The organism is Massilia sp. TWP1-3-3 (assembly GCF_049897805.1).
Taxonomy (GTDB): Bacteria; Pseudomonadota; Gammaproteobacteria; order Burkholderiales; family Burkholderiaceae_D; genus Telluria_A.
This window is the reverse complement of the sequence record NZ_JAFCWX010000010.1, coordinates 166,120-222,982: the sequence shown is the minus strand read 5'-3', so window position 1 is coordinate 222,982 and position 56,863 is coordinate 166,120. Positions and strand designations below refer to the sequence as shown.

The window sequence follows — 56,863 nt, the reverse complement described above, 5'->3', positions numbered from 1 at the left end:
ATTTCCAGCTGCTTGTCCCGGGCCTGGCGTTCAGAACGGATCAGGCGCGCAACAAGCGGGCGAATCTGCATGCGCATCAGCAGGGCGCCGCCGAGCAATAACAGCAGCAGCACGGGGATTACCAGCTTGAGCTGGGTGCGCACCACGCTGTACAGTTCAATGGAATCCTGCTTGACGACCAAGCCCAGGTTGTCCGACAGCGGCGCATACGCGGCCATCACATTGTTGCCCTTGTAGTCCAGCATGGCCAGCAAGCCTTCCTTGCCATCTACGGCCAGGCTCATCGGTAGCGGCAGGCGCGCAATATTGACGCGCTTGATCGTGTACGTGGCTTTTTGGCGGCCCGAGGGCAGGCATACCAGCGTGGCCACACGCCCGGCGCAGATGACGATTTCGCCAGTCTCGCCCAGCCCGCGCAAGTCGAACAGTTGCGTTTGCAAGATAGGCAGGCGCTGGCGCAGATCCAGCCTGGCATAGGCCTTGCCATCGGCAAGCAAGGCGATGCTGGTGTCGAGCATGATCTCCTGGTCCCAGACCAGCGCCGCTGTTTGGCGGGCGTGCCCGGGCAGTGCGAGTGCGCCGGCGCCAGGCGGCGGGACGGTTGCGCCGGCGGCGTACAGCAGTTTGCCTTGCACCGACCATAGCGCGGCGCCCAAAAAACGTGCGCGCACCAAATCGTCCATCTCAGCCATGAGCAAGGTTTTGTCGGCTTCGCTGGCGTTGCCGCCGGCAACCACGGCCGCATGCGCCGTCAATTCGCGGTCGCCCCCAGCATGCTCGGCGGCTGTGCGGGCCTGGGTGACCACGGTATAGATGACCCTGCGCTGGCCGTCCAGCCTGGACTGCAGCTTATCGCGCAGGGAACCTTCCAGTAAGGTTTGCTGGAAGACGAAGCCGGTCATGCCAGCCGTAAACGTGCTGACGCACAGAATTGCCGCGCTCATGAAGCCGATGCGGTCATCCAGCCCGAAATAGCGGGTGCCCTCGCCGCGTTGTAGATGGTGCCAGCTTGACCACATTGCCACCGCCAGCGCCAACATGGCGGCGGCGGTGTGCAGCGCCATGCGCGCCGAACGGGCCCAACCAAAAAGCTGCTCGGGCGCGAGCGTATAGCCCACCAGCCCGGTCAGGCCGATCGTGGCCACGCAAAAGATCAGGATCTGGAACAGGCGCTCCTGCGCCTTGCTCGCGATGCGCGTCATCAGGATCAGGCAGGCACCGGACAGGATAAAGCCGACGGCCGTATTGGGCGCCATGCGGCCCGGACGGATATTGCCGTCGAGCAGCCAATCCTGCAGGAGTGTCCAGTCGATGCCCAGATTGCGATCGAAAACGTGTTCAAAGAGGATCAGCGCGCCCAGGATGGACAGCGCGGCGCCGGTCATGTTGCGCAAGTCCGGCATCGGGCGCCGCAGCAGCGCCGGCAGCAGGATGGCGATGCCGGCCAGCGTAAAACACAAGGCGGTATTGACGACCATCGCCACCATGCCGTTGCCAAACTCGACCAGGACGCGCAGGTGCAGCAGCCAGCCGCTTAAAACAAGCAGGCCGAGCAGTGTGATGGCGCCGCTCAGCAGAATGGGCAACAGATGCAGCTGCGGCAAGGCCGGCGGCTCCAGGCCCGGTTTAAGGCCAACAACGGGCTTTTCTCGCTTCAACAAGCAGTCTCCTTTCGCGGTGTGTCATCACCATAACCGGAATTGAACGCTGGCATCAACAAAAATGCATCAGGAAGCCTGCGACCGGTGTCAGGGTGTTGCGCCAGGCTTTGCAACGTGATTGATCACGCAACTTGCGCGTCATGGACGGGTCATATCCATTCACGTCAACGCGAAGGGCACGTCAAATGGTCAATTCAACAACCGCCGCTCTGGCGCTGCTTGCCAGCATCGCTTGCGGCGCCTGTCTGGCGCAGACGGCGCCGGTGCCGGGCGAGCCGAAGTCGGCCAAGACAATCGCGCTCGAGGCTGGCGCCAAAGTGCTGCAGTCGGCCGCGCCGCTGCGGCCTTTCAACCTGTACATGGTCGGCTTTCACCCGATGAAAGAGCATCCCGAGCACCAGATGGAAGCGCATCACTATTGTCACCAGATGAACGAAGATTTCGCCCAGTGCACGCTCTTTGACAGCAACGGCGGCAACGCGCGCCTGAACGGCATTGAATACATCATTTCCGAAAAATTGTTCGCCACCTTGCCCCCGCAAGAGAAAGCGTTTTGGCACCCGCACAATGCCGAAATCCTGTCGGGTCAGCTGGTCGCGCCGGGTATTCCCGCGCCGGCCGAACGCGCGCTGATGCGTTCCAAAATAAACAGTTACGGGAAAACCTGGCACGTGTGGAACACCGGTCACGAAGGCGGCGCGTCTGATCAGTTGCCGCTCGGTCCGGCCATGCTGGCCTGGTCGTTCAACCGGGACGGCGAAGCCTTGCCGACCCTGGTCGAGCGGCGCGACCGCCGGCTGGGCATCAACAGCGCCGAGCTGCGCAAGCAGCGAGCCGAGCTGCAAAAGCTGGCCAGGCCACAGTCCGGGGTGGATGATTTGAAGGGCAAGTTCGCCAGACCCACCAGGGAGCTGCCGGGGGTGGTGGCCCAGCCGGCGCCTTAGCGCCTTGGCCAATTAGCCCCTTGGCCCCTCTGCCCCTCGGCACCCTGGCGTGCTAAACGTGCTAAACGTGCTAAACGTGCTAAACGTGCTAAACGTGCTAAACGTGCTAGGCGCCGCGCGCCGGCCACGGCAACCGGTCGCTTGTAGACTGGCGGCCGGGTGCCTGGTCCATCAGGCTGCAAACGGCGTGCACCACGCGCATTGGTTCCAGCTTGGACAAGCAGTCGTTGTGGCCTTCCGGGCACAAGCTCTTGTAGCAAAAGCGGCATGGCACATCGTGAAACAGCAGGCGGTGCGCCACTTGCCATGGCGTGTGCTGGGGATTGGTCAGCGCGTACAGGTCCACCAGCGGGGTGCCCAGCGCCGCCGCAATGTGGGCCGGGCCGGTATTGTTGCAGATCATCACCGTGGCCAGTTGAATGGCCGCGCCCAGTTGGCCCAGGTCCAGTTGCCCGGCCAGCGACAGCACGCGCGCGCCGGTGGCGTCGCAAATGGCGTCCAGCAAGCCCGTTTCACTCGCTTCCCCGGTCAGCACGATGCTGCCGCGGCGGCGCGCGGCCAGGCCGGAAATGACTTGCGCCCACAGGCGCGCGGGATAGCGACGCGAGGGGGCGCTGGCGCCCGGGTGCATCAGGATGAATTTGTCTTGCGCGCCGATACCGTGCGTGGCCAGCAGGCGCCGTACCTTGGTCAGCGCCGGGTCCGGCACCCGGAACGACAGGCCGGTACTCGCGCTTTGCCAGCCGATGCCAGCTACCAGGTCGAGCTGGCGTTGGACTTCGTGCCTGATCAGCTTGTCCGGCTCGGCTTCCGCCACCCAGTCCGACAACATCAGGTACGGATTTTCGCGGCAATGCGCCAGGCGCAGCGGAATGCCGGCCATGTGGCACAGCAGCGCAGCCGGCAACGGGCTCTGGCTGTAGGACGTGAAGATGACGGCGGCGTCGAACTGGCGCGCGGCAATGCGCGAGAGCATGTCGGCGTCGAGCGCCGCACCGCGGGCGCGCTCGCTTTTCATCCACGGCGCGGCGTATGCCAGCACGCCATCCAGTTCGGGAATGTAACGCGCGGCGGCCGCGCCGCTCTCGGAGGTGAGCAACGTGACCACGCGCCGCGGACCATCGCCCTTGATGGCGCGCATCGCTGGCGTACACATCAGCACGTCGCCGAGCGAATCGAGACGCACGCACAGCACATTGCGCGCGTGCTGCCATTCGGCGCGGCTCATAGCCTGGCTCCCTCTTCGCCGGCAATGATCACGGCGGCCGCGTAAATGTCGGCGACCACGCGCGTGGGCAGGCGGTGGTTGCCCAGCCGCCATTCGGTTTCATTGCCGCTGTCAATCAGCATCGTGCGGCAGCCGGCGCGGTTGCCCGCTTCCACGTCGTTGAGGATGTCGCCCACCATCCACGACGCGCGCAGGTCAATGTCGTGCTCGCGCGCCGCCTGCACCAGCATGCCCGGCATCGGCTTGCGGCACAGGCAGTTGAGCGCGTACACGCCCACCTTGCCTTCCGGATGGTGCGGGCAGAAATAAAAGCCGTCCAGGCTCAGCTGTTCGCGAAACAGCAGATCGTTCAGGCGGTGGCGCACCCCGTGCAGCGCACTTTCGTCGAAATGCCCGTGCGCCAGCCCATCCTGGTTGCTGACCACGAAGAAGCGGTAGTCCAGTTTGGACAGCAGGCGCAGTGCCGCGCCGGCGCCGTTGCACAGCGATACGCGCAGTGGGTCGACATTGTAGGGAATGTTGTCCACCAGCGTGCCATCCTTGTCCAGGAAAATTGCCTTGATGCTCATGGCCAGGACGACTCGCGCATGGGCAATACGGTCAGTTCGGCAACCACGCTGCCGGCCGGCATCAGCAACACAGCGCGGATCGCCTCGGCCACATTGACGGGGTCTTGCAGGCAACCGGCGTCGATGTCGGGGAAGCGGTCGAGCAGGAAAGGCGTGCGCATGCCGCCGGCGATCACGGCGGTGACCTTGATGTTGTGCGGGCGCAGTTCGGCGTGCAGCGCGTGCGACAGGCCCAGCAAGCCCCACTTGCTGGCGTGGTAGGCGCTGGCGTTGGGCCAGGCGCGCTTGGCCGCGGTGGAAGCGACGTTGACGATGTGGCCACCCCCGGCGCTGCGCATGTGGGCGGCGGCGTGCTTGGCCAGCAGGAAGGGGCCGTTCAGGTTTGTATTGATGACGCGTAGCCATTGTTCGGCGGTGAGCTCGTCGATCGGCAAGGTCTTGTCCGTGCCGGCATTGTTGATCAGAACGTCGAGCCGGCCGAAGTTGTCGAGCGCGCTGGCGATGGCTTGCTCGGCGCTGTGCGGGTCGGCCACGTCCAGTCCGATCGGCAAGGCGCGCGCGCCCATGTCGCGCAGGCGAGCTGCCACCTGCGCCGCCTTGGCCTGGTTGATGTCGGCGACCACGATGTCGGCGCCGCACAAGGCCAGCACGTCGGCCAGCGCGGCGCCCAGGCCGCTGGCCGCGCCGGTGATGAAGACCGTGCGCCCGGCGAGCGCATCGACGTCGGACTGCTGGTATGGATGGGGCTGGCGGTGCTGGTGGCTTTGGTGGCTTTGGTTGCTTTGGTTGCTTTGGTTGCTTTGGTTGCTTGAATTGTTTTGGTGTTCGTGATTTTGCTCTGCTGACATGCTTGGCTCCTGCTATTGCGACAGTTGGGAAGGAAACACGGCGTCGCTAACGGCCGTTTCGTAAATGGCGGCAGCCTGTTGGGCCACGGAACGCCAGGTGTAGTGCTGGAAGGCGCGCCGCATGCCCTCGTCGCCCATGTTGGCGGCGAGCTCGGGATTGGCGTGCAGCAGCGCGAGCTTGTCGGCCACCGCCTGCGGGTCGCGCGCCGGTACCAGAAAGCCGGTCTTGCCGTTGATGATGGTGCTCTTGATGCCACCCACTTCGGCGCCGATCACGGGGCGCGCGCACGCCATCGCTTCGACCGGGGTGATGCCGAACGGTTCATACCAGGGTGTGGTGACGAAAACGTCTGCCGCGCTGTAGAAGTAGCGCAGTTCGGCGCGGTTTTTCCGGCCTGCGAACTGGACTACGTCGCTCACGCCGTGGGCACGTGCCAGCGCGCGCAAGCGGGCCAGTTCGGGTGTGTCGCGCGCGCCGTTGGGCTCAGCTTCCCCGCCCACCACCACCAGCATCGCGTCCACGCCGTGGCACTGGCGCAGCGCGGCCACGCTTTCGATGACGGTGTCGATGCCTTTGCGCGGCACCATGCGACCGAGCTGAAGCACGACGAACTTGCTCAGTGGAAGGCTCAATTTCTGGCGCGCCAAACGCAGGGGAACCGGCCACAGTTCCTGAGGGTCGAAGCCGCAAGGGACGATGTCGATGCGCTCACTAGGCGCGCCGTAAAGCTGCTCCATATCCAGCCGGTCTTGCGCGCACTCGGCAATGATGCGGTCAGCGTCATGCATCAAGCGCTGTTCGATGTGCAGGCGCACCGGAGGAAAGGCATCGGCCGCGCCCTGGGCCAGGCGGCGCACCTGCCCCAGCGCGTGGAAAGTAATGACGAACGGAATGCCCAGTGCGTGCTTGAGGTGCTGGGCAACCATGCCCGACATAAAAAAATTGGCATGCACCACGTCGTACATGGCGCTTTGGCGCCGCGCAAAGCGCGCCACGAAGCGTGCAAAGGCATCCATGTAAGGCAGTAAGTGTTCCTTGGGAATGTGATGCGCGGGTCCGGCGGGCACGTGCACCACGCGAATGTTTTCGCGCCACTGGACGACCTGCTTGTGCAGCATGGAATCGCGCCGCGTAAAGATGTCCACCAGGTAGCCGAGCTGGGCGAGTTCGCGCGCCAGGTGGGCGACATACACGTTCTGGCCGCCGCTGTCGATGCCGCCCGGGGGCGCCAGCGGCGATGCATGGTCGCTCAGGATCGCAACGCGCCGAACCGCGGTGCTGCTGGCGCACCTGGCCACATGCTTTTCATCGAATAACATGGTCATTCCTTGTGAGGTTCTTGACAGTGTGCTGGTGGCGGGCAAAGAGGCTATCCAGAACCGGGCCGGCGCGCCGCCCTGATGCCGGTGACGTCGCGCAATGCGCGGTCCCAGTCGGCGGAAAAGCGGGCGATACCAAAGCGTTCAAGCGCGCGCCGCCGGGCTTGCGCGCCAAGCCGGCGCGCCAGCAGCGGTTCGCGCAGCAGCGCTTGCATGTGCGTGACCAGCGTGGCCGGATTGGTGTCGATGAACCCGGACTGGCCGTTCTCGATGACGGTCGCCATTTCCGTGGTGGCCAGGGCCACGACTGGCATGCCGACCATCATCGCTTCGATCACGGCCAGCCCGAGGCTGGTGTAGCGGATCGGGTTGAACATAAAGCGGTAGCGGGCCGCGAACGCCGGCAGCTGCGCGTGCGCGACTTCGCCAAGGCCGTCGAGTTCTTCGGCGGCCATGCCGACCAGGTCGAGCGGCACTTGCGCGCGCGCTCCCTGGAAGATGTCACCACCCAGCCGGCGCCCGCGCCGGGCAAGGTGGTTGATGACGACCAGCCCGCGGGCGAGTTCGCCACTGTAGGCGACGTGCTCGGGCACCAGCACGCCGTGCTCGATGACGCGCGTGGGCGTACGTGCGCTGTCGTACATCAGCGCGTTAAAGTGCGACACGTGCACCAGCAGCACGTTGGGGTCATCAACCAGATGCGGCATGTCGGTCGGATGCGCGCGCGGCGGGTCGTGCTCGATGTAGATGCGGGGCAGGGCGCGCTGCTGCGCGCTTAAAAATTCGTACTGGTCTTTCTCGTACTGCTGGTCGTCCTGGAACACGATGCAGTCGAACTGCTCGTGGCGCGCCCTGTCGGCTGGCATGTCGTGGACATTGGCGCCCCATGGCATTTGACCGCTGCGCCCTGCGTAGCCGGGCGGCCGGTCCGGCTTGGAGAGCACATAGAACGCGTGCGGCGCCTGCGTGAGGTAGTACAGGTAGCTGCCGTGGGTGTGCCAGGTCAGGATTTTGAGGGGGCGCATGCTGGTTCCTCAGGCGAAACGAACGCGAAAGCGGACGGCGCCGGCCATGCGCCAGAATACGGCCAGCGGGGGAATCAGCGCCGACGTGAGCACCATTTCGGCCACGTGCGAAACCCGGCGCGAGGTGCCGCGCAGGCGGCGCGCGCATAGCCGGCCCGTCATGGCGAGCCAAGCGGCGCCGGCCGCCGCAGCCAGGACGCTTGCATGCGCGGCCGGCGCGCCCAGCGCAAGCGCCAGCAGCGCTACGATCGCGTAGTAATCCCAGCGCGGCGTGGCGCGGATTTTTTCGCGGTAGCGTTGCGGATGCTTTTTGTAGAGCAGGGCGTCAAAGGCGATCTTGCGCATCTGCAGCAGGCTGACACCCCACGGCGCGGGTCGCACCGGGTGGATCACGATGGAGCGCGGCGCGCGCACGATGGTCGCGCTCATGTCGAGCAGGCGGAAGTACAGGTCGCTGTCCTCGCGCCACGGGCGGCGAAAGCGTTCGTCGAACCCGCCCAGCGCAAAGAGCACCGACTTGCGCAAAAAGCAGCTGGCCACGATGAATTCGGACTGCTCGTGCAGGCTTGTGTTGCGTTCATAGTCGGTGGGATGCGCGGGCAACGGAATGTCGATCTGGCCGCAGACGGCGTCGGTGCAATCGTCAATCACGGCCAGCCCTTGCGCCAGCCACGATGGCATGGCAATGGCGTCGTCATCGGTGAAGGCGACAATGGGGCGTGCCAGGCGCCAGCCCACGTTGCGCGCCGCCGCCGGGCCGCGCGCGCCATGCTTGGGCACGTAGCGTAGGTGCAGGCCGCGCGTAGCGGCGCACGCGCTCCACATGGCTGCCAGTTGGCGCGTGTGGTAGTCGGGAGCGTCGTCGACGATGATGATTTCGTACTCGCAAGGCAACAGCGTTTGATCGAGTAAGGCGTTGATGCAGCGGCCGAGCAGGTGCACCCGATTGCGCGTGGGCACAACCACCGACACGAGAACTGCCGGCGTACCCGACGCTGCCAAAGTTGCCGTCATTAATGCCTCCCTATGATGATGGGCGATGCAAGGTTTCCGCATCGCGCTGTTGAAGCAGCCACAAGTGCGCATACAGGCCGCCTCGGCGCAACAGTTCCTTGTGGCTGCCTTGCTCGGCAATGCGGCCACGGTCCATGACGATGATCTCGTGCGCGCGCACAATGGTCGACAGACGATGCGCGATGATGAGAGTAGTTCGATTGCGCGACAGGCGGTCCAGTTCCTGCTCGATGGCGTGCTCTGAATCTGAATCAAGTGCGGAGGTTGCCTCATCGAAAATAAGGATGACCGGACTCTTCAAAATGGCGCGGGCGATGGCGATGCGCTGCTTTTCGCCGCCCGACAGTTTCACGCCGCGCTCGCCGACGGCCGTGTCGTACTGGTCGGGCAGGGCCGCGATCAATTCATGGATATGCGCAGCCTTGCTGGCGGCCACGATCTGCTCGAACGTGCTGCCGACGCGTCCGTAGGCAATGTTGTAGCCGATGGTGTCGTTAAACAAGGCAGTTTCCTGCGGCACCACGCCGATCGCCTCGCGCACGCTGCCGGGGCTGAGCTGGGCGATATCCTGGCCGTCGATCAGGATGCGCCCGCCCGTAGGCGCATACAGGCGCAGCAGCAAACGCGCCAGCGTCGACTTGCCCGACCCGCTGCGCCCGACCACGGCCACCGTGCGCCCGGGCGCAATGCGCAAGCTCACGTCGCGCAGGATGGGGCGCGCCGGATCATAGTGAAAGCTGACGTGCTCGAACACGACGTCGCCGCCGCCCGCTTGCAGGCGCGGCAGCGACGGCGAGTCCGGCAGGTCGGGCTGTTCGCGCAGCAATTGAAACAGGCGTTCGGCATTGACCCAGGCGTCGCGCGCCTCGCGGTAGACAAAGCCGAGCGCATTGAGCGGCAAACACACTTGCAATGCGTAGGCATTGACCAGCACCAGGTCACCCACGCTCATGCCGCCGCGCCATACTTCGTCGCCGGCCAGCAGCATGATGGCCGCCACGCCGGCGCCGATCACCAGGCTCTGGCCCACGTGCAGCGTGAACAGCGCGCGCTGGTTGCCCATGCCGGCCTCCGTCCAGCCTTGCATCAAGGTACGAAAGCGCGCCGTTTCCAGCGCCTCATTGGCGAAAAACTTGATCGTGTCGTAGTTGATCAAGCTGTCGGCGAGCTGGCTCTTGGCGCCCGAGTCGAGCTTGTTGACGCGCCGCTGGTAGAGCACGCGGCGCGCCGTAAACAGCAGCGTAAAAACGGTGTAGGCAACGAACATCAGCACGATGATCGCCGCATACCACGCGCTGTAGCGGGTGAGCATGATGGCCAGCACGAGGCCGATTTCAATCAGCGTGGGGACAATCGTGAACAGGCCCACGCCGAGCAGGAAGGCAATGCCGCTGGTGCCGCGGTCGATGTCAGGCAGCAAGCCGCCGATCTGGCGCTTGGCGTGAAAGGCGGCGCCAAGCGCATGCAGGTGGGCGAACGTTTTTTCGGCGTAGGTGGCGACCGTGCGCAGCGTGACGCGGACAAAGAGCAGGTCGCGCAATTCGTTGAACAGCGTGCTGAGAAAACGCAGCAGCGCGTAGCCGGCCAGCAGATAAAGCGGCAAGCGCGACAGCTGGTCGGGGTGTGATAACGCGTCGATGATGCGCTTGAGAACCAGCGGGACGGCGACCGTGGCAACCTTGGCCGTGACCAGGCACAGCAGCGCAGCGAGGATACGCCAGCGATACATCGACAAGACGTGCCGGATGTCGGCCGCGATTTTTTTGTTCATGCAGGCTTGGACCGGACAGCGGCCGTGAAGCTCCCTGTTCTGGCGTACGTCAAACGAATCGCGTACGGCTGACGTTTATCGGTCGCGGCAGCAGCCGTGCGTTGCACGCCGGGTCAGCACCGCCCCTTGATCCCCTTGCATCTCGGCAGTTAGAGGAAAGGATTGCGAACGCACAAATGCACGCCGTGTTCGCCAATTACGATGGCTGGCCGTCAGCAGAAAATCAATGCAGACACCTTATTGCTGATGCGTAAAACCTTCCTTTATTAGCGATAGTTCATTGGAGATACAACATGAATGAAGCAGGCTATAACTTTCAATCTGACGACAATGCAATCAGTTCAGGCCCGCCCAACGGCAGCACGTATGCCGACGGAACGCAAAGTGCACAGCAACAACGTACCCAGCAATACAGTGCCCAGGGGAACGACTACACGGACGTGCCCAGTTCAAGCAGCTTTTTGCGTCCCCAAAACCTGACCAGGCCAGGGAACCTGTTGCCTCCCAAGGGCGGGCAATTTTTCTCTGAAGAAAGTGCAGGGGAAGCGGCGCTGGAAGTTTTTGCCGCTGAATCGGGCGCCGAGTCGGCCGAATTGAACGCGGAGATGGGCAACCCCGCCGCACAGGAAAGCGGCGCGGAAGGGGTACTGGAAGCGACTGCGGCGCAGTTGGAGGCAGCCAACGCCGAATCAGCTGCCGAGTCCGGGAGCGCGGAAGGCTTGTTCGACGTCATCAGCGGTATCGCCGGCAGCTTGTTCGAAACGGGCGAGGTGCGCGAAGCCGGCTCGGCGGTCGAAGGGCAGAGCGCGCCTTCGCACGAAGAGTTCTTTCCCTTGTTTGCTGCGCTGATTCCGACGCTGGTGTCGGCCATCGGCCCGACGGTGGCAAAAACGTTGGTGAAGTCGCTCTCGCCTCTGGCGCGCCAGGGTATCAAGCGCGCCGCCAGCGCCATCCTCCCAAAGGGCGGTCTCGGCAGAAAGCCGGCCAAAAACATGTTCAGCATGTTTGCCAAGCTGCTGGAGTCGGCAGCTGCACAGGAAGGCGGCGAGGCCACTGAAAGCGGGGCCGAGGTCGGCCCTGAAGTAACGTCGCTCTTGAGCGAGGCTGCTTCGACCATCGAAGTCATCATCGGCACGGATGACCGCAAGAAAATCTATAATCCTGGCGGCGATCCTTGGCGCCGCATCTGCCTGCTGCGCATCACCTTCCCCGACGGCCAAGTGTTTCGTGGGACGGGTTTTTTCATCGGCAGTCGGGCCCTCGTCACGGCCGGACACTGCGTGTACCTGCACGACCATGGAGGATGGGCCACCAAGATCGAGGTCAGCCCCGGCGCAAACGGCGCCGTACGGCCCTACGGCTCGGTCGTATCCACCACCTTCCGCTCGGTGAGTGGCTGGGTCAACAACAAAAAGCCCGAGTGCGACTATGCCTGCGTGGTGCTGCCGACGGGCGCCTTCAACGGGCGCAATCTGGGCAAGTTCGGCTTTGGCGTGTTCGATGGCCAGCAATTGCTGGCCAAGCCGGCGGTGCTGTCGGGCTATCCGGGCGACAAGCCTCTGGAAATGTGGGGCATGAGAAGGCGCATCAAAACGGTGACAAGCAAGACCCTGATCTACGATATCGATACGGTGGGGGGCCAAAGCGGCGCTCCCGTGTATATCAAGCTGAACGGACAGCGCTTTGTTGTCGGCATCCACAATTACGGTAATGCCGCCGGCAACTCCGCCACGCGCGTGACCCAGCCCGTGTATGAGCGCATGAAGCAGTGGAGCATGTTGTAATTTTCGTTGAACGTAGCTGAAATCCACCCGCTGCGGCGGGTGTTTTCCTGGGTGCCGTCGGGCACCTCCACGCCGTTCGCCCGGTGCGCGCGGCTCCTTCCGCGCCGCGCTCCCGCGCCACAGCCAAGCGCACCATGCCATCGCGCCAGGTGCGCCGTCCCTCACTAAAAAGCCCTTGCCAGCGGCGAACACTGTCATCCGCCCATCGCGCGAACCGCGTCGCACAGGGGAGGCTTGCCAGCAGTTCCGTATCGTGTTTGCGAACGCACAAACTTCGGTCGAAATACCCGCATAGGATGAACTTTCACTAGCCAACATCAATACCCAGGGTCGGCGTTAGTGCAGCAACTTCCTTCAAGCAAGTTCACAGGAGAAAAGACCATGAACGAATCTGGCTATACCTATCAAGCCGATGACGCTTCAAGCAATTCAAGCATTCTCAACGGAGACGGTCGCCTGCATGCGGCTCAGAATGCGCCACAGTTGAACCAACAAGGCGACGAGCTCGACGCAGCTGGCGCCGGTGCCGGCTTTCACATGCCGGCGCAAGGGCGCGTCCCGGCCAAGCGCGACGAAGGTGGTCCGTACGTCGCCGAAGAGGTGAGCGGCGAGGCGCTGGTTGAAATCACGGGGGTCGAGTCGAGCGCGGAATCGATCGAGCTCAACACCGAAGTTGCCAACCCCGGTGCAGACGGTGAAAGCGCGGGAGGCTACTTCGAAGCGACGCCTGAACAAATCGAGGCAGCGGGCACCGAGGAATCTGGCGAGGCGGGGCTGGAAGAAGGTCTGTTCGACGTGATCGGCACCAGCGCCCCGACCTCATTCGAAACGGGCGATGTGCATGAGGCAGGCTTTCTGCTCCATGGCCAGCAAGCAGGCTCCCAGCAGGAGTTCTTCGGGATCTTCAGCGCGTTGATTCCCACCTTCGTCACCAACATCGGTCCGGCCGTGGCAAAACGGATCATCCAGGCGCTTACGCCGCGCGCGCTGGCGGTCGTCAAGAGCGCGGCCGCCACGGTTTTAACCAAGCCGGGCGGCATGAAAATGCCTGGAAAAAACCTCTTTCCCCTCTTGGCCAAGGGGCTGCAAGCGGCGGCGGCGCGGGAATTGATGGAAGGTGTCGAAGCCGGCGTCGAATTGAACGAGGCGACGGAAGCGCTGGCGCTGGAGGCCGCCTATTCGATTGAATCCATTATCCAGAAAGATCAACGCAAGCAGATCAAGAATCCCGCCAGCGATCCATGGCGCCGCATCTGCCTGCTGCGTATCACCTACCCGAATGGCGAGACGGCGCGGGGCACGGGCTTTTTCATCGGCAACCGCACCTTGATGACGGCCGGGCATTGCGTCTACATGCGCGATCAGGGTGGTTGGGCCAGGAAAATCGAGGTCGTTCCAGGCGCCGACGGCAGCACATGTCCTTATGGCGTGGTGGTCTCCAGCAGCTTCCGCTCTGTCAAAGGATGGGTGAACGGTCAAAAACCGGAGTGCGACTACGCCTGTGTGGTGTTGCCGACCGGCTCATTTAATGGACACGATCTGGGTAAATTCGGCTTCGGCGTCTTCGATGGCCAGCAACTACTGGCCAATTTCGCGGTACTGGCAGGGTACCCCGAAGACAAACCGCTGGAAATGTGGGGCATGAAACGGCGGGTCAAGTCGGTCACGCCCAAAACCTTGATCTACGATATCGATACCTACGGCGGCCAAAGCGGCGCGCCCGTGTACATCAAGCGCAATGGCAGACGCTATGTGGTCGGCATCCACAATTACGGCAGCCTTGCCGGCAATAGCGCCACGCGCGTGACCGCGGCGGTGTTCGACCGGATGAAAAACTGGAGCGCCCTGTGACCGCCGGACGCTGATCCGGCCAAGCCAGGCGTCGATCCGCACTGCCTGGCCAGCGCCCGCCTGGGCGGGCGTCCTGTCCAAGTATTTTTTCGGGAACGGGTTCATCATGGAACAAGATTTAACTGGCAGTTTGCAAGGTCGGGTGCTGCTCAAGGCAACTGGCGCACCCGTTGATGGCGCCACCATTGTGATCGTGCGCGGCGCAGGTCCTTTCCCCGACATGGCGCCGCTGACTGGCAGCGATGGCCATTTCTCGCTCGATGGCCTGGCTGCCGGGGAGTGGGTGCTGGGTGCTTACGGCGTCAGTGGCGAGCAGGGCCAGGGGCGCGCCAGCGTGCTGCCCGACTCGGTCGCCCAGATAGTTATCCAGGTCGCTTGAGCCGGACGGGTCGCGTTGTTGCTGCGCCACGCTGGCGCCAGCGCGGTACGCGTTTGCGCGCGTTGCCGCGTGCGCCACATGAAGCGGCGTTTATTGCGCTGTGTTGCGCAGAGTGTCCCGCGCGGTGTCGCGCCCCGCGTCGCTCTTGATAAAGGCGTCGATATCGTCGAGCGTGGGGGCCAGCACGCGCAGCGGCGCGGCCAGCGAGCCGACCAGCGTCACGTGATTGACACGGGCGTAATAAATTTCTTTCACGAACACATTGTTAGCGCGCAGCTTGTTCGCCAGCCCGCCCGTGTTGCGCACAGGATTGACCAGCGCATCGGTGCTGGCCGCGATCAGCAAGGCGCGCGGCGACTCCCCGCTGACATGGTTGATCGGCTGCGAATCCACGGGCGTATTTGGGAAATGAAACACGGGCCGCGTGCTCGTATTTTCAATCGGCAAAAAGTCATACGGTCCGGCCAGGCCGATCCAGCCGCGCAGTGCCGACGCCTTCATGCCATGCTTGGCAAGATAGCGCGGATCGAGCGCCACCATGGCCGCGTTGTACGCCCCGGCGCTGTGCCCCATCACGTACAGCCGCTTGGGGTCGCCGCCAAAGCCGGCGATTTCGCGCGCCGTCCATGCCACGGCTTGCGCCGAATCGTCGAGAAAGTCCGGATACTTCACTTCGGGATACAAACGATAATCGGGAATCACCACCACATAACCGCGCGAGGCCAGCGCGCGCCCCACGAACGCGAAGTCGTCGCGTTCCCCCTTGACCCAGTTGCCGCCCATGAAAAATACGACCACGGGTGCATTCGCAGCCGCTTTTTGCGGGGTGTAAATATCGAGCTTGTGGCGCGGATTGCTACCGTAAGGCACGGCCGCGCTGGTGCGCAAGGCACTGCCAGGCGACAAGGCATTGAGCGTACCCAGCGGCGAACAGGCGGCCAGGCCGCCAAGGATGGCAACGCCGGCCGCGACCGCGATCAAGGTTCTTTTGAGCAGCTTCATGTAATTCCCGTGCAAGATGTGTAGCGGATAATTATAGCGATGCACGGGAAACTCCAGAGCACGCCAGAGCCTGCTACTTGGGATGGCAATGCGAGCGGTATTGCACCGGGGTCATTCCCGTATGCGACTTAAACTGGCGGCTAAATGCACTGTGATCGGTATACCCGCACGCATAGGCGATGTCGGCAATGCTGTGGGTGCGGTCGGACTCGATCATGCCCATCGCCTCGCCCAGGCGCGGCTGCAGCAGCAGCTAGCGCGGCGGATAGTGAAACACGCGCTGGAACAGGCACTCCACGTGCGAGAGCGAGAGCCCTTCGGCGGCGGCCAGCGCTTCCATGCACACATTGGCGTGGTAGTTCTCGCCGATGTGCCGGGCAATGGCCGCGATCTTGCGGGACACCGGGTGCAGCTCGTCGGCCAGGCCCAGGTCCTGCGAGGTGCCCGCCAGGCCGACGATGGCGCCGCCCTCGTCGCGCAGCGGCACTTTGTGGGTGATGCACCAGCCGCCGCTGCGGGTGGGGTACAGGTGCAGTTCCAGATGCTTGCTGAGCGCCGCGCCGCTGTCGATCACGCGCCGGTCCTGCGCCATAGGGCGCTCAGGTGCATGGCAAAGATCCCGGATGAGTAACGAGTCCCCCCATGTTTCCAGTCACTGCGGGACGCTGGCCAGCGTCGCCGACGACGTCCTCAGTTAATCTGGCGTCCCGTCGTCGCGCCGTCCAACGTTGCTTTGTTCCGACTGGCGGCTAGCGGCATCTTGCGCGGCCGACTGTCGGTTGACCCGGTTCGACAGGCCGGTATCGTCATCCATATTTTCATCGGCGGCAAGCTTGCCGCTGCCGCTGCCGCTGCCGCCGGCGCCGGGGCCTTGAGGCAGGCCGCCTGCCATGGCATCCGATTTTGCCTGCGCCGGCTGCCCTTGCTGCTGGCTGCCGGTTTGCGAACCGGTGCGGTCAGTGCTTTGCTGGCCCATCTGGGAATCGATTTGCGAGCCGCCCTGATCTTGCTGCTGTTCGCCCTGCTGTTGCTGCTGCAAGTTCCCTTGTTGGGTGAGGTCTTTTTCTACCGTGCCACCACGCGATGACGAGACGGTTTTTTCATTCCCGCCGTTGTCCGTTTGATTGTTGCCCTGGCTGCGTTGATTCGAGTTCATGGTCTATTCCTCCAAAAGTGTGGTGTATCGGGTGCGTCGTCTGAGGCCGCATTAGCGCCGGGAATATGCATCATGCACGTGGCCTGGGGCTGCTTGTATCAGAGTAGGGAGCGTAGTGATGTAGGACGATATGCAGGCTTTTGCCACCAGAGGTTAGTTCGGTTTCCCAGGTCCATTTCTATCTGCTTCTTGTCCTACAAATCAGGCTAACCCAGTCCTATAGCAGCGCGCTGTCGTGCTGCCTAAGATGATCTGCCCGAGCGCTCATCGCCACCCTGCCGGATGGGCTCGGATAAACGATCCAAGGAGATGATCATGGCAACCAGCAAAGAGGGCAACAAGCAAGGTGGCAGCCGGGGCGCACAGGGCGGTTCCAGCAACCGCGGTTTTGCTTCGATGGACCCGCAACGCCAGCGCGAAATCGCCAGCGAAGGTGGCAAGGCAGCGCACGAGAAGGGGACTGCCCACGAATTCACGTCTGAAGAGGCGCGCCGCGCAGGCAGCATGAGCCACGGCAACCGGCAGGCGGCGCAGTCGGGTTCGGGCAGCGTTGACCGGCAGGAGCCGGGCAAGCAGAAAGGCAACAAGCAGGAAGGCAACAAGCAGGAAGGCAACAAGCAGGAAGGCAACAAGCAGGAAGGCAACAAGCAGGAAGGCAACAAGCAGGAAGGCAACAACCAGGGCGACAAAAAAAGCGCGGGCAGCAAACAGGAAGGTGGCGCCAGCAAGCCGCGCTAGCGACGGGCGCAAGCAAATTGCTCAGCACGCCCGTGATGCGGTAAAATTGTCGCGCGTTTTTAATCTCCCAGAGGTATGTCGTGGCAAAACAAGCGGTGATCCGTGAAGTAAAAAGCATGGCCCTGTCGTGCGACAAGGTCGGCAATGTGCTGTTGGTAAAGTTCTCCATGTTGAGCGGCGCCGACGCGTGCGTCCTGATGCCGGCGCACATTGTGTTCTGGCTGCTCGAACATATCCCGGTGAACCAGGATCCCAATTTGCCGGGCCCGGCGCCATACCCGCAGATTTATGGGGAAGACTGGGACGATCTGCGCACCCCGCGCGTACTGACGGTGCAATGCAAGCAGTTTGCCGACGCAATCCGCATGGAACTGGAGCTGGACCGCACGCCGCACCTGAACGTGCTGCTCAATCGTACGAATGTGGAATTGCTGCGTCAATTCCTCGAGAACTATCGCGGTAGCCTGATGGACCTGGGCGTCTTTTAAGCTTGGGGGCGGACGCTTTGTCCGTCCGCTGTGCTTCCCCGCACGGTTTGCCCGATCCGCTGGTTGCCCAACACGCTGGCCAAAAGCAGCGCCATGCCGAGCCACTGCAAAGGGCCGAGCTTGGCGTTGAACAGCAGCAGGTCGGTCGCCAGGGCAACCGCCGGATAAATGAACGACAGGCTGGCAATGGTTTCGGCGCGCAATCGCTGGAACGCCCCATACATCAGGTTGTAGACCAGCCCGGTATGCACCAGGCCCACCACCAGCAGGCTGCCCCAGGCTTGCGCTGAAAACTTCCCCACTTCAAAAGTTGCCATTGGCGCCAGCACGATCACGCCGATGACCAGTTGTAACCCTGCAATTTGCGCCGGCGGATACGCCTTCAGTTTGCGCGTGGCCAGCGTGGCAAGGGCGTACAGGAAGCCCGCCGCCAGGGCCAGCAAGACACCTTGCAGCAAGGCCGGTTGATGTGCGTTGACGTTGATGCCGCTGGTCAGCGCCACCCCCACGAACGCGAGCAGCAGGAAGGGCGCCTGCCGCCAGTCGGGCGCCTGGCGCTGCGCCAGCGCCGCCAGCAGCACCAGCATGAACGGTTGCACGTGATAGATCACGGTGGCAATAGAAATGCCGCATAGCGAAAACGCCGAAAACAGGCACAGCCAGTTGCCGATGATGGCTGCAGCGCCGGCGGCGATCCAGGCCCCGGCGCTGCGGTCGAGTTTGGTCCAGCCGCCGGTGTACCAGAGCCACCCCAGCAGCGCCACGGCCCCGATCAGGCAGCGAAACAGCACCACCGTCAGCGGCGACTGCCCGCTGAAGACGGCAAAGGCGCCGATCGTACCCGACAGGCCCATCGCACTGACCATCCTCCACACGCCGCCTGACTTGTCCATTGCATTATCCCCTTAGAAGCAGTCAGTATGCATTGCCATTACCGCAGTAACAATACGGGTAAAATGCAAAGCATTGTTGACCCTGCGGCAAAGGTGAAATCATGGAACTTCTCAAGGAAATGGCGATTTTTGCCCAGGTTGTCGATAGCGGGAGCTTTTCGGCAGCGGCGCGCCAGCTCGGCATCGCGACCTCCGCCGTCAGCCGCCACGTGTCGCGGCTCGAGGCGCATATGGGCGCCCGCTTGCTCCAGCGCACCACCCGCTCGCTGTCGCTGACCGAACTGGGCGCGCAGGTCCATGCCGGCTGCACGCGCATGCTGGCGTCAGCGCGTGAAGTTAATGCCCTGGCCGGCCGCTACAGCGCCCAGCCCACCGGCGTGATCCGCGTGACCGCGCCCATCGTATTCGGACAAATGTGGCTGGCGCCCCGTCTGCCGCTCTTTCTGGCCCGGTATCCCGACGTTGACGTCCATCTGACCCTGGTCGACCGTACCGTCGACTTGATCGAGGAGGGCGAAGACCTGGCCATCCGCATCGCGCGCGAACTGGCGCCGGGCCTGGCCGCGCGGCCATTGTGCGCGCTGACGTATGTACTGGTGGCTTCAAGCGGCTACCTCGACGCGCACGGCGTGCCCGCCACGCCGGCCGAGCTGGCCAATCACCGCTGCATCTGCCTGCGCCATGCGGAGCTGGGCGGCAGCTGGAGCATGCAGCGCGGCGCCGAGACCGCCAGCGTGGCGGTGCCAACGCGCGTGACCATCAACAACAGCGCGGCGGTGATGGCGGCGGTGGAGGCGGACGGCGGCATTGGCCTGGTCAGCGACTTTGCGGCGCGCGCCGCGCTGGCCGACGGCCGCGTGCGTCCCGTGCTGGCCGACTGGCAAGTGGGCGATCCGCACCGGCGCATGATTCACGCGGTGTATGTGCCGGGGCGCCATATTGCCCTCAAAATACGCGCGCTCATCGATTTCCTGGCAGCGTCAGCCGACGTTTAATCCGGTATCATGCCTTCATTGTGAAACCACTAACAAGAGAGCCTTCATGCCTATCAAAATCAGCCAGCAATTCGATTCCGGCGCCATCGAAGTGGTACAGGCCAACAATGCCCACCAGATCGACCTGAACTTGCGCGCCGATTCGCACGCAGACATCCACCAGTGGTTTCACTTCCGCCTGCAAGGCGCGCGTGACCAGGCTTGCACGATCCGCTTCTTGAATGCCGGCAAGGCTACCTATCCGGGCGGGTATCAAGGCTACCAGGTCGCCGCCAGCTACGACACCGAAAACTGGTTCCGCGTGCCCACCACCTTTGACGGCCAGGTGATGACGGTCACCCACACGCCCGAGCTCGACAGCGTCTACTACGCCTACTTCGAGCCGTACTCGTGGGAACGCCACCTGACGCTGCTGGGCGAAGTGGCCGACAATCCCATCGCGCGCGTGCACGACCTAGGCAGTTCGATCGAAGGTCGCGACATGAACCTGGTCGTCATTGGCAACCCTGCGGCCGAGAAAAAAATCTGGGTCATCGCGCGCCAGCACCCGGGCGAGACGATGGCTGAATGGTTCGTCGAAGGCATGATCGATGCGCTGCTCGATTCCGCCAACCCGATCGCGCGCAAGCTCTTGCAGCGCGCCGTGTTTTACATCGTGCCGAACATGAATCCCGACGGCGCGGTGCGCGGCAACCTGCGCACCAATGCGGCCGGCGCCAACCTCAACCGCGAATGGATGACGCCGTCGCTTGAACGCAGCCCCGAAGTACTGTGCGTCAAAAACAAGATTCATGAAGTCGGCTGCGACATGTTCTTTGACATTCATGGCGACGAAGCATTGCCTTACAACTTCGTCGCTGGCAACGAAATGCTGGCCGACTTCACGCCCGAGCGCGCCGCCAAGCAAAAAGCGTTCGTGGACCAGTACATGCTGTCGAGCCCGGACTTCCAGAACGTCCATGGTTATGCCGCCAGCAAGTACAACGAAGACATGCTCACGCTCGCCTCCAAGTACATCGGCCACACCTTCAAGTGTTTGTCGCTGACGCTGGAAATGCCGTTCAAGGACAATGCTGACTTGCCCGACGCCTACACCGGCTGGAATGGCCCGCGCAGTGCCGAGCTGGGCAAGGCAATCCTGCAGCCTATCCTCAGCTCGCTGGACTGACCGTGGGCGTCGAGATCGAGCGCAAGTTCCTGCTCACCGGCGACGCCTGGCGCGCGCTGGGCGAGCCGGTGCTGCTGCGCCAGGGCTATTTGTCGTCGGACCCGGAGCGCACCGTGCGCGTGCGCGTCGAAGGCGAACAAGGCACCATGACCATCAAGGGCTTGAGCACGGGCGTCACGCGGGGCGAATGGGAGTATCCGATTGCGCTCGCCGACGCCAACGAATTGCTCGAGCGCCTGTGCCACCAGCCCATCATCGAAAAATACCGGCGCCGGATTGCCTTTGCCGGCAACATCTGGGAAGTCGATGAGTTTTTGGGCGCCAACGCGGGCCTGGTGGTGGCCGAAATCGAACTGGCGACCGAAGACCAGCGCTTCGACAAGCCCGACTGGATCGGCGCGGAAGTCACGCACGACCGGCGCTATTTCAATTCCAGCCTGGTCAAGCTGCCGTATTCGGCCTGGACCGCATGAAATGAATTTCATCTACCTGTGGGAGGGGCCGGAGCCGCGCAGCGTGGACGAGGCAAGGAGCCTGATCGCTGCGGCGCCGGCCGCGCCCGTGGGTCAAAACCCGACGTTTCTTGTCCTGGCGGCGCGCCTGATGGAGCGCTTCCCGAACGACCTTTACGCGGCCGAGGCGGACGATGTCTGGATCGACGGCGTCGTTACCGGCGTGACTGATGCGCGCGTCTTCATCCTGGGCGTATCGCAGAACGAGCAAAAGGTCACCGACTTTGTGTTCGAGACCGCGCGCAGCCTCGGCCTGCACACCTACGACAAATTTTACCGGCGCGTGCGCACGGCCTCGGGCGCCGTTCTGCCGAGCGTTGCGCAGTATGACCTGGGTTACACCAGCTGGGTGACCAGGATGACCAAGGCCGACGCGCGCTACGCCGTCAACGCCGCCTTGCTCAATATCTTCGCGCCCCACGGCTTCGTGCGCGAGCAGGCCGGCGGCAACTGCGTGCGCTTGCTCGAAGGCGCTCGCCAGCGCGTGCATTTTGCGATCAACAGCCGCTTCGATGCCTGGGAATTCAGAATGTCCTTCCTGGTGCGCTACGACGCGCTCGAAGCGATCGTCGTGCCGCTGGTGGGCAAGCGGGACGATCCGGATGCCTTTGCCGCCAGCGCCACGTTCTCGGTGGCGCTCGATGCCTTTCCCGATGGCCGCAAGTCAGCCTTTGAAGTGGCCGACATCACGCAGGTTGACGCCGCCGTGCAGGCGCTGGCACCCTTGCTGCTTGGCCAGGTGCTGCCTTTTCTCGACCGCTGCCGCGACCTTGCTGGCTGCAACCGTGAATTATCGGAGGCGCCGACGCTGGTTCGCGTCTCGCCGGCAGCCCACTTGATTCTCGCCTTGCTGGAGCGCGATCCCGGTCTTGACGCGCTCATCGAGCGCCATAAGGGGGAGGTCGAGGTGATCGATTTTATCCGCCGCTACGATCATGCGGCGCCATCGCTGCTGGGATTGCAGTGGACCTGCCCCTATCTTCCATTTAACAAGAAGATCGGGCAAGCGGTCCGGCACCCTGAATTGGGGGACGCAGTCGTCGTCGGCATCAGGGGGCAGCGCGATGGCACCCGGGTGTATCTTGACTACGGGCGCGAGGGCCTGACGCAGCTTGATATTGCTTCTGCGAGCCTGGTGCAGGACATGGTGTAGCAACGCCGGGCGCTCGTCCTGCGCCATGCTTTTTCTTGAACGCGGCAAAGTCTGGAAGGTCGTCGGCCGGCCCGACTATCGGGAAACTTTTTAATGACGAGGATGCGAATTCGCCCGTCGGCAGCTCGGTAGCGACAACCAGCCATTGTTCGCCCACCTTCGGCAACAAAAGCTGCACGCAATCGGGGCCGCCAACGGCAAGAAAAACATCGTTGATGATCAGCGTTGCTGCGCGATGCTTGCCCCAGGTGCGCGTCACCTGGATGATCGTCAGCTCCGGGGTATAGGCGTTGGGCATGCCGGCGTTCACCGGCGCGCCTTTCCCAACGGCCAGCACCTTACCCAAAAACGCTTGCTCGTAGCGCTCCAGTTTGACATGCCCAGGGTCGGAAAACGGCCCTCGGCACGCCCACGCGCCTTCTGCCAGCAGCACCCAGGCAGTCAGCGCAAGGAGGAGGCGACAGGCGGTCATGCGAACGTTCATGGTTAAATTCCTAGTCAGGCAGACAGTGAGGTAGACCGGTTACTGCACGAGCACAACGGCGTTGTACAGCGCATGCACCAGCACTGGCGCAAGCAGGGCGCGCGTCTTGTCGTACACGTAGGCCGTGCACAGTCCGAGCACGAACACCGGCAGCACCGACGCCGCAGGATGGATGATGGAAAACAGCGCGCTGCTCATCAGCATGCTCGGCACCAGGCCCATCGAACGGCGCAAGCCTCCAAAGACCAGGCCGCGAAAAATGAATTCTTCGCACAGGGGCGCGGCCACCACGGCCAGCAGGAACAGCAAGTAGCCTTCTAGCTTGCCGGCCGCGCCAAAAGCGTCCGGGAACAGCTGCCAGCGTGCGATCAAGTGCAGGTAGCCCAGTGCGAAGGCGGCAGCCGCGGCGCCACCCCCCAAGGCCCACCCAAGCGCTGCGGCTGGTGGACCTGCCAGCATGGCAGGCACGCCGCCGGTTTTTCCCAGCCAGTAGACCAGCCTCATGGTGGCGTAGACCAGCACGCCGCTGGCGCTAAAAGCCACCACCAGCGCTTCGCCCGGCGGTACTTTTGCCAGTGCCGTGAACGCCAGCAGGATCGCGCCCTGCAAGACAAAAAACAGCATTGCCGCAATCAGGCCGTCGGCAGTCGATACGCGCGCCGGCGGCGCGACAGCCGGGTCGAGCAGGTAGGGCAGCTGGTCGCGGGCCTTTTGCCACAAGGCGGCGGCGAGCGAGGCCATCAGCACCAGGAGCACCAGCTTGTGGGACCAGAGGTCGGCACTGACCGCATATATGTACAGGCCGGAGAGCATCATGTACAGATAGCTGTAGCTTGGCTTGATCTTGTTGCGCGCGTCTTCTGCCAGCGGATCGCAGGCAAACACGCCAAGCGCGACCGCGATCACCGCAAAGATCGGCACGCCGGCCAGCACCATCGCAAAGCGGCTCAGCGTGGCCGCCGCCATGCCGGGCGCAAACCACAGCGCCGCGCCCAGGATGAGCAGCGGATAGACCAGTGCCAGCGCGGCCCAGAATTGCGCCTTTTCCTTGAGCACGCTTTCCAGCGAACGGGGAAAGGTGTACAGCATCCACAGCGATTGGCCCTCGTTGTTCAAGGTCTGGAAGGCTGACAGCAACAGCATGTACGAACCGATGCCAAAGGCCATGCCCGCCATGAACTTGGGACTGCTGGCGATCTCGGCCAGCGCATCGGGCGAGCCGGTCAACAGCAGCTGGCTGCCGACGATGATCAGCGGCAGCAGCAGGCTCTGGATCAGGAAGTTGCGGTCGCGGCTAAGCAGGCGCAGTTCGCGCCGCTTGATGGGCGAGGCGGGCAGCAGGCGCGCAAACCGGCCGGCGGGCGCAGTGCGCGGCGTGCTGCGGGCGCTTTCGCGGGCGCCGGCCGCCACCACGCCGTGGCGGAGCTGGTAGCGCAGCAGATGCATGCCGGCCCACAGCGGCGCCGCCAGCTCAAGCAGCAACAAGGCGAGCAGGGCGAGCGCTTCGCTTGGCGTGGCGGCGTCGATGGTGCGCAGCAGCAGTCCGGGCGGCGTCCACAGCATCCATGGCGGCGCGCTGCGTGCGATGGCGAGGATGGGTGAGCCGGCATGCATGGTGCCGAAGGCGTAGGCCAGGTACATGAACGGCAAGCCCACGACTGCCATCACGGCCTGCACATTGCGCAGCTGCGAGGGCGCGAGCGACATGCGCAGGCCGGTGTCGGCCAGCGTGCGCAGCATGGCCGCCAGCGGCAGCAGCAGCAGGGCGCCAGCGGCGCCGATCCATGCTGCGCTCCAGCGAAAGCCCGCATACCAGGCCAGCATCGTGCAGCACGGCGCGAGCAGGATCCAGCCGGTCGGGTTGACCAGCGTGCGTTCGAACACGCGAGCGCGCAGCAGCGTGGCGCGGCGCGCTGGCAGCGTGACCAGCCATTCGAGGTCCCAGTCGGCAGCGGCAATCGCCCGGCTGCTCAGGGGCAGCATCACGCTCACCAGGAACAGCAGCGAGAGCTGCAGCGTCAGTGCCGCCCGGACTGGTGGCGCGAGCGGCCCGGCATGCAGCTCGTCGGCCGCCGCATCGAGGTTCACGCGCGCGGGCTCGCCGTTGTGCCGCACCTGCAGGCAGGCGCTCGCGGGCGCCAAAAAGCACTGCATGTTCAGCATCGACTGGCGCGACACGTTCAGCACCGACAGCAGCATCGCCATGGCAAGCAATGCCGAGAGCACCCAGCCGATGCGCTGCTTGGCAGGCGTGGCGGGACGGCTACCCGGTTTTTTTGGGCCGAACCGAAAGCGCGTCACCATGTTTGCCAGGCGCTGCAGGCGCAGGCGCGCGATGAGCCAGATGGCGCGTGCGGGCGTGGTTGCGCGCCGCGCCGTCATTTAGCCGGCTCGCCGCTGTCGTCAGTAATCTTGAGAAAAAGTTCTTCCAGCGAGCCGCCAGCCGAGACGCTGGCCCGGATGTCGTCAAGCGTGCCGGTAGCCACCAGCGCGCCGTGGTGGATGATGGCGACCCGGTCGCACAGCTTTTCGGCCATGTCGAGCAAGTGGGTCGACACAAAAATGGTGGTGCCTTGCGCGGCCGCTGCCAGCAGGCGCTCTTGCACGTCGCGCGAGGCGCGCGGGTCGAGCCCGTTGATGGGCTCGTCGAGGATCAGCACGGCGGGATCATGGATCAGCGCGCAGGCCAGAGCGAGCTTTTTCTTCATACCCATGGAATAGTTGACGGCAAATTCTTCGGTCACGTCCATCAGACCGAGTTCCTTGAGCAACCGCGCGGCACGCTCTTGCGCCTGGCCTCTTGGAAAGCCGTGCATCTCGGCGACGAACTGCAGGATTTCGCGACCGCGCAGGAAGTCGTAAAAAATCGGATTGTCGGGCAGGTAGCCGACCCGGCGTTTGACGTCGGTGGCGTCCTTGTGGCAGTCGAAGCCATCGATCAGCACGCGCCCGGCGCTCGGGGCGAGGATGCCCATCATCATGCGGATGGTGGTGGTCTTGCCGGCGCCGTTCGGGCCAAGGAAGCCGAACACCTCGCCGGGCCGGACGGTGAGCGAGAGCGGCTTGACGGCGGCAAAGGCGCCGTAGGTTTTGGTAAGGGCGTCGAATTGAATCATGATGCATTTTGCGTTTGTTTGCGCAGATCATAGCACCGGTGGGAGCGGGGCCGTTGGCGGCGCTTGGCGGAATGGCGCGCTGCGCGCTTTTCCGCCCTACGTTCCACGCGATACCCGGCAAGCGCTACGTAGGGCGTAAAAGCGTAGCGCATTACGCCATGAAGTGCCACGAAAAAAAACCCGGAGGCCCCGGGTTTTTTGAATCGATCAGTGGAAGTGCTCACTGCCCGCCGGCGCATCGTCGGGCATTTCGGCATGCACCAGCTCACCGACCGGATCCGCAAACAGCGGCCCGCCGCAATCGTCGCAATACTCGGCGATATAGCGTTCGCTGTGGCGCTTGACGTGCGTGACGCCCGCGTCATTGAGGTGGGCGAGGATTTCGTCGAGCGGCGCCTTTTGGTCTTCCAGGCCGCCGATGCCGGCGCTGATCAAGCCTTCAATTGGCGTGCCGTCTTCGTCTTCCTGGCCATACAGCGGCCACACGATGCCGTAGATGACATCCGTCGCCTGGCGCATGGTAAAACCGACGCGGTATTCGTCGATCTGGCCTTCGGCCGACTCTTCGCCAAAGCCGGCGACGACGGCGCGCAGGTCGGACGGTTCAACGCCGAGCGTATTGGTCAGGTAGTGAATCGCAGCGCGGATCGAGACCGGGCGGATCAGTTTGTCGGCTTCGCGGCAGGCCACGTAATACGCTTCGGGCAGCAGCAGTTCGATCCCGCAGCCAGGCAAGAGCCGCGTGACGGTGTCGGTGGCCTGGGTGCGCCACTGCTCGAGCGCGTTGGCGCGTTCGATGGTGAAATTCATCTGGTGCTGTGGCGCCTGCCAGCGAAACAGCGGCGCGCCCAGCGGCGCCACGACGGCGATCAAGAGGTAGCGCGTGTCGGCCAAAAAGGGCGCGGTTTCAGCCGGCTTGGCGATGGGTTTGATGGCAGTGCCCTTATAGGCGGCCTGCGCCAGCTTGTGGGTGGCGGCGTAGGTTTCGGCGTGGGTGCGCGGCAGCTGGTCGATTGCGAACAGGGTAGGGGCCATTGACATGCGCACGCCATCGGCCAGCAGGTGGGCGCCGAAATGGGCCGACAGCGTGGACAGGATGTCGGCCGGGATAGTGCCCGAGGCGATCGAAAAGCGCGTCCATGCGAGGATGGGCGCGGCCACCAACAGCGCTTGGTAGGTGGTTTCGACGCCTTCGTGCTGGTCGACCATGACGGACGATTCGCTGACCGCTTCGACGCCTTCCATCAGCGTGTCGTAGGCGTTCAGGTCTTCCTTGAACAGTACGTTGAGGGTGGTGTCGACGGTGTCCTGATGGCCGGTCTTGAGCAGCTTTTGAAGTTGCGTATCCAACTGGCGTTCCAGGGCCCGCTCTTCGATGCGGCTGGCAGCCTGCACGATTGCCTGGCTGATGCTGACCAGCCGCTGGCTTTCGGCCGACAGTTTATGAGAAGAATCTTTGGATGGACGACGCATGGCGAATAAGGATCTTTTTTAAGTGGATGGACTGAGCTGGTGTTTCGAACAATGATAAACCCTTAACGGCCCTATTGTAGTGCATTCCGAATAGGAGGATGAAGACAGCGCAAGAAGAGGGGAAATCGGGTTGGCCAGATGATAAGAGCGCCTGTGTGCATACACATCGCGGGCGCAAAAAATACGCCGGGCGAACCCGGCGTTTCTGTGAACGGCTGCGCTAGCGACGCCATGCGGCGAGCAAAATTAGACGCTCATGCCGCCGCCTCTTCATGAACAGTGATCAGCGTTTTGCCGGCGAACGCGTTCATCAGTTTGGCACTGCCATCAGCGCCGACCTTGGCACGTAAAGTAATTTTCTTCACTCCTTCAAGCACGTCCGCGCCCCGATCATCTTCAATCAGAATGTCGACCATCTCGCCTGGTGCATAGTTTTCCGTCTTCACATGCAAATTCAGGTCTACGTAGAAGCGCGAAACACCGCTGACCGGGGTTTCCTCAGCGCCGTAAGACCATGAAACAGCCGTGACTTTTTTCTGCTTGTCGTCATCTTTTTTCGCTTTTGGGGAAGGCGCGCTCACTGCGGCGGCAACCGCTGCAACTGCTGCGGCATCCGCCAGGGCGGCTGTAGCTGCAGCAGATTTTGCGGCAGCCGCGCCGGCGGATGATCCACCGCCCGTGTCGACGATATCGGTAAACTGGGTGGCGACGAGCGTGGCGCCACAGGATGTCTTCATCCCCGCGAGCGCCACACCCTTGCCGTAGAACGTGGTCGTCAAGACTCCCTCGATGATCGGGAAAGTTCCCTTGCATTTTGGGCAGGACACTTTATGGCCTATGTAGGCAATCGGCTTGCCGTGGCAGATGTCCGTCATCGAACCCTCCAGCACCTTGCCGCCGTGATCGGTAGGATCGCCTTGCCGAATGATTTCACCAGCCATAGATTCTTTCTGAGTCGCACATTGTCTTTACGCTTTCTTGGAAATCTAGTCCCCAGCCAGCCCATCCGGCGGCCGGCACGGCTGATCTTTCGGATAGCCACCGACGCCTTCTACTGTGCTGCAACTGGGGAGTTTGGGTAGCGAAACACGTTTCAAAATCTCGTGTTTCTTGTTAATTACAAAACCCTCGCCGCCATAGTACGCTTCCCTATTGCACTCTATGCAGTCCGGTCTGCAGTTTTTGCAAACGAATGCCTTTTGCTGGTGAAACGAACCACAGCGGTTATAGATGGGAGGAATGATGATCTTGAAGTCGGACAGCCGAAAAAAGCCGCAGTTGTACTGATCAAATTTGCTTGTTGATTTTTTTGCCGGGACCGAAAAGGTCGCAATGCCGCCTTCTGCGTCCCGATAATCGTAATTGCCAGATTCGATGCCAGGAACGACCACGATCCCCTTTCGGTTGACCGCTACCGTTTCGTACGGTTCGAGATGGACGACAGCAAAGCCGTTCCGCTGAAATTTTACGCGGCCCAGATATTCCGGCTTGATGCGTCTTTCCTCTGCCTTGTGTTCGAAACAGGCTGCGGTCCATTCGCCTTTGGGACAGGTCACTTTGTTGTTGGACGCGTTCGCAGCAGTCCCGCTGGCCAAACAAGCCAGGGTCAGCAGAATACCGATACAAAAAGCTCTCATTTCAGCTCCCAGAACCCAATATGGGTCACATACTCGATTGGTCCAAGGCCAAGGTCTCCCATATAGGTGAACCAGAAATAGTAGTGCATGTTGCTAGGATCCCCATGGGTTGTGGCAAAAGCAAGCTCCTTTTTTTTGCCATCCCACATCGTGAAATGGTCGGAGGCGAGCTCCCAGCCCGCAACCTTGAACACGATGATTCCGCTTTTTCCTGCTAACTGTGTGTTTATGAATTGTTGACCCTTTGCCTTGCGCGCGGCGCAAACCTCAAGAAATTTTGGATGCCACTCCGTCGCTTCCTTCGGGATCGGATCGAACTTCAGCTCGGCATCGAATCCCTTAAAACGTTTTACGAGTTCATCCCGCAATTCATTCAATCGGATCCAATACCACTTGCCATCAGCGCCACGCATGCTGGAATCTTGGTCGGCGGTTTTAGATAGGGCAAATCCACTTTTCAAGAGTGCATACGACATTCGGGTCGCGCAGGTGTTCTGCAGGTATTTTGTTTTCTCCTGACCGATAAACTCACCCTTGATCTTGCCGTTGTAGAGGAAATCGCGCGAAACATTAGTTGCAGGATAGTGCAACTGCATGTCAGCCAAAGAGGGCCGGTTCGGTTTGACTGAGGCAGAAACGGTGCCGGCGGTTGCAGTGATTGCCAAGAGGAGAGCCTTTTCGATTAGGACATTGCGGTCAGCGACACCGGGCGCGGAAGCAAGTTCTTCAGTCACCGAACGTCGAAGTGAGTCAATTTTATCATTGAAACAATAATAATATAAATATAACTATACTGCCAAAAAAAACGCCGGGAAAACCCGGCGTTTTTTGCGCTGATGAAGTCTGGTTTATGCGGCCAGCAGTTGGCGCAGCACGAACGGCAGAATGCCGCCATGCTTGTAGTAATCGACCTCAATCGGGGTGTCAATACGCAGCAAGACTTTGACATCCTGCACGTCGCCGTTGGCGCGCTTGATCACCAGCGTTGCCAATTGCTGCGGCTTGATCTCGCCTTCCAGGCCCTTCAAGTCGAACGTTTCGTCACCGGTGATGCCCAGCGTGACCACACTGTCGTCGCCGATGAATTGCAGCGGCAGCACGCCCATGCCCACCAAATTGGAACGGTGGATACGCTCGAACGAACGCACGATAACCGCCTTCACGCCCAGCAGGTGGGTGCCCTTGGCCGCCCAGTCGCGCGACGAGCCGGTGCCGTACTCTTCGCCGCCGAACACCATCGTCGGTACGCCGTCGCCGACATACTTCATGGCCGCGTCGTAGATCGACATCTGTTCGCCGCTCGGCTGGTGAATCGTGATGCCGCCCTCTACTGCGGAGCCGTCGGCCTTGGCCGGGATCATGCGGTTCTTGATGCGCACATTGGCGAAGGTGCCGCGCATCATGATCTCGTGATTGCCGCGGCGCGAGCCGTACGAGTTGAAGTCCGCTTTCATGACGCCGTTGGCCAGCAGCCACTTGCCCGCCGGGCCGTTTTCCTGGATCGAACCGGCTGGCGAAATATGGTCGGTGGTGATCGAGTCGCCAAACACGCCCAGCGCGCGGGCATCCGAAATACCGGTCGCAGCCGCTTTCGGGATCATCTCGAAATTGTCAAAAAACGGCGGCTCGGCGATGTAGGTCGACTTCGGCCAGTTGTAGACCTGGCCTTCGGTGGTCGTGACGTTTTCCCACAGCTTGCCCGGCGCGCCCTTGACGTCGGCATAATTTGCCTTGAACACTTCCGAGTTCATCGCGAACTTCATCAGCTTGCCGATTTCTTTCGAGGTTGGCCAGATGTCGCCCAAATACACGTCCTTGCCGTTGGTGCCCTTGCCAACCGGCTGGGTCATCAGGTCAACCGTCATGTTGCCGGCAATCGCGTAAGCGACTACCAGCGGCGGCGAGGCCAGGAAGTTGGAACGGATGTTCGGGTGGATCCGCGCTTCAAAGTTGCGGTTGCCCGACAGTACGGCCGAAGCGACGATGTCGTTCTCGGCAATGGCTGCGTTCAGTTCAGGCGTCAGGTCGCCGGCGTTGCCGATGCAGGTCGTGCAGCCGTACGCGGTCAGGCCGAAGCCGAGCTGCTCCAGGTACGGCATGAGGCCGGCTGCGGTCAAGTATTCGGTGACCACGCGCGAGCCGGGGGCCAGCGACGTCTTGATGTGTGGTGCGACCGTCAGGCCCGCTTCGACAGCCTTCTTGGCCAACAGGCCGGCCGCCAGCAGCACGCTCGGGTTCGAGGTGTTGGTGCACGAGGTGATCGCGGCAATCAGCACGTCGCCATTCTTGACGTTGACGCCGTTGGTGGTCTCGTAGTGGTTGGTCAGGTCGGCCGGGTTCTTGTTGAAACCGTTTTCCGTGGTTGGCTTCGAGAATAGTTCAATGAAGTTGTTGCGCACGTTGCCGATTTCGATACGGTCCTGCGGACGCTTCGGGCCTGCCAGCGATGGCGTGACGGTCGACAGGTCGAGCGAGACTTCGCGCGTGTAGTCGATGTCGCCCGCGCGTGGCACGCCGTACATGCCCTGCGCCTTGAAATAGCTCTTGAAGGCGGTGATTTCTTTGTCGGTGCGGCCGGTGCCTTCGAAGTATTCGATGGTGGCGTCGTCGACCGGGAAAAAGCCCATCGTCGCGCCGTATTCCGGGGCCATGTTGGCAATGGTGGCGCGGTCGGTCAGCGACAGCGTTTCGGTGCCGGCGCCGAAGAATTCGACGAATTTGCCGACAACTTTTTCCTTGCGCAGCATTTCGGTGATGGTCAGCACCAGGTCGGTCGCGGTGCAGCCTTCGCGCAGCGCGCCGGTCAGGTTCACGCCAATCACGTCAGGGGTCAGGAAATAAACCGGCTGGCCCAGCATGCCCGCTTCTGCTTCGATGCCGCCCACGCCCCAGCCAACCACGCCGATGCCGTTGATCATGGTGGTGTGCGAGTCGGTGCCGACCAGGGTGTCAGGGAAGTAAGTGTCGCCCGCTTTGTGCACGCCGCGCGCCAGGTACTCGAGGTTGACCTGGTGGACGATGCCGAAACCCGGCGGCACGACGCCGAAGGTATCGAACGCTTGCATGCCCCACTTCATGAACTGGTAGCGCTCGTTGTTGCGCGAGAATTCCAGCTTCATGTTCAGGTCGAGCGCGTTTTTCTCGCGGTAATGGTCGATCGTGACGGAGTGGTCGACCACGAGGTCCACCGGCACCAGGGGCTCGATGTTCTTCGGGTTCAAGCCCATTTTGCTTGCCACGTTACGCATGGCAGCCAGGTCGGCCAGCAGCGGCACGCCGGTGAAGTCCTGCAGCACAACGCGCGCCACGACGAAAGGAATCTCGTCGGTGCGATCGCCATTCGGCGCCCAGTTTGCCAGCTGCTTGATGTGTTCTTCGGTCACCTTCTTGCCGTCGCAATTGCGCAGCACGGATTCGAGAACGATACGGATCGACACCGGCAGGCGCGAGATGTTCACGCCCAGGGCTTTCTCGAGTGCTGGCAGCGAGTAGAACTTGCCTTTTTGGCCGGCTGACAGTTTGAAATCCTTGAGCGTGTTCAGAGTGTTGCGGGACATGACCTCTCCTTCAGTGGGGTATTTTGTTATTGATAACTGTAATGCGATGCGTCTATGCGACGCATCTTGTTTGCGTACTTATGGCTTGATTTGTGGTTCCGTCGTGGCCGGCTCAACCGGCGCCGATGGCGTCGTCGCGGGAATTTTCGGTTCGTAGGTTTTCGGCGTGACGGTCCCCGGCTTGACCGGCGCTGGCGGCGTGACGCTCATTGGCTGAACCAGTGGCTGAACCAGTGGCTGCACTGCGGGCGCACTCGCAGGCGGCTGCACCTGCGGCGTCACCATCAGCGGCTGGACCGGCGTCGGTTGCACTTGCGGCGTTACTGCCGGTGGTACTGGCTGCACTGGCGGCGTGGTGGCGGACGGCTTGAACAGCGGCGCCGTGGTGCCCGTCGATGGGACTGCTGCCGGCTTGACTGGCGCCGTCGTGGTCGACTTGAACAGTGGCGCCATCGTGCCGCTCGGCGCCGGCGGGGTCGATTCTGGCGTCGCAACAACAGGAGCCGGCGCAGGTGCCGGTGCGGCTGCCGGGGCGCTCTGCACTGGTGCGCTCGCACCGGTCGGCTTGAACAGCGGCGCCATGGTTGCGCTGGCAGCCGGTGCCGGCGTTGCTGGTGCAGCGGCCACAGGCGCTGCGGGCGATGCCACAACCGATGGCTGAACTGGCGCAGGAACAGCTGGCCCTGGCATACCAGTCGCGACCGGGCTTGCGCCAACAGCCTTGGTGGCGGGGGCGATTGGCGCGCCAACCACAGCCGAACCCGCTACCGCGCCTGCAGGGGCGGCGACAACCGTCGGGGTAGAAACACCCGCAGCAACCGGCGCTGCGCCCGCCGGTTTGACCGGCATTGCAACAGCGGCTGTTGCCGGCGCCGCGACCCCGGCAGTGACGGGAACGGCCACGCCGGCAGCCACCGGCGCTGCAACGCCAGCTTTAACTGGCGCGGCAACGCCCGCAGTAACCGGCGCACCGGCCACAGCTGGCGCGGCAACGGACCCTGCCACCGGCAACGCAACAACCGCGCCTGCCACCGCCGGCGCCGCAACAGCGCCGGTTGCGGCGGCCGCAGCTACCCCAGGCGTGCCTGGCGCTGGCGCAACGGCGCCCGCCGGCAACATGGGCACAACAACCGTGCCGCCCACCGGTGCAACCAGTGGCGCCGGTGCGGTCTTGGCGCCGTCCGCCATCAACAGCGGATTTGCCTGTTCAGCGTTCTTGCATTCATTGGCCAGTTGGCGATTGAGCTTGGAGTCGAGCAGCATGCCCTTGGAAGGAATGCCGATCCAGACCAGGCCGAAATTCGGATTTTCGTAACGCTGCGCGCCCGTGGTGGTGCCGACCCGGTTCAGGCGATGCAGGCGCTTTCTCCAGCGCACCGCGATCGAGCTGGCGTCCGTTTCGTTATTGTAGACAGTGACGGTGTTGCCAAGTTCGCAGGTAAATTGCACGACCTTGTTGTCGGTAACGTCAGGCTCTGCTTCCGGCGTGGTCGGGACCAGTGCGCCGGCGTCGTCTTCCGATTTCTTGGCGTTGCCTTTGGCCTTGACTTTGGCTTTGGCTGGCTTTTTGGTGTCCGCGGCAGGGGCCGCGCAAATTGCTGGTGCTGCCATGGCAATGCCAAGGGCTAGCAGGGTCTTGCTGATCAGGTGGGACATCAGGTGGATTCCGGGTTGGTGTCGAAATTGATAATTGCGATGGCGGCGTCGGGCAACGCGAGGCCTGCAAGCTTGGCGCGCTGAAGAACTGTCCAATAATAGCGATAGCTGGCGCGGTCATGCAAGCGTCCGTTTTGCGAAATCGGGCCCCATTGTGCCTTGATGGCGTCGGCCAGGACATTGGTCGCTTCGTTCACTTCAGACAGGCGCGGCGTAAACGCCTTGATGATCGGCTTGATCTGGTCCGGGTGAATGCTCCACATCCGGGTAAAGCCGAATTCGACGGCGGCGCGCTGGGCGTCATTGGCCACCACGGCCGAATCGCGCACGTCGGTGGTGACATTGTGCGACGGGATTTTGCCGTGGGCGTGGCAGGCAGCGGCGATTTCAAGTTTGGCGCGCACCACCAGCGGGTGCGTGAACTGCCCCGGCGTGCGCATGGCGGCGCCGGGAATGGCGCCGTAGTGGGCCGAGACAAAATCCATGATGCCGAACGACAGGCACTCGACCTGGGGCAGGGCGGCAATCGCGTAGGCGTCGCGCAGGGCGCCGTGGGTTTCGATCAGCACGTGCACCGGCAGCATGCTGTCGCGGCCCGCCTTGGCGGCATGCTTGTTGATCAGCTCGATGGCCCGGGCAACGTCGTCGACACTGTCGACCTTGGGCAGCACCACATAGGCCAGGCGCTGGGCGGCGCCGCCGACGATGACGGCGACGTCGCCGGCGAAAAATGCGCTCTCGACGTCGTGCACGCGCACGCCGATGCGATTGAGTTTGTTCGCCTCATCGTTCAACAGGCGCACGATCAGCTGGGCGTGTTCCGGCTCGGCGCCGGCGGTGGCGCCGTCTTCGCAATCGAACGTGATGTCGAACAAGGGACCAAGCTCTTGTTGCAAGGCCATCGACTTGAGCATCAGCTTCTCGGAACCGGCGTAGTGATCGCAGGCTGGCAGAAGCAGGGGCTGTCGTTTGCCCTGGAATAAAACCTCGGATGGGTGCATAGTCAACTTTTTAGGCAAAACAGCGCCGCTCGCCCGACAGGGGCGAGGCGGCGCGTCACTGCTTACGCCAGCAGGTGGGCAACGCCTTCGCGCTCTTCGGTCAATTCCTTGAGCGTAAGGTTGATGCGCTCTTGCGAGAATTCATCGATGGCCAGGCCCTGGACGATGGTGTACTCGCCATTGGCAACCGTGACGGGGAAGCCGAACATGGTGCCTTCCGGGATGCCGTACGAGCCGTCCGATGGAATGCCCATGGTGGTCCACTTGCCGTCGGTGCCGATGTGCCAGTCGTGCATGTGGTCGATCGCCGCGTTGGCGGCCGATGCTGCCGACGACAGGCCGCGCGCTTCGATGATGGCGCCGCCGCGCTTGCCGACCGTTGGCAGGAAGGTGTCGCGGTTCCAGGCGTCGTCGCCGATCATGTCCTTGACGGACGCGCCGTCAATTTGCGCAAAGCGGTAGTCGGCGTACATGGTTGGCGAGTGGTTGCCCCATACGCACAGCTTTTCGATCGACGCGACCGGCTTGCCGGTCTTGGCCGCGATTTGCGACAGCGCGCGGTTGTGGTCCAGGCGCAGCATGGCGGTGAAGTTCTTGGCCGGCAGCGACGGCGCCGATTTCATGGCGATGAAGGCATTGGTGTTGGCCGGGTTGCCCACCACCAGTACCTTGACGTTGCGCGAAGCGACAGCGTCGAGGGCCTTGCCCTGCACGGTAAAGATCTGGGCGTTCGCTTCGAGCAGGTCCTTGCGTTCCATGCCGGGGCCGCGCGGACGGGCGCCGACCAGCAGGGCGAAGTCGGCATCCTTGAAGGCGGTCATCGGGTCGGCGTGGGCAGTCATGCCGGCCAGCAGCGGGAAGGCGCAATCGTCAACTTCCATCATCACGCCCTTGAGCGCTTTTTGTGCTTTCTCGTCGGGGATCTCGAGCAATTGCAGGATGACTGGCTGGTCTTTGCCCAGCATATCGCCGTTAGCGATGCGAAACAGCAGGGAATAGCCGATTTGGCCGGCCGCGCCGGTAACGGCAACGCGCAGTGGGGTTTTAGCCATGTGAATCTCCAAGTGGGAAAGAAAACGGTCGAAGCAGGAGGATACGCTTGTTCGGAAAACCAACATGATACCAAAACTGGCGTTCTGGGTATCGTGCATTGCCCGCTCGCGCGCATGCCGGATTGACCGCGAGTGTAGGCTTGTGTGAGTGATCTGTCAATTCGTATCATATGTCTTATATAAGACACATAACCTAGAGTGATTATTACTAGACTGGAAAGCCCTTTTGTGTTGAAATCGCTGTCTATGACTACAGTCCTCAACCCTCCGACAAGCACCAATGGTACTACGGCCAGCGGGACGGGCATGTCCGGCACCGCGGCGGGCAGTGCGCCCACCTTTAGTCCGCTTTACCAGCAAATCAAGGCCCTGATCACGCAGGGTCTGCAGTCGGGCGAGTGGAAGCCGGGCGAAATGATCCCTAGCGAAGTGGAGCTGGCGTCGCGCTTCAAGGTCAGCCAGGGCACGGTGCGCAAAGCGATCGACGAGCTGGCCGCTGAAAATATCGTCATGCGGCGCCAGGGCAAGGGCACGTTCGTCTCGACCCACCACGAGGCGCGCGCGCACTTTCGTTTTTTGCGGCTGATGCCCGACGAAGGCGTACCGCACCAGCCCGACAACAAGATCATCGAAGTCAAGCGCATGCGCGCGCCGGCCGAAGTGGCGCGCCTGCTCGAACTCAAGTCCGGCGACTCGGTGGTGTACATCAAGCGCGTGATGTCGTTCGACGGCGCGCCGACCATCCTGGAAGAAATGTGGCTGCCGGGTCTGCTGTTCAAGGGACTAACCGCGGAACGGCTGGTCGAATACAAGGGGCCGATGTATGGACTGTTCGAATCGGAGTTCGGCACGCGCATGATCCGCGCGAATGAAAAGATACGGGCCGTGGCGGCCGATGCCGGCGCCGCGCAGTTTTTACATGTGGCCGAGGGTACCCCGCTGCTGTGCGCGGAGCGGGTGTCGTACACGTATGGGGACAAGGCGGTGGAGTTGCGCCGGGGGATTTACTTGACGTCGCATCATCATTATCAGAATGATCTGTCGTAGTTGGTGAGGTAGAAATGATGGCTTAAGTGCGACGCAATGCCAGGCCACCACATCGTCCTCGCGCACGCGGGGGCCCATGGAACATCGGCTCTGTGCAACAGTTCCATGGGTCCCCGCCTGCGCGAGGACGATGTGGGGAGGCGCCGGCTTTGACATGCTTGTACCGAATCGACGATACCCCCGCCGGCAGCACGAATTATGCATAGCGTTTAAAATGACTACCACGAAGAAAGTACCAGAAGTTGCATGATGTCCCGCTTATTTTCCCCAATACCAGTTTAGATATTGGTGCAGCACACCAAAATTGGTGATAATTACGAGTTACACATTTAAAAAGTCAGTCAAGGGGAGGTTTGTTATGTCCGAAGCCGTGAAAGAAGTACCACGAAAAGAACGGCCCGAATTCCGAAACATCCATATTACGGAATTGCGCAATTACCGCCTGCCGCCGGCCGGCTGGGTATCCATCTTGCACCGCATCAGCGGCGCCGGCATGTTCCTGATGCTGCCATTCCTGCTCTACCTGTTCCACTCGAGCGTGCAGTCGGAAATGTCGTTCGCGTACTTCAAGGGCATCCTGGGCCACCCGCTGGTCAAGGTACTCCTGCTCGGCCTGATCTGGGCTTACATGCAGCACTTCTGCGCCGGCGTACGCCACCTGTTCATGGACGTGCACCTGGCGATTGAAAAAGATTCGTCGCGCAATAGCGCCGTGACCGTGCTCATCCTCAGCCTGCTGCTGACCGCGCTCGCCGGTCTCAAACTGTTCGGAGTTTTCTAATGGCTAAAAATAACGTTGGCACACAGCGCCTCGTCGTCGGCGCCCACTACGGCCTGAAAGACTGGCTGGCGCAGCGCATCACCGCCGTTGTCATGATGGTCTACACCTTCACGCTGCTGGGCGCTTTCCTGACGGGCCAAAATTTCACCTATGAAGGCTGGGCCGGCCTGTTCGCACAGCAGTGGTTCAAGCTGTTTAGCCTGGTCACTTTCCTGGCGCTGTACTACCACGCCTGGGTTGGCATGCGCGATATCTGGATGGACTACGTGAAGGCAGTCGGCCTGCGCCTGACCTTGCAGATCATCACCATCTTGTGGTTGGTCGCTTGCGCCTTCTACACCGTACAAATTCTCTGGGGGCTGTAATCGTGTCGGCAATCAAAAAAGGTTTACCTACCCGCCGCTTCGATGCGGTCATCATCGGCGCCGGCGGCTCGGGCATGCGCGCGTCGTTGCAACTGGCGGAAGCCGGCCTGAACGTGGCCGTGCTGTCGAAAGTGTTCCCGACCCGTTCGCACACCGTGGCGGCCCAGGGCGGCATCGGCGCCTCGCTCGGCAATATGTCCGAGGACGACTGGTACTGGCACATGTTCGACACCGTCAAGGGCGGCGACTACCTGGGCGACCAGGATGCGATCGAATTCATGTGCCGAGAAGCACCCAAGGTCGTCTACGAGCTCGAACACTTCGGCATGCCGTTCGACCGCAACCCTGACGGCACCATTTACCAGCGTCCTTTTGGCGGGCACACCGCCAACTTCGGCGAAAAACCAGTGCAGCGCGCCTGCGCGGCGGCTGACCGTACCGGCCACGCGCTGCTGCACACGCTGTACCAGCGCAACGTGCGCGCCCGCACCCACTTCTTCGTCGAGTGGATGGCGATCGACATCATCCGCGACGCCGACGGCGACTGCGTGGGCGTGGTTGCGCTTGAGATGGAAACGGGCGAATGCATGATCCTGGAAGCGAAGACCACCGTCTTTGCGACCGGTGGCGCAGGCCGTATTTTTGCAGCGTCGACCAACGCCTTTATCAATACCGGCGACGGCATGGGCATGGCGGCGCGCGCCGGCCTGCCGCTGCAGGACATGGAATTCTGGCAGTTCCACCCAACCGGCGTGTCCGGCGCGGGCGTCTTGATTACCGAAGGGGTGCGCGGCGAAGGCGGCATCCTGATCAACAGCGATGGCGAACGCTTCATGGAGCGCTATGCGCCGACCCTGAAAGACCTGGCGCCGCGCGATTTCGTGTCGCGCTCGATGGACCAGGAAATCAAGGAAGGGCGCGGCTGCGGTCCGTTGAAAGACCACGTGCTGCTGGACCTGCGCCATATCGGCGCCGAGACCATCGCCAAACGTCTGCCTTCGATTCTGGAAATTGGCCACAAGTTCGCCAACGTGGACGCGACCAAGGAACCGATTCCTGTGGTGCCGACGATTCACTACCAGATGGGCGGCATTCCGACCAACATCCACGGCCAGGTCGTCGCACCAAAAGACGGCAATCCGGTGGCTGTGGTGGGTGGCTTGTACGCGATTGGCGAATGCGCCTGCGTGTCGGTGCACGGCGCCAACCGCCTGGGCACCAACTCGCTGCTCGACCTGATCGTGTTCGGCCGCGCCGCAGGCAATCACATTGTCGCGTCGAACCTGAAGCAAAAGGACAACAAGCCCTTGCCGGCCGGCGCCGCCGACTATGCCATGGGCCGCATGGAGCGGCTGGAAACGTCGACCGGCACGGAAAGCGTGCAGGGCGTTGCCAACGCGATCCGCGCCACGATGCAGAAGTACTGCGGCGTGTTCCGTACCGATGCGCTGCTCACCCAGGGCTACAAGGAAATCATGGTGCTTGACGAGCGCCGCAAGCATGTCTCGTTCAAGGATAAATCCAAGGTGTTCAACACCGCCCGCGTGGAAGCGCTGGAACTGGACAACCTGATCGAAACGGCGAAAGCGACCATCACCTCGGCGGTAGCTCGCAAGGAATCGCGCGGCGCCCATGCGCACAGCGACTACCCGACGCGCGACGACGACGTCTGGATGAAGCACACGCTGTTCTTCTCCGAGGGCAATCGCCTCGAGTACAAGCCTGTGATCACCAAGCCGCTGACGGTTGATACCTTCAAGCCGAAACCACGTACTTTCTAAGGTCATTACCATGACACGCACTGTAAAACTGAAAATCTACCGCTACAATCCCGACCAGGATGCCAAGCCGTACATGCAAGACGTGACCGTCGAACTGCAAGACACCGACAAGATGCTGCTCGACGCGCTGCAGCGCATCAAGTCCGATGTGGACGATTCGATCTCGCTGCGCCGCTCGTGCCGCGAAGGCGTCTGCGGTTCGGACGCGATGAACATCAACGGCAAGAACGGTCTGGCATGCACCACCAACCTGAACGAATTGACCCAGCCGATCGTGCTGCGTCCGCTGGCGGGCTTGCCGGTCATCCGCGACCTGATCGTCGACATGACGCAATTTTTCAAGCAGTACGATTCGATCAAGCCGTACCTGATCAACGACTCGATTCCGCCTGAAAAAGAGCGCCTGCAGACCCCTGCCGAACGCGAAGAACTCGACGGCCTGTACGAGTGCATCCTGTGCGCCTGCTGCTCGACTTCCTGCCCGTCGTTCTGGTGGAATCCGGACAAGTTCGTCGGCCCGGCCGGCCTCTTGCAAGCTTACCGCTTTATCGCCGACTCGCGCGACGAAGCGACCGGCGCGCGCCTGGACAACCTGGAAGACCCGTACCGCCTGTTCCGCTGCCACTCGATCATGAACTGCGTCGACGTCTGCCCTAAGGGATTAAATCCCAACAAGGCGATCGGCAAGATCAAGGAACTGATGGTACGGCGCGCAATTTAAGTGGGATTTGCCGCTGAGCAGGCAAGGGGCGCGCTGTGCCGTGCCCCTTCGCAACAAGCCAAGCCCGTCAACATAGGGCTAACAGCGGCAAAATCGGCGTGTTTTATACAGTAAAAGTACCGTACTGCTTATAAATCGCAGGCGGTGTATAGTGTTGACCGAACGACAGGCTCAAGTGTGACTACGCATCAATCCGATCCGGCAAACCGAGCCCGGCTGCGCTGGCGCAGTCGCCGCGGCCTGCTCGAGAATGACATCATCCTCACGCGCTTTCTTGATGCGAACGAGGAAAGCCTTACCGACGAGGAAGTCGACGCGCTTACGCGCTTGCTGGATCTGGCGGACAACCCGCTGATGGACTTGATCCTGGCGCGCCATGAGCCCGAAGGTGAAGTCGATCTGCCGCATGTGCGCGCCTTGCTGGCGCGCTTGCGCCAGGCATAGGGTGAGCCGCTGTCGTAACGAGCGGTAGCGACCAGTAACGACCAGTTTCGTAATTTTTATTTTGAAGACTTCACCTCCCAAGAAGGAAGTGCCATGAACATCTCTGATACTAAAGCAACACTGTCCTTTTCCGATGGCAGCACGCCCATCGAAATGCCGATCTACAAGGGCACCATCGGCCCGGACGTCATCGACATCCGCAAGCTGTATGCGCAGACCGGCAAGTTCACCTATGACCCGGGCTTCATGTCGACGGCGGCTTGCAATTCGTCGATCACCTACATCGACGGCGACAAGGGCGAGCTGCTGTACCGCGGTTACCCGATCGAGCAGTTGGCCGTTAAATGCGACTTCCTGGAAACCTGCTACCTGCTGCTGAACGGCGAACTGCCAAACGCGGCCGAAAACCAGAAGTTCAGCGACACCGTGACCAAGCACACCATGGTGCACGAGCAGATGCAATTTTTCTTCCGCGGTTTCCGTCGTGACGCGCACCCGATGTCGGTCCTGGTTGGCACCGTCGGCGCACTGGCGTCGTTTTACCACGACTCGCTCGACATCAACGACCCGCATCACCGCGAAGTATCGGCGATCCGCCTGATCGCCAAGATGCCGACGCTCGTTGCCATGTCGTACAAGTATTCGATGGGCCAGCCGTTCGTGTATCCACGCAACGACCTGTCGTACAGCGCCAATTTCATGCGCATGATGTTCGGCAATCCGTGCGAAGAGTATGTCGTCAATCCGGTGCTGGTACGCGCGCTGGACCGCATTTTGATTTTGCACGCAGACCACGAGCAGAACGCATCGACCTCGACCGTCCGCCTGGCCGGTTCGTCGGGCGCGAACCCGTTTGCCTGTATCGCTGCCGGTATCGCTTGCCTGTGGGGCCCGGCTCACGGCGGCGCCAACGAAGCGGCACTGAACATGCTCAAGGAAATCGGCACCGTCGACAATATCCCTGAGTTCATCGCCAAGGTCAAAGACAAGAACTCCGGCGTCAAGCTGATGGGTTTTGGTCACCGTGTGTACAAGAACTTCGACCCGCGCGCCAAGCTGATGCGCGAAACCTGCCACGAAGTGCTGGAAGAACTCGGCTTGCACGACGACCCTTTGTTCAAGCTAGCCATGGCGCTGGAAAAAATTGCGTTGGAAGACGAATACTTCGTGTCGCGCAAGCTGTATCCGAACGTCGACTTCTACTCCGGTATCGTCCAATCGGCGCTGGGTATTCCGGTGTCGCTGTTCACGGGTATTTTTGCGATGGCGCGCACCATTGGCTGGATCGCGCAATGGAACGAGATGATTTCAGATCCGGAGCAGAAGATTGGCCGTCCGCGTCAGCTGTTCATCGGTTCACCAGCGCGCGACGTCAAGTCCGTCGAGCAGCGCTGATTTCTGTAAGTGGTGCACAAAGAAAGCGAGCCGTTGGCTCGCTTTTTTTTCTTCAAATTCTCTCAATCTCAGTGACCTCTCCTGGCCCGCCCCGTTGCCGTGCGCATTATTTCCCATGATTTCGTACTGCAACTAATTGAGTGTCAACGAGTTTTACGAGGACTGCAGCGCGGGGTGAGAAAGCAAACACGACCAGTCTTCACCATCTTCGCAGCAATACCAATGCGAAAATCTATAAAATTGGTATGCATTTCTCCCCGCACGGTCGCTGGGCCTAAGCCTCTTCAACTTCAAAGATTTCGCAAAATTGGTCTGGTTATCTAAGCAATAAAATAAAACCACTTGACTACCAATTTCAAGGCTCGCATCCTTCACTCGTAGCAACGCCCAATCCTATTTAAACGACTTTTGCCTGCGCGATGCACTGGTCGCCATTAGCAATTTGGCGACGGCGGTTGGGTCGGCACTACCGTCCATGTTTGGTGGACATCTCAATAACTAGAATATATGGAGACAGCCTTGAACCGTACCCTCATTAACACCCTTGTTGCCGGTCTGATGGGCGGCACATTCGCCGCCTGCGGCGGCGGCACCGCCGCCGACACGCCTCCTCAACGCCAGACGGCCCTGCTCGCTACCACAACGGTATGTTATGCAGCCTGGTCGAGCGCCACGGCTTACAACGGCGGCGCGACCGTCAGCTACAACGGCATTAATTACACAGCAGCGTTCTGGACACAAGGCAACAATCCATCGACCAGCAATGGTTCTGCAGGCAGCGGCAAGCCATGGACGGTGACCAGCACTTGCGGAGCCACGCCTACGCCAACGCCAACCCCCACGCCTACGCCAACCCCAACCCCAACGCCAACGCCAACGCCAACGCCAACGCCAACGCCAACCACGTGCGCGGTGTGGGCCGAAGGCAAAACGTACACGGTTGGCCAGGTGGTGAGCTACCTTGGTATTACCTACAAGGCGCTGTCGACCCACACCGCTTATGCCGGCACCAACTGGAATCCGAAGGACACCCCAACCTTGTGGACGACCGGCGGAACCTGCAGTACGACTCCTACCCCGACGCCAACGCCAACGCCAACGCCAACGCCGACGCCGACGCCGACGCCAACGCCGACACCAACGCCAACAGGCATGAAGAAACAAGTGCTAGTTGGGTATATGCACGCAAGCTTTGCAAACGGCTCTGGCTACATTCGTATGGCCGACGTTTCGAACGATTGGGACATTATCCAGTTGTCCTTTGCAGAACCGGATTCTGCTACCTCCGGCAATCTGCACTTCAACCGTTGTCCGGTGGCTGAGTGCCCGAACGCTGAAAGCGACGCGGACTTCCTCGCAGCAATCAAGGCCAAACAAGCTGCAGGCAAAAAAGTGCTGATTTCAATCGGCGGCGCAAATGGCCAGGTTTCTCTGGAGTCCACCGGAGCACGCGATGCATTTGTCAAATCGATGTCGGCGATTATCGATCGCTGGGGCCTTGATGGTCTGGATATCGACTTCGAGGGCCATTCCATCTATCTGAATAATGGCGACAGGGACTTCAAGAACCCGACTACACCAGTCGTGGTCAACTTGATCTCTGCATTGAAAACCCTAAAAGCAAAGTACGGCTCCAAGTTCGTTCTCACCATGGCACCAGAAACGCTGTTGCTCCATGGCGGACGTATGTTCTACGGCTCTGGCGTTTGGGGTGGGGCCGATACCCGGAATGGCGTGTATCTTCCAGTGATCCACGCAGTGCGGGATTTCCTCACCATCGTGCATGCGCAGCACTATAATTCCGGCCCGGTCGCCGGCGCGAATGGCACCTACTACAGTGCAGGCACCGTTGATTTCAACGTGGCTTTGTCTGACATGATGATCACGGGCTTCCCGATCGAAGGCAACGCCGCCAACTTCTGGCCGGGTTTGCGTCCAGACCAGGTAGGTTTTGGTCTTCCGGCAAACGTGCAAGCAGCCGGTAGCGGTCAGATGACGACGGCCGACACACAGAAGGCGTTCGATTGCCTGGTCAAGGGTACGAGCTGCGGCAGCTACAAGCCGGCCCAGGCTTACCCTACGTTCCGTGGGTTGATGACGTGGTCAGTGAATTGGGATAAATTCAATAACTATGAATTTTCCAAGGCACACGCGGCTTACTTCAAGACTCTCGGTAATTAAGCCGACAATGCGTCACTGCCCATTGCCTGGTGCATGAAACAGTGACGCGTATCACGGATCCCTCGCAAGCTGGTTCGCCAGCGCGGGACATGAAGCCTGTCGAGCAGCTGATCGTTGCAAGTGGTGCACAAAAAAAGCGAACCCGTTGGCTCGCTTTTTTTTGACATGCCGTGTATGAAGACGGGTCGGCAAAAACCGCATTTCAGTCCTGATGAAGGTTCCGACCAGTCATTCTGTAGAAAGAAATGCACCCGACCCGCGCGATATATTTTACCCCTTCCGATCTGGTTTTTCCAGTGCCTTTCGAATTGGCGTCGTACTGCTGCACTGCCACTTTCGCATCACCTCGAACCCTGGCGGCTTGTGATACTGGTCCAACTGCAGCCCCGCTCCTGCCCCTTTGTTCCCCGATGGTTTTAGAGCCGCACCAGCCTCAATTACACTTCCCCCGAATGGCCGCCACCGCGATAAACGGCAGTGCCAGCAGCCCGCCGAAGATAAACGTCGGCTGATGTTTCAGTGCGTCCGGCCGCAGGCAGCCCGGCACTTTGGCTTCATCGAATTGATCAGCGAATTTTTCATATTTGTCCTGCTCAGTATGCGAGCTGGCAGTGTAGCGCCGCGGTATCGCCTTCTGCTTTGACTCGGCAATGGCGATCTCCTTCTCGTCCTCGAAGGTTTGCTGGATCGCCCGCCTGACCAGCGTCTTGTCAGCCGGCGGCGCCACGGCCCAGTTATCAGGAATGACCGCCGCCGCGGGCTGCGCTGCCGGGGCGGGCGTGGGTGCGGTGCTGGCCGGCTGGGGCGCGGGCGCAGTGCTGGCCGGCTCAGGCGCGGCCAGCGCAACGTTCGCGGCCATCATGGCTGCAAGAACATACATACGCATCGGATTTCCTCGGATTTTGTTCTGGCAAATCATCAGTGAATGATAGCCCTTCGCATGACTTTTCTTCTACGTTTTTAAATAAGTTACATTTCGCCGGAAGTGTACAATCATTCAGCGACCACTCACCAGCAATTTCCATGAAAAATTTCATTTTATCTATATGCATAGCCCTGTTCAGCGTGGGCGCCCATGCGCAAACCAGCAGCGGCGACGCGGCCGAGCGCAAGCAGATCAACGCCTTCATCGACGAGTGGCATGACGACGCGGCGCACGCCCGCCTGGCCTATTTCGACAAGATCGCGCCCAACGGCATCTATATCGGTACCGACAAGAACGAGCTGTGGAACCGCGAACAATTCAAGGCTTGGGCCAAGCGTTTTTTCGATCGAAAATCTGCCTGGTCGTTCAAATCCACCAAGCGCAATATCTACATGTCGTCCGATAAAAAATTCATCTGGTTCGATGAATTGCTCGACACCCAAATGGGCGTCTGTCAGGCCAGCGGTGTGATGCGCAAGACCGACACCGGCTTCGAGATCGAGCATTATCAACTCTCGATCGCGGTGCCCAACGAAGTGGCCGACAAGGTCACCAAGCTGGTCAAAAAATACGAAGCCAAGCCGCCGGCCGAGGCCAAGCCGGTGGTGGAAATCAAGCCAGCGGCGCAGTAGAAGGCGCCAGGTAACCCAGTGCAGCTAGCGCACTACGTTGGCCGTTTCGCGCCTTCGCCCACGGGTCGCCTGCACGCCGGCTCTCTGGTCGCGGCCGTCGCCAGCTACCTGGACGCCAAGGCGCACCACGGCACGTGGCTGGTGCGCATCGAGGACGTCGACGAAGACCGCACCGCCGCCGGTGCCGCCCAATCCATCCTCGCGCTGCTGGCCCAACTTGGCATGCACTGGGACGGCGACGTCGTCTGGCAAAGCAGTCGCCAGCCCTTGTACCAAGCCGCCTGCGAAAAGCTCGCTGCGCACTGCTATCCCTGCGGCTGCAACCGGCGCGAAATTGCCGACTCGCGCCTTGGCACGGCCCCTGACGGCGCTGCCATCTATCCCGGCACCTGCCGCCACGGCTTGCCGGCGGGACGCAGCATGCGCAGCCTGCGCGTGCGCGTTCCCGACCCCGCAGCAGGCGCCGATGAAATCGCCTTCGACGACCGCCTTGCCGGGGCCGTGGTGCAGCACCTGGCCGGCGACTCGGGCGACTTTGTGCTCAAACGCGCCGACGGTTTTTGGGCCTACCAGCTCGCTGTCGTGGTCGATGATGCCGAGCAAGGCGTTACCGACACCGTGCGCGGCGCCGACTTGCTCGATTCGACGCCGCGCCAGATCTACCTGCAGCGCCTGCTCGGTGCAGCCACGCCGCGTTACCTGCATGTGCCGGTCGTGCGCAATGCCAACGGCGAGAAGCTGTCCAAGCAAACGGGCGCGCTGGCGGTAACACCAGCAAACGACGCCGAGTCGCTATCTGTGCTGATGCAAGCGGCTGCCAGCCTTGGCCTGCCAATTGCCCAAGCCGATTCGCTGCGCGCGTTCTGGCCGGCCGCTGTTGGTGCGTGGGCCGCCCGCTATAGTCCCGGCCTGCGCTAAGCTGCGCGCCGCTTGGCCGCGCAAAAGCCGATACCGGCGAGCCCCACGCTAAGCATGAGCCAGGATGACGGTTCAGGCACAGGGTTGGCCAGGGCCACCAGGAAGCCGCGTATTTCCCCGGCCGGGTATTCGGTAGAGTGGATGTTCAGGTAGGACTGGTTACTGTTTATTCCCTGAAGCAAAAAGGCGCGCGCCGCATCGACCGTGCCGCCATGCGCGGCCAGAAATGCCGGCTCGTAGGTGTTGGGGTCAGCCAGGCTGTAGAGCCGTTCATACAGGCCGGTCTGGACGCCGACGGGGAAGTCGTCGAAACCGATGGCAGGCGGCGCCGTGCCGATCAGTGACTCCGGCGTGCAGCAATGCAGGTGGGCGACCGTGCTGCCGGCAACCAGGTTCATGAACGGCACGGAGAACAGCATGGTCATGGCCGCGTCGTCGAACACGACCGTGGCAATGCTCGCGCCGGGCGAGTCATTGGGCGGCTGCTCGCTTGGACCGCTCATGGCGGAACGGTAACTGGTGGTGGCGGCAAAGGCCGCCGAGCTGAGCAGCATGGTGACAGAAAGTACAAGGCTCGATACGACGCGATTCATGATTTTCTCCGGTTAAAAGTTTGAGAGAAATGCGACATCGTGATGCGGTCCGACCTTGAAATTAGATCATCGACAGCGAAGGCCGTGGCGTTCGTTAGGACTAGGCAAAGTGCGCGCGCTGTGGGCTCGCCGCCGGAGAAATAGCGCTTAACGCTTTTTTTGCACGGTGATGTTGCCATCGGCCTCGAGGAACATGAATTCCATTTCCTCGAGCTTGCAATCGGCCTCGTGCAGCGCTTCCTTGACCTCGGTCTCAGACAGGCGGCATTTTTTTATCACTGCGTCGAAGCTTTTTCCGTTGCGCCCCAGCAGAACCGCCGAGCCGTCAAGCACTTCGGCCATGGTCTTGCTGTGCGACGACAGGAAAGAGGCGCCCATGTTCAGCGCCACCAGCGTGGCCGCGACAATCAGGCCGCCCACCAGCGAATCCTCGCCGCCGGTCAGGGAATTGGACACCGCTTCGCTTAGCAGCATGACCACCAGCAGGTCAAACGGCGTGAACTGGCCGATGGTGCGCCGTCCGGACACGCGCACCATCAGCAGCAGCACGCTGAACACAAGAACCGCGCGTACGATCAGTTCCCACCACGGAACGCTGAGCTCAAACATACTTATCTCCTGCAACAAAAATCGATGCCATATTGTAATGACTTCGCGGCAGGCGTGACTTTCAGTTGTGCGCGGCCCTGCGCGCTTCCCAAGCCTTCAGGCGGGCGCGATAGCGTTCCATGTCGTCTTCGTACAGGTCGAAGACGCAGGGCGTGCAGCCGCTGCGGCAACAATCCTCGAGCGCCGGCTGGACCGGCGGCACCGGACGCGGCGACTCTTGCTGCAGCTGCGGATGGCGGATGGTGCGTGGGCGCGGCTCGGTCATAGCCCTAAAATAGACTACGCCGGCCAGATTGTCTAGCCGGAGCGAGCGCGCTTACGAACGGCTCTCGATGGACGACGCGTCCAGGTACATTCCTTTGCTGTCGCGTTGGCACGCGCCGCTGATCCGCAAGCCCTTTTTATCTGACCATGTCATGTTCGTTCCCACCGCCTTGCCGACGCAGGCCTCATGCGCGGCGTCGGGAATCGTCGGCGGCGGTGGCGGTGACGGCACGGGCGGCAGTGGCGGCAAAGGCGGGACGGCTGACACGGCTGGCAACGGTGGTACCGGTGGCAGCGGTGGAACGGGTGGAACGGGCGGGACCGGCGGAATCGGCGCCACGAGGCAGCGGCCCCGGTCCGGACAATTGCCGTGCTGTGCGCCTTGGCTGGCGCCCGCTGCGGCAAACAAGGCCGCGCACAGCATGATGGAAACTGGCTTCATGGTTTTCTCCTGGTTGGTTGACTAACAAACGCGAGTGTGGCCCCTAATTGTGGAGAAACCGTGGGCAAGAACCGTGTTATCGTCACGGCGCACAAACAACCCAAGGCGCGACAATGACAATGGACTGGCACTTGCTGACCTCGACCCGGCGGCTGGGACGCGAAACGGCCGATGGCGCCGGGGAATCGCGCTCGGAGTACCTGCGCGACTGGGACCGCATCGTCTATTCCAGCGCCTTTCGGCGCATGCAGGACAAGACGCAGGTGTTCCCGCTTGCCGAAAGCGACTACGTGCGCACGCGCCTGACCCACAGCATTGAGGTGGCGTCGGTCGGCCGCTCGCTCGGCACCCTGTGCGGCGAATTCATCCTGGCCAAGGCTGCGCTGTCCGGCATGGTCGCGCAAGACTTCGGCAGCATCGTCGCAGCGGCATGCCTGGCGCACGACATCGGCAATCCGCCTTTCGGTCACTCGGGCGAAGACGCGATCCAGTCGTGGTTCGCGCTGGAGGGCGCGCCCTACCTCGACCCGCTGGCCGAACCTGAAAGGCAGGACCTGCTCAAGTTCGAGGGCAATGCACAAGGCTTCAGGCTGGTGACGCGCTTGCAAAATGCGGTCAACCAGGGCGGCTTCCAGCTCACCTACGCCGTGCTGGCAACGTATGCCAAATATCCCCGCGGTTCATCGCTGGCCGCGCCCACCAAGGGCCATGTCAGCGAGAAAAAGTTCGGCTATTACACGCACGACGCCGCCAATTTCGCGGCCGTCGCGCTGGGAACTGGGCTGATGCAAAAGGCCAACGGCGCCCATGCCCGCCATCCGCTTGCGTTCTTGATGGAAGCGGCCGACGATATCTGCTATGGCATCGTGGACCTGGAAGACGGACATCGCCTGTGCCGGGTGAGCTTCGAACAGGCGCGCAGGCTGCTGTGGCCAATCGCTTTCCCTGGTGGGCAAAAGCCGGGCGCGTCGTACCTGGCCATTGCAGACGATGAAGGCCGCATAGAATACCTGCGCGCCCGCTCCATCGGCAACCTCGTTGGCGCGGCGGTCGAGGTATTCAAGGATAACTACGCCGCCATCATGGCCGGCACGTTCGAGCGCGATCTGGTGAGTCAGTCGGCGTTTTGCGCGGAGCTCAAGAAAATATCGGCGCTCTCGCAGGCGCAAATCTACACCACGCCCACGGTGCTGCAAATCGAGTCGGCGGGCTTCGACATCCTTGGTGGCTTGCTGACTAAATTTGTGCCGGCGTTGCTCACGCCAGAGAACATGCGCACCAAAGCACACAAAAAACTGGTGCAGATCATGCCCCTGCAGTTTGCCACCGGCGCCACCGATTATGAGCGCCTGCTTGGCGTGACCGATTACATATCCGGCATGACCGATTCGTTTGCACTGACCTTGTTTCGCCGTCTGAACGGCATGGAATTGCCCGGCATGTCGATCTAGGCGGCGAGCCAGATGCGACTGCAGCGCGACTACAGTTCGAAGCGGTATCCCAGCCCGTAGACCGACCCGATGGCATCCTGCTGCGGCAGCACTGCCGAGATCTTGCGCCGCAGGTTCTTGATGTGGCTGTCGACGGCGCGGTCACACACGTCCAGGCTGTCCTGCCGTGCCAGGTCCAGCAGCTGCGCGCGTGAAAATACGTGGCCGCGCCGGCGCGCCATGCCGGCCAATATATTAAATTCACTCGGCGTGAGCTCCAGCGCATGCCCGGCGATGCTGATCCGCTGCGCCGCCTCGTCGATCACGCACACGCTGGCCGGCGCACCCGGCTGCACCCGGCGCAGGATCACCTTGATGCGCGCCATCAGCTCGCGCGGGCTGAAAGGCTTGCACAGGTAGTCGTCCGCTCCGCTTTCCAGGCCGAGCAGGCGGTCAAGTTCCTCCACCCGCGCCGTAACCATGATGATCGGTACGTCCGAGAACGCGCGTACGGCGCGGCACAGCGACAGGCCGTCCAGTCCGGGCAGCATCAGGTCCAGCACCAGCATGTCGGGAACGCCGGTCTTGAGCGCGGCCAGCGCCTGGGCGCCGTCGCCAAAGACGGTGGGCAGGTAGCCGCTTGCGCGGGCGTAATCGGCGACCAGTGCCGCCAGCTCCGGTTCATCTTCGACAATAAAGACGCTGCAGACGCGCGCGCTCATGCCGGCGCCACGGCCAGGCGCACCCGTACCTGCAGGCCACCTTTGCTTGAGCGCGCAAAGGCGATCTGGCCGCCATGCGCGCTGACGATGCGCTGGCACAGCGCCAGGCCAAGGCCGGCGCCGCCGTGCGCGCGGCTGCGCGAGCCCTCCACCCGGTAGAACCGCTGACCTAGATGGGCCAGCACGTCGTCCGGCACGCCCGCTCCGCTGTCGTCAATCGTCAACGCGATTACGCCGTCAAGTTCGCGCGCCGCCATGACGATGGCCGAACCCTCGCCGCAATAACGGATGCAGTTCTCGAACAGGTTGGCCAGGACCTGGCGCATGCGCTCCCGGTCAGCCTGCACCATGCAAGGACGCGGTTCGCAAGCGACTGAGTAAGCGATGCCGGCGCAGGCGAATTTTTCGGCGAATGCTGCGCCCTGTTCGCAGGCCAGCTGCCACAGGTCGAGCGTCTCGCGCTGGTAGTCGATTTCGCCGACGTCGGCGCGCGCCAATGCGTACAGCTGGTCGATCAACTTGTTAAGCGACAGCACCTGGCGCAGCATCGCCGCGGTGCCTTCGGCGCTGGCCGGGCGCACGCCGTCCTGTACCGCTTCGAGCTGGGCGCGCAGCACCGACAGGGGCGTACGCAGTTCGTGCGAGGTGTCGGCCACCCACTGGCGGCGCGACGCCTCGACCTGATCGAGCTTTTGCGCAAGCGCGTTGAAGCTGGCCGCCAGTTCGCCCAGTTCGTCGCTGCGCGCCACCGGCAACCGCGTGTCGTAGCGGCCGGCCGCCAGTTCCCGGGCACCGTCGGCCAGGCGCAAAATGGGCTTACGAAAGTGCGCCGCCAGCAGCACCGCGGCCAGGCCGCTTAAGGCTAGGCTGGCCGCGAGGATGACCCACAGGCTGTCCTTCATCTGCTGCAAAAATACACCCGACATGGCGTCGCTCGGCCGCGCGGCCCTGGCCACCACCAGGTAGGCAAACGACTTTCCATTGGCGTTGATGGCGCGCCGCGCACCAGGCTCGCCAGCGCTGCGCCGCCCGGCCAGGTAGCGGCCGTCGGCGTCGAGCAAGGTCACGCGGTCTTGCAGGCCAAGGCGGTCGACCAGCTCGCGGTCTTCCGGCTGCACCATGTCAGCTTGCTCAGCCTGCAAAGCCGGCGGCGGCAGGGGCGGTGGTTCTATCGCCTGGCCCGGGTAAGGTGGTTGCGGTGGCAATGGGGGTTCCGGCGGCGCCGGCGGCACCGGGGGCGCCACGCGCATCCGCTGCTGCTGCAGGCGCGCCAGTTCGGCGCTGATCCAGCGGGCGCGATCGCCGCTAATGAAGTCCCAGTTTTTCCGCGCCTGGTACTGGCGCGCTATGTCGCCCGAGAGTTGCTCCAGCCGGTCAAGCTCGATGTTGACTGCGTACTCGCCAAAGCTGTTCATCACGTTCTGGCGCATTAGCGTAATGGCGGTCGCCGCGACGGCGAGGATCGCGAGCAGGACCGAGACGAACAGGCGGTGACCGATGGAGACTCTCAAGCGATGATCCGGGACGAAAAAAGTCCCAGTGTATCGCGTTTACAGTCGTCGCAGCGGCGGGTTCAGAAGCGCAGCGAAATGCCCATGTCGATTGAGCGACCGGGAGCGGGAAGGGTGGTCAGCGCGCCTTTGTCCGCCGCAAGTCCGGCAAGGTAGACGCCGCCCAGCGGGTCATTGTAGGCCCTGTCCATCAGATTGCTGATGCCCATGGTGAGCAGCAGGCCGTTCTTCCACTGATAGGCGGTGCGGACATTGAGCAGCGCGAAACCGCTGGTAACGCTCTCCAGGCGGCGGCTGTCGATGCGGTCCTTGCGGGCCACGGCCTTGACTTCGAACTGGCTATTCCAGGCGCCGTCGCGCTGTTCGAGCGCCAGCAACACATTGGGCGGCATCATGCGGTAAAGCGCTCCGTCATCATTCCGTTTGCCACGGGTGAGCGATGCGTAACCGGTGAAGTTCAACTCGCCGATCGCGGACTTGCGCGCAACCGGCGCTTTCCACGACAGGTTGGCGCCATACAACGTGGCGTCGTGGTTGGCAAAGCGCAGCAGCGCGCCTTTCGCCTGTTGCGACTGGTAGGGATTGAAGGCGCCGACCGTGTCAACGTCGATGTAGTCGTTCACCCGGTTGTAGTACGGCGCCAGTTTCACGAACCAGTTGCTGCCTTGCCCTCCGTGCCAGTGCATGGTCGCGCTGAGGGTTTGGGCGATTTCCGGTTTCAGGTCGACGTTGCCCACATAGCCGTTGCCATCGCCAAACCAGTTCGTCATCGTCATGGCCATCACGCCCCGGCCCCACGCAAAGCGCTCATACAGGTTGGGCGAACGCGTCTTGCGGCCGTAGCCGAGTTCCAGGTCGAAGCTTGATCCCGGTTCGTAGCGCGCGGTTGCCGTCAGGTCCAGGTTGCCGTCACTTTTTTGGCGCGATCGGGCATTGAAGGCTTGCGCCGCTGCCGCGTCGGCCGCGTTCATCATATTGCTGGCGTAGGCCTGCACCGCGCCGGCATCGGCGCGCACCCGTTCGTGGCGCGCGCCCAGCTGGGTGATCCAGTCCTTGCCGATATGGCTGACCAGTTCGCCATACAGCGCCAGGCGGCTGCGCTCGCCATCCTTGATGTTCACATACGTTTGCGGCCCCATCATCATGGAGCCGGGGACGGCGGGCCAATAATCCTGCAGCTTGAAGCCATGGTATTCATGGCCGACACGCAGCAGCTGATCCTCGCTCAGCGCGAGCGTTGCGCGCGCCGTGTAGCCGAAGTTGCGGCCTTCGGTCAGCATGGGCATTGCGCCTTTGCGCTCCGGCGTGAAAAAGCCCATTTTGTGCTTGGTGCGCTGCCAGTAGCTGGTGACATCAAGTTCGCCCCAGCCGTATTGGCCCAGGTAAGCCAGCGTGCTATGGTCGGCCGTGTTGTCCGTCATGTCCATGTACTGGTTGGGAAAGCCCTGGTAGGGAATGCGCTGGGTGCCGGCGCGCAGGGTCAGGTGGTGGCCGTCTTGGCGGTAACCGAGCGTGACGCCCAGGTTGGTGCTCTTGTACATGCTGGCCAGGACAGTGCGTCCATTGCCATCGTGGTAGCTGTGCGCCTTGGCCTGCGCACCGTCGAACGAGAAACTGAAGCGTTCACTGGCGATGGCGCCGCTGGCGCCCACCGATACGGTCTGGTTGACGCTGCGGGTGGTCAAGGATACGCTGCCCTCGGTACGCAAGGGCGCGCCCGGCTTGGCGAACACCGGTACCGCCGTGCTGATGTTGATGGTGCCGCCGATATTGTCGCCACCGTTGCTAACCGGCGTGACGCCGGCGCTCAGTTCGATCGACTGCACCTGCTTGGGGTCCAGGTAGGACATGGGCGGATTCATGTGATTGGCGCAGGCCGAAGTCACTTCCATGGCGCCGATGCGGATCTTGAGCCGGTCGTCACCCAGGCCGTTGACGATCGGCAGTCCGGACACGCCGCCGCTGGTGGCCACGGCAAAGCCGGGGGTGCCGGCCAGCAGGCCCGCACTGTCGCTGCTTGCCTCCATCCGGTATGGGTAACTCTCCAGCAGCTTGGCCGAAATCACCACGGTAGGAATGGCAGCGGCCGGTGCATTGTGGTCGGCGTAAGCAGTTGTGCTGGCGCCGCCGAATGCGAGAACAATCGACAGGGAGAGGATGGAGCGTTTCATGTTTTGCTTTCTTTTGGAGTGCGTACTGATGCGTTTTGCGTTGCAACAATAGTCACGCACTTGCAATGGACGGCGCCTTGACCCAGATCAATAGAAATGGATGGGCCACAGAAGGTGGCCGATGTAGCGCGCTATTACAGTTCGGCCCACATCCTGAGCAGGTTGTGATAGTGGCTGGTGAGCGAGACCACGTCGTCCACGTCACCCACGCGCTGGCGCAGGCGCAAGATGGTCTGGTCCAGTTCCGTCAGCATGGCGCGCCGCGCGTCGTCGCGCACCATGCTCTGGATCCAGAAGAACGAGCACACGCGCGTGCCGCGCGTAACCGGCTCCACTTTATGCACGCTTGACGACGGATACAGGATCAGGTCCCCGGCGGGCAGCTTGACTTCATGCGTGCCGTAGGTGTCCGCGACCACCAGTTCGCCGCCGTCGTACTCGTCGGGATCGGCCAGGAACAAGGTGCACGACAGGTCGGTGCGCAGCGGCAGGACGCTGCCCGGCACATTGCGCACGGCGCCGTCGACGTGAAGGCCGTAATGCTCGCCGCCGGCGTAGCTGTTGAACAGCGGCGGCACGGTGCGCAGCGGCAGCGCAGACGATATGAACAGCGCGTGGCTGGCCAGCGCCGCGAGGATCTCGGCGCCCAGTGCCACTGCCAGCGGCGACGTTTCCGGCAGCTGGCGGTTGCGCTTGACTTGCGCGCCCTGCGGCCCGACCGTGGCGCGGCCGTCGCTCCAGTGGGCCTCGTCCAGCGCGCGGCGCATGGCTGCCACCTGCTCGCGCGTCAGTACTTCGGGTATGTGCAGCATCATGGCTTAATAGACGTCTCGCCGATAGCGGCCAGCAGCGTCGAGCTGGTCGAGTTGTTGCTGGCCCAGGGCGGCAACCAGGGCGTCGTGTACGCCGCCCGCCATTCCCTGCAGGCTGCCGCACACGTAAATGGCCGCGCCCTGGGCGACCCAGTCGCGCAGCGGTGTTTCGCGCGCGGCAAGCACGTGCTGGACGTAGCGCAGCGCCCCGCCGTCGCGCGAGAAGGCCAAATCCAGCTGCGCCAAGGCGCCGCTGCGCTGCCATTCTTCGATCTCATGCTGGAACAGGTAGTCGTGCTGCGCGTTGCGTTCGCCAAACACCAGCCAGGTGCGCGCCGCGCCGCTTGCCACGCGGCTTTTCAGGTGGGCCCGCAGGCCCGCGATGCCAGTGCCGTTCCCGATCAGGATCATCGGGCGCTGTGCATTGGCGCCGGCGTGAAAGCGCTTGTGTTCGCGCAGGCGCAGGGCGATGGTGTCATTCTTGCCGGCCTGGGTGCACAGCCAGCCGGAGGCGGCGCCTTCGCTGCCGTCTTCATGCAGGTGCAGGCGCACCAGCAGTTCAATGCTGCCGTCGGCCGGCAGCGATGCAATCGAATATTCGCGCGGATAATCGGGCGCCGCTGGTGCGCTTACCTGCACCAGGT

55 protein-coding genes (2 of these 55 running past the window's edge) are annotated in these 56,863 nt (G+C 62.2%); 21 read left to right on the top strand and 34 right to left on the bottom strand.

Translation table 11 applies throughout. The annotated features are described in order from the left end of the window. Positions 1-1,661, bottom strand: the 5' portion of a protein-coding gene (locus tag ACP7D4_RS12865) for a diguanylate cyclase domain-containing protein (RefSeq protein WP_426209426.1). It extends 865 nt beyond the left edge of the window; the window shows 1,661 of its 2,526 coding nt (coding positions 1-1,661); it begins with the start codon at positions 1,659-1,661; its stop codon lies beyond the left edge, outside the window. Between the two features lie 185 nt (positions 1,662-1,846). On the opposite strand from ACP7D4_RS12865, the gene ACP7D4_RS12860 reads away from it, so the two are divergent. Continuing rightward, positions 1,847-2,605: an OBAP family protein gene (locus ACP7D4_RS12860; RefSeq protein ID WP_426209425.1), complete on the top strand. Its 759-nt coding sequence runs from the start codon at positions 1,847-1,849 to the stop codon at positions 2,603-2,605. A 106-nt stretch (positions 2,606-2,711) separates the two neighbouring features. On the opposite strand, the gene ACP7D4_RS12855 is transcribed toward ACP7D4_RS12860, so the two are convergent. Genes ACP7D4_RS12855 through ACP7D4_RS12825 form a run of 7 tightly spaced genes read right to left on the bottom strand, consistent with a single transcriptional unit; the run spans position 2,712 to position 10,380 of the window. Continuing rightward, a complete protein-coding gene (locus tag ACP7D4_RS12855) occupies positions 2,712-3,833 on the bottom strand; it encodes a glycosyltransferase family 9 protein (protein ID WP_426209423.1) in 1,122 nt (373 codons plus the stop codon). Beyond that, the gene (locus ACP7D4_RS12850; RefSeq protein WP_426107718.1) at positions 3,830-4,402 is read right to left on the bottom strand and encodes a D-glycero-alpha-D-manno-heptose-1,7-bisphosphate 7-phosphatase; all 573 of its coding nucleotides are present in this window, start codon (positions 4,400-4,402) and stop codon (positions 3,830-3,832) included. Before ACP7D4_RS12850 ends, ACP7D4_RS12855 begins: the two co-directional genes overlap by 4 nt. Further along, positions 4,399-5,250 (bottom strand): SDR family oxidoreductase, encoded by an 852-nt coding sequence (locus ACP7D4_RS12845; protein ID WP_426209422.1) that lies wholly within the window; start codon positions 5,248-5,250, stop codon positions 4,399-4,401. Before ACP7D4_RS12845 ends, ACP7D4_RS12850 begins: the two co-directional genes overlap by 4 nt. Before the next feature lie 12 nt (positions 5,251-5,262). After that, a complete protein-coding gene (locus ACP7D4_RS12840; RefSeq protein WP_426107720.1) occupies positions 5,263-6,570 on the bottom strand; it encodes a glycosyltransferase in 1,308 nt (435 codons plus the stop codon). Between the two features lie 50 nt (positions 6,571-6,620). Continuing rightward, complete coding sequence (locus tag ACP7D4_RS12835) at positions 6,621-7,595, bottom strand: glycosyltransferase family 4 protein (protein WP_426209421.1); 975 nt, start codon at positions 7,593-7,595, stop codon at positions 6,621-6,623. A 9-nt stretch (positions 7,596-7,604) separates the two neighbouring features. Then, a complete protein-coding gene (locus ACP7D4_RS12830) occupies positions 7,605-8,609 on the bottom strand; it encodes a glycosyltransferase family 2 protein (RefSeq protein ID WP_426209419.1) in 1,005 nt (334 codons plus the stop codon). 10 nt (positions 8,610-8,619) lie between these two features. After that, on the bottom strand, positions 8,620-10,380 hold the full coding sequence (locus tag ACP7D4_RS12825) for an ABCB family ABC transporter ATP-binding protein/permease (protein ID WP_426209418.1): 1,761 nt from the start codon (positions 10,378-10,380) through the stop codon (positions 8,620-8,622). Between the two features lie 293 nt (positions 10,381-10,673). Here ACP7D4_RS12825 and ACP7D4_RS12820 point away from each other — a divergent pair, with 293 nt between their 5' ends. From ACP7D4_RS12820 to ACP7D4_RS12810, 3 genes are all read left to right on the top strand, one after another. Continuing rightward, on the top strand, positions 10,674-12,164 hold the full coding sequence (locus tag ACP7D4_RS12820; RefSeq protein ID WP_426107724.1) for a trypsin-like serine peptidase: 1,491 nt from the start codon (positions 10,674-10,676) through the stop codon (positions 12,162-12,164). A 381-nt stretch (positions 12,165-12,545) separates the two neighbouring features. Then, the gene (locus ACP7D4_RS12815; protein WP_426209416.1) at positions 12,546-14,015 is read left to right on the top strand and encodes a trypsin-like serine peptidase; all 1,470 of its coding nucleotides are present in this window, start codon (positions 12,546-12,548) and stop codon (positions 14,013-14,015) included. A 106-nt stretch (positions 14,016-14,121) separates the two neighbouring features. Beyond that, positions 14,122-14,394, top strand: coding sequence for a carboxypeptidase-like regulatory domain-containing protein (locus tag ACP7D4_RS12810; RefSeq protein WP_426107726.1), 273 nt, complete (start codon positions 14,122-14,124; stop codon positions 14,392-14,394). 90 nt (positions 14,395-14,484) lie between these two features. Here ACP7D4_RS12810 and ACP7D4_RS12805 read toward each other — a convergent pair whose 3' ends face one another. From ACP7D4_RS12805 to ACP7D4_RS12790, 4 genes are all read right to left on the bottom strand, one after another. Then, entirely contained in the window at positions 14,485-15,441 is a 957-nt protein-coding gene (locus ACP7D4_RS12805) for an alpha/beta hydrolase (RefSeq protein WP_426209415.1), read from the bottom strand. Positions 15,442-15,469: 28 nt separating this feature from the next. Next, positions 15,470-15,631, bottom strand: a complete 162-nt coding sequence (locus tag ACP7D4_RS12800) for a helix-turn-helix domain-containing protein (protein ID WP_426209439.1) — start codon at positions 15,629-15,631, stop codon at positions 15,470-15,472. A gap of 18 nt (positions 15,632-15,649) precedes the next feature. Beyond that, positions 15,650-16,021 carry a PAS domain-containing protein gene (locus tag ACP7D4_RS12795; protein WP_426209437.1) on the bottom strand — a complete coding sequence of 124 codons (372 nt, stop codon included), beginning with the start codon at positions 16,019-16,021 and terminating at the stop codon, positions 15,650-15,652. A gap of 69 nt (positions 16,022-16,090) precedes the next feature. Beyond that, complete coding sequence (locus tag ACP7D4_RS12790; protein WP_426209414.1) at positions 16,091-16,552, bottom strand: hypothetical protein; 462 nt, start codon at positions 16,550-16,552, stop codon at positions 16,091-16,093. A gap of 315 nt (positions 16,553-16,867) precedes the next feature. Between ACP7D4_RS12790 and ACP7D4_RS12785 the strand changes: the two genes are divergently transcribed. Further along, complete coding sequence (locus tag ACP7D4_RS12785; RefSeq protein WP_426209412.1) at positions 16,868-17,290, top strand: KGG domain-containing protein; 423 nt, start codon at positions 16,868-16,870, stop codon at positions 17,288-17,290. Positions 17,291-17,370: 80 nt separating this feature from the next. After that, positions 17,371-17,778: a hypothetical protein gene (locus tag ACP7D4_RS12780; RefSeq protein ID WP_426107730.1), complete on the top strand. Its 408-nt coding sequence runs from the start codon at positions 17,371-17,373 to the stop codon at positions 17,776-17,778. On the opposite strand, the gene ACP7D4_RS12775 is transcribed toward ACP7D4_RS12780, so the two are convergent. Next, entirely contained in the window at positions 17,775-18,671 is an 897-nt protein-coding gene (locus ACP7D4_RS12775; protein WP_426209410.1) for a DMT family transporter, read from the bottom strand. The genes ACP7D4_RS12780 and ACP7D4_RS12775 overlap by 4 nt on opposite strands. A gap of 101 nt (positions 18,672-18,772) precedes the next feature. Here ACP7D4_RS12775 and ACP7D4_RS12770 point away from each other — a divergent pair, with 101 nt between their 5' ends. From ACP7D4_RS12770 to ACP7D4_RS12755, 4 genes are read left to right on the top strand one after another with little or no spacing between them, the layout of a single operon-like run. Beyond that, entirely contained in the window at positions 18,773-19,666 is an 894-nt protein-coding gene (locus ACP7D4_RS12770) for a LysR family transcriptional regulator (RefSeq protein WP_426209409.1), read from the top strand. A 46-nt stretch (positions 19,667-19,712) separates the two neighbouring features. Next, complete coding sequence (locus ACP7D4_RS12765) at positions 19,713-20,834, top strand: M14 family metallopeptidase (RefSeq protein ID WP_426102358.1); 1,122 nt, start codon at positions 19,713-19,715, stop codon at positions 20,832-20,834. Positions 20,835-20,836: 2 nt separating this feature from the next. After that, positions 20,837-21,307 (top strand): CYTH domain-containing protein, encoded by a 471-nt coding sequence (locus tag ACP7D4_RS12760; protein WP_426209407.1) that lies wholly within the window; start codon positions 20,837-20,839, stop codon positions 21,305-21,307. A 1-nt stretch (position 21,308) separates the two neighbouring features. After that, complete coding sequence (locus tag ACP7D4_RS12755; protein ID WP_426209406.1) at positions 21,309-22,499, top strand: hypothetical protein; 1,191 nt, start codon at positions 21,309-21,311, stop codon at positions 22,497-22,499. Here ACP7D4_RS12755 and ACP7D4_RS12750 read toward each other — a convergent pair. The 11 genes from ACP7D4_RS12750 to ACP7D4_RS12700 all read right to left on the bottom strand — a co-directional run bounded on the left by ACP7D4_RS12750 (position 22,396) and on the right by ACP7D4_RS12700 (position 36,475). Beyond that, positions 22,396-22,983, bottom strand: coding sequence for a hypothetical protein (locus tag ACP7D4_RS12750; RefSeq protein WP_426102364.1), 588 nt, complete (start codon positions 22,981-22,983; stop codon positions 22,396-22,398). The two genes, ACP7D4_RS12755 and ACP7D4_RS12750, sit on opposite strands and share 104 nt — an antisense overlap. A 39-nt stretch (positions 22,984-23,022) precedes the next feature. Beyond that, positions 23,023-25,365: a CPBP family intramembrane glutamic endopeptidase gene (locus ACP7D4_RS12745; protein WP_426209404.1), complete on the bottom strand. Its 2,343-nt coding sequence runs from the start codon at positions 25,363-25,365 to the stop codon at positions 23,023-23,025. Beyond that, positions 25,362-26,099 (bottom strand): ABC transporter ATP-binding protein, encoded by a 738-nt coding sequence (locus ACP7D4_RS12740; RefSeq protein WP_426102368.1) that lies wholly within the window; start codon positions 26,097-26,099, stop codon positions 25,362-25,364. Before ACP7D4_RS12740 ends, ACP7D4_RS12745 begins: the two co-directional genes overlap by 4 nt. Positions 26,100-26,306: 207 nt before the next feature. Beyond that, complete coding sequence (locus ACP7D4_RS12735; RefSeq protein ID WP_426102370.1) at positions 26,307-27,572, bottom strand: DUF2863 family protein; 1,266 nt, start codon at positions 27,570-27,572, stop codon at positions 26,307-26,309. 254 nt (positions 27,573-27,826) lie between these two features. Further along, a complete protein-coding gene (locus ACP7D4_RS12730) occupies positions 27,827-28,513 on the bottom strand; it encodes a PAAR domain-containing protein (protein WP_426102372.1) in 687 nt (228 codons plus the stop codon). Positions 28,514-28,558: 45 nt separating this feature from the next. Continuing rightward, the gene (locus ACP7D4_RS12725) at positions 28,559-29,209 is read right to left on the bottom strand and encodes a WG repeat-containing protein (RefSeq protein WP_426209402.1); all 651 of its coding nucleotides are present in this window, start codon (positions 29,207-29,209) and stop codon (positions 28,559-28,561) included. Next, complete coding sequence (locus ACP7D4_RS12720) at positions 29,206-29,943, bottom strand: T6SS effector amidase Tae4 family protein (RefSeq protein ID WP_426209400.1); 738 nt, start codon at positions 29,941-29,943, stop codon at positions 29,206-29,208. The genes ACP7D4_RS12725 and ACP7D4_RS12720 overlap by 4 nt, the downstream gene beginning before the upstream one ends. A 114-nt stretch (positions 29,944-30,057) precedes the next feature. Further along, positions 30,058-32,766, bottom strand: coding sequence for an aconitate hydratase AcnA (gene acnA / locus ACP7D4_RS12715; protein ID WP_426102378.1), 2,709 nt, complete (start codon positions 32,764-32,766; stop codon positions 30,058-30,060). Between the two features lie 78 nt (positions 32,767-32,844). Continuing rightward, a complete protein-coding gene (locus ACP7D4_RS12710) occupies positions 32,845-34,422 on the bottom strand; it encodes a hypothetical protein (RefSeq protein ID WP_426209399.1) in 1,578 nt (525 codons plus the stop codon). Next, on the bottom strand, positions 34,422-35,423 hold the full coding sequence (locus ACP7D4_RS12705; protein WP_426102382.1) for an HpcH/HpaI aldolase/citrate lyase family protein: 1,002 nt from the start codon (positions 35,421-35,423) through the stop codon (positions 34,422-34,424). Before ACP7D4_RS12705 ends, ACP7D4_RS12710 begins: the two co-directional genes overlap by 1 nt. A 62-nt stretch (positions 35,424-35,485) precedes the next feature. Further along, complete coding sequence (locus ACP7D4_RS12700) at positions 35,486-36,475, bottom strand: malate dehydrogenase (RefSeq protein WP_426102384.1); 990 nt, start codon at positions 36,473-36,475, stop codon at positions 35,486-35,488. A 306-nt stretch (positions 36,476-36,781) separates the two neighbouring features. Here ACP7D4_RS12700 and ACP7D4_RS12695 point away from each other — a divergent pair, with 306 nt between their 5' ends. From ACP7D4_RS12695 to ACP7D4_RS12660, 8 genes are all read left to right on the top strand, one after another. Continuing rightward, a complete protein-coding gene (locus ACP7D4_RS12695; protein ID WP_426102386.1) occupies positions 36,782-37,522 on the top strand; it encodes a GntR family transcriptional regulator in 741 nt (246 codons plus the stop codon). A 358-nt stretch (positions 37,523-37,880) separates the two neighbouring features. Further along, the gene (sdhC, locus tag ACP7D4_RS12690; RefSeq protein WP_426102388.1) at positions 37,881-38,303 is read left to right on the top strand and encodes a succinate dehydrogenase, cytochrome b556 subunit; all 423 of its coding nucleotides are present in this window, start codon (positions 37,881-37,883) and stop codon (positions 38,301-38,303) included. After that, the gene (gene sdhD, locus ACP7D4_RS12685; RefSeq protein WP_426102390.1) at positions 38,303-38,668 is read left to right on the top strand and encodes a succinate dehydrogenase, hydrophobic membrane anchor protein; all 366 of its coding nucleotides are present in this window, start codon (positions 38,303-38,305) and stop codon (positions 38,666-38,668) included. Before sdhC ends, sdhD begins: the two co-directional genes overlap by 1 nt. 2 nt (positions 38,669-38,670) lie before the next feature. Further along, the gene (gene sdhA, locus ACP7D4_RS12680; protein WP_426102392.1) at positions 38,671-40,449 is read left to right on the top strand and encodes a succinate dehydrogenase flavoprotein subunit; all 1,779 of its coding nucleotides are present in this window, start codon (positions 38,671-38,673) and stop codon (positions 40,447-40,449) included. A 10-nt stretch (positions 40,450-40,459) separates the two neighbouring features. Then, positions 40,460-41,170: a succinate dehydrogenase iron-sulfur subunit gene (locus ACP7D4_RS12675; RefSeq protein ID WP_426102394.1), complete on the top strand. Its 711-nt coding sequence runs from the start codon at positions 40,460-40,462 to the stop codon at positions 41,168-41,170. 177 nt (positions 41,171-41,347) lie between these two features. After that, positions 41,348-41,614, top strand: a complete 267-nt coding sequence (locus tag ACP7D4_RS12670; protein WP_426209398.1) for a succinate dehydrogenase assembly factor 2 — start codon at positions 41,348-41,350, stop codon at positions 41,612-41,614. Positions 41,615-41,707: 93 nt separating this feature from the next. Continuing rightward, a complete protein-coding gene (gene gltA, locus ACP7D4_RS12665; protein WP_426209396.1) occupies positions 41,708-43,009 on the top strand; it encodes a citrate synthase in 1,302 nt (433 codons plus the stop codon). A 519-nt stretch (positions 43,010-43,528) separates the two neighbouring features. Continuing rightward, positions 43,529-45,190: a chitinase gene (locus ACP7D4_RS12660; RefSeq protein ID WP_426209394.1), complete on the top strand. Its 1,662-nt coding sequence runs from the start codon at positions 43,529-43,531 to the stop codon at positions 45,188-45,190. 433 nt (positions 45,191-45,623) lie between these two features. On the opposite strand, the gene ACP7D4_RS12655 is transcribed toward ACP7D4_RS12660, so the two are convergent. Further along, entirely contained in the window at positions 45,624-46,076 is a 453-nt protein-coding gene (locus ACP7D4_RS12655) for a hypothetical protein (protein ID WP_426209393.1), read from the bottom strand. Positions 46,077-46,213: 137 nt separating this feature from the next. On the opposite strand from ACP7D4_RS12655, the gene ACP7D4_RS12650 reads away from it, so the two are divergent. Beyond that, on the top strand, positions 46,214-46,747 hold the full coding sequence (locus ACP7D4_RS12650) for a nuclear transport factor 2 family protein (protein WP_426209391.1): 534 nt from the start codon (positions 46,214-46,216) through the stop codon (positions 46,745-46,747). Positions 46,748-46,765: 18 nt separating this feature from the next. Next, on the top strand, positions 46,766-47,665 hold the full coding sequence (gluQRS, locus tag ACP7D4_RS12645; protein WP_426102406.1) for a tRNA glutamyl-Q(34) synthetase GluQRS: 900 nt from the start codon (positions 46,766-46,768) through the stop codon (positions 47,663-47,665). Here the strand turns inward: gluQRS and ACP7D4_RS12640 are convergent. From ACP7D4_RS12640 to ACP7D4_RS12625, 4 genes are all read right to left on the bottom strand, one after another. Beyond that, the gene (locus ACP7D4_RS12640; RefSeq protein WP_426209389.1) at positions 47,662-48,258 is read right to left on the bottom strand and encodes a CHRD domain-containing protein; all 597 of its coding nucleotides are present in this window, start codon (positions 48,256-48,258) and stop codon (positions 47,662-47,664) included. The genes gluQRS and ACP7D4_RS12640 overlap by 4 nt on opposite strands. Positions 48,259-48,405: 147 nt before the next feature. Further along, positions 48,406-48,867 (bottom strand): DUF421 domain-containing protein, encoded by a 462-nt coding sequence (locus ACP7D4_RS12635; protein WP_426102410.1) that lies wholly within the window; start codon positions 48,865-48,867, stop codon positions 48,406-48,408. Between the two features lie 61 nt (positions 48,868-48,928). Beyond that, entirely contained in the window at positions 48,929-49,132 is a 204-nt protein-coding gene (locus ACP7D4_RS12630; RefSeq protein ID WP_426102412.1) for an oxidoreductase-like domain-containing protein, read from the bottom strand. A gap of 51 nt (positions 49,133-49,183) precedes the next feature. Further along, a complete protein-coding gene (locus ACP7D4_RS12625; protein WP_426102414.1) occupies positions 49,184-49,573 on the bottom strand; it encodes a hypothetical protein in 390 nt (129 codons plus the stop codon). 113 nt (positions 49,574-49,686) lie between these two features. Here ACP7D4_RS12625 and dgt point away from each other — a divergent pair, with 113 nt between their 5' ends. Then, positions 49,687-51,024, top strand: a complete 1,338-nt coding sequence (gene dgt, locus ACP7D4_RS12620) for a dGTP triphosphohydrolase (RefSeq protein ID WP_426102416.1) — start codon at positions 49,687-49,689, stop codon at positions 51,022-51,024. A 29-nt stretch (positions 51,025-51,053) separates the two neighbouring features. On the opposite strand, the gene ACP7D4_RS12615 is transcribed toward dgt, so the two are convergent. From ACP7D4_RS12615 to ACP7D4_RS12595, 5 genes are all read right to left on the bottom strand, one after another. Next, the gene (locus tag ACP7D4_RS12615) at positions 51,054-51,725 is read right to left on the bottom strand and encodes a response regulator (RefSeq protein WP_426102418.1); all 672 of its coding nucleotides are present in this window, start codon (positions 51,723-51,725) and stop codon (positions 51,054-51,056) included. Continuing rightward, positions 51,722-53,236: an ATP-binding protein gene (locus ACP7D4_RS12610; protein WP_426209387.1), complete on the bottom strand. Its 1,515-nt coding sequence runs from the start codon at positions 53,234-53,236 to the stop codon at positions 51,722-51,724. Before ACP7D4_RS12610 ends, ACP7D4_RS12615 begins: the two co-directional genes overlap by 4 nt. Positions 53,237-53,298: 62 nt before the next feature. Beyond that, a complete protein-coding gene (locus ACP7D4_RS12605; protein ID WP_426209386.1) occupies positions 53,299-55,407 on the bottom strand; it encodes a TonB-dependent receptor plug domain-containing protein in 2,109 nt (702 codons plus the stop codon). 134 nt (positions 55,408-55,541) lie between these two features. Beyond that, on the bottom strand, positions 55,542-56,222 hold the full coding sequence (locus ACP7D4_RS12600) for a Fe2+-dependent dioxygenase (RefSeq protein WP_426102424.1): 681 nt from the start codon (positions 56,220-56,222) through the stop codon (positions 55,542-55,544). A 3-nt stretch (positions 56,223-56,225) separates the two neighbouring features. Beyond that, positions 56,226-56,863, bottom strand: partial view of a sulfite reductase subunit alpha gene (locus ACP7D4_RS12595; RefSeq protein ID WP_426209385.1) — the 3' end only. It continues 700 nt past the right edge of the window; 638 of the gene's 1,338 nt are visible here — the last part of the coding sequence; the start codon falls outside the window, past its right edge; the stop codon is at positions 56,226-56,228.

Coding starts and splice junctions, on each gene's coding strand:
- ACP7D4_RS12860 (WP_426209425.1), top strand. CDS start 1,847: ATGGTCAATTCAACAACCGCCGCTCTGGCGCTGCTTGCCAGCATCGCT.
- ACP7D4_RS12855 (WP_426209423.1), bottom strand. CDS start 3,833: ATGAGCCGCGCCGAATGGCAGCACGCGCGCAATGTGCTGTGCGTGCGT.
- ACP7D4_RS12850 (WP_426107718.1), bottom strand. CDS start 4,402: ATGAGCATCAAGGCAATTTTCCTGGACAAGGATGGCACGCTGGTGGAC.
- ACP7D4_RS12845 (WP_426209422.1), bottom strand. CDS start 5,250: ATGTCAGCAGAGCAAAATCACGAACACCAAAACAATTCAAGCAACCAA.
- ACP7D4_RS12840 (WP_426107720.1), bottom strand. CDS start 6,570: ATGTTATTCGATGAAAAGCATGTGGCCAGGTGCGCCAGCAGCACCGCG.
- ACP7D4_RS12835 (WP_426209421.1), bottom strand. CDS start 7,595: ATGCGCCCCCTCAAAATCCTGACCTGGCACACCCACGGCAGCTACCTG.
- ACP7D4_RS12830 (WP_426209419.1), bottom strand. CDS start 8,609: ATGACGGCAACTTTGGCAGCGTCGGGTACGCCGGCAGTTCTCGTGTCG.
- ACP7D4_RS12825 (WP_426209418.1), bottom strand. CDS start 10,380: ATGAACAAAAAAATCGCGGCCGACATCCGGCACGTCTTGTCGATGTAT.
- ACP7D4_RS12820 (WP_426107724.1), top strand. CDS start 10,674: ATGAATGAAGCAGGCTATAACTTTCAATCTGACGACAATGCAATCAGT.
- ACP7D4_RS12815 (WP_426209416.1), top strand. CDS start 12,546: ATGAACGAATCTGGCTATACCTATCAAGCCGATGACGCTTCAAGCAAT.
- ACP7D4_RS12810 (WP_426107726.1), top strand. CDS start 14,122: ATGGAACAAGATTTAACTGGCAGTTTGCAAGGTCGGGTGCTGCTCAAG.
- ACP7D4_RS12790 (WP_426209414.1), bottom strand. CDS start 16,552: ATGAACTCGAATCAACGCAGCCAGGGCAACAATCAAACGGACAACGGC.
- ACP7D4_RS12785 (WP_426209412.1), top strand. CDS start 16,868: ATGGCAACCAGCAAAGAGGGCAACAAGCAAGGTGGCAGCCGGGGCGCA.
- ACP7D4_RS12775 (WP_426209410.1), bottom strand. CDS start 18,671: ATGGACAAGTCAGGCGGCGTGTGGAGGATGGTCAGTGCGATGGGCCTG.
- ACP7D4_RS12770 (WP_426209409.1), top strand. CDS start 18,773: ATGGAACTTCTCAAGGAAATGGCGATTTTTGCCCAGGTTGTCGATAGC.
- ACP7D4_RS12765 (WP_426102358.1), top strand. CDS start 19,713: ATGCCTATCAAAATCAGCCAGCAATTCGATTCCGGCGCCATCGAAGTG.
- ACP7D4_RS12755 (WP_426209406.1), top strand. CDS start 21,309: ATGAATTTCATCTACCTGTGGGAGGGGCCGGAGCCGCGCAGCGTGGAC.
- ACP7D4_RS12750 (WP_426102364.1), bottom strand. CDS start 22,983: ATGAACGTTCGCATGACCGCCTGTCGCCTCCTCCTTGCGCTGACTGCC.
- ACP7D4_RS12745 (WP_426209404.1), bottom strand. CDS start 25,365: ATGACGGCGCGGCGCGCAACCACGCCCGCACGCGCCATCTGGCTCATC.
- ACP7D4_RS12740 (WP_426102368.1), bottom strand. CDS start 26,099: ATGATTCAATTCGACGCCCTTACCAAAACCTACGGCGCCTTTGCCGCC.
- ACP7D4_RS12735 (WP_426102370.1), bottom strand. CDS start 27,572: ATGCGTCGTCCATCCAAAGATTCTTCTCATAAACTGTCGGCCGAAAGC.
- ACP7D4_RS12730 (WP_426102372.1), bottom strand. CDS start 28,513: ATGGCTGGTGAAATCATTCGGCAAGGCGATCCTACCGATCACGGCGGC.
- ACP7D4_RS12725 (WP_426209402.1), bottom strand. CDS start 29,209: ATGAGAGCTTTTTGTATCGGTATTCTGCTGACCCTGGCTTGTTTGGCC.
- acnA (WP_426102378.1), bottom strand. CDS start 32,766: ATGTCCCGCAACACTCTGAACACGCTCAAGGATTTCAAACTGTCAGCC.
- ACP7D4_RS12710 (WP_426209399.1), bottom strand. CDS start 34,422: ATGTCCCACCTGATCAGCAAGACCCTGCTAGCCCTTGGCATTGCCATG.
- ACP7D4_RS12705 (WP_426102382.1), bottom strand. CDS start 35,423: ATGCACCCATCCGAGGTTTTATTCCAGGGCAAACGACAGCCCCTGCTT.
- ACP7D4_RS12700 (WP_426102384.1), bottom strand. CDS start 36,475: ATGGCTAAAACCCCACTGCGCGTTGCCGTTACCGGCGCGGCCGGCCAA.
- ACP7D4_RS12695 (WP_426102386.1), top strand. CDS start 36,782: ATGTCCGGCACCGCGGCGGGCAGTGCGCCCACCTTTAGTCCGCTTTAC.
- sdhC (WP_426102388.1), top strand. CDS start 37,881: ATGTCCGAAGCCGTGAAAGAAGTACCACGAAAAGAACGGCCCGAATTC.
- sdhD (WP_426102390.1), top strand. CDS start 38,303: ATGGCTAAAAATAACGTTGGCACACAGCGCCTCGTCGTCGGCGCCCAC.
- ACP7D4_RS12675 (WP_426102394.1), top strand. CDS start 40,460: ATGACACGCACTGTAAAACTGAAAATCTACCGCTACAATCCCGACCAG.
- gltA (WP_426209396.1), top strand. CDS start 41,708: ATGAACATCTCTGATACTAAAGCAACACTGTCCTTTTCCGATGGCAGC.
- ACP7D4_RS12655 (WP_426209393.1), bottom strand. CDS start 46,076: ATGCGTATGTATGTTCTTGCAGCCATGATGGCCGCGAACGTTGCGCTG.
- ACP7D4_RS12650 (WP_426209391.1), top strand. CDS start 46,214: ATGAAAAATTTCATTTTATCTATATGCATAGCCCTGTTCAGCGTGGGC.
- ACP7D4_RS12640 (WP_426209389.1), bottom strand. CDS start 48,258: ATGAATCGCGTCGTATCGAGCCTTGTACTTTCTGTCACCATGCTGCTC.
- ACP7D4_RS12635 (WP_426102410.1), bottom strand. CDS start 48,867: ATGTTTGAGCTCAGCGTTCCGTGGTGGGAACTGATCGTACGCGCGGTT.
- ACP7D4_RS12630 (WP_426102412.1), bottom strand. CDS start 49,132: ATGACCGAGCCGCGCCCACGCACCATCCGCCATCCGCAGCTGCAGCAA.
- ACP7D4_RS12625 (WP_426102414.1), bottom strand. CDS start 49,573: ATGAAGCCAGTTTCCATCATGCTGTGCGCGGCCTTGTTTGCCGCAGCG.
- dgt (WP_426102416.1), top strand. CDS start 49,687: ATGACAATGGACTGGCACTTGCTGACCTCGACCCGGCGGCTGGGACGC.
- ACP7D4_RS12615 (WP_426102418.1), bottom strand. CDS start 51,725: ATGAGCGCGCGCGTCTGCAGCGTCTTTATTGTCGAAGATGAACCGGAG.
- ACP7D4_RS12605 (WP_426209386.1), bottom strand. CDS start 55,407: ATGAAACGCTCCATCCTCTCCCTGTCGATTGTTCTCGCATTCGGCGGC.
- ACP7D4_RS12600 (WP_426102424.1), bottom strand. CDS start 56,222: ATGATGCTGCACATACCCGAAGTACTGACGCGCGAGCAGGTGGCAGCC.